Source organism: Labrenzia sp. 5N, from assembly GCF_012395805.1.
Classification (GTDB): Bacteria; Pseudomonadota; Alphaproteobacteria; order Rhizobiales; family Stappiaceae; genus Roseibium; species Roseibium algicola.
The window spans coordinates 1-56,733 of sequence record NZ_JAAZTM010000016.1 but is presented as its reverse complement, the minus strand read 5'-3'; the positions used below and the strand labels follow the sequence as shown (position 1 = coordinate 56,733).

Below are 56,733 nucleotides of genomic sequence, written 5' to 3'. Positions count from 1 at the left end.
AAACGTTGCCGAAGTCGGTATCATCCGCTGCGGACGGCGTCGTATCGCCACTGACGATACTTGTCCCGTTTCCCTGAACGTTGATCTCTGGTGCGATACCAGTCCCCTGTACCGTGAACGTGTAAGTCCCTTCATCGATGTCATCGGAAACGATGGTGATCGTCGCAGTCTGGTTGCCACCGGCGTTGGGATCAAAAGTGACGGTAAAGGTCGAAGACCCCAAAGATGCGATCGAACCGCTTGTCGTACCGGAAATGGCGAACTGCGTGTTGTCCGACGACGTTACACTTGTAAGCGTCAGCGTGTCGGTTCCTGTGTTCTCGATGGTGAACGTATTCGCCACAGATCCGCTCGAAACCGCAACACTCCCGAAGTCGGTATCATCCGCCGCACTCGGAGACGTATCCCCGTTGGCAATACTGACACCGTTTCCCTGGACGTCGATCTCGGGTGCAATGCCTGTTCCTTGAACCCTAAATGTATAGGGACTCTCGTCCGCGTCGCTCGAAACGATCGTAATCGTTGACGTTTGCAAGCCCGTCGCGGACGGATCGAAGGTGACCGTGAAGGTTACAGATCCCAAAGACGGTATCGAACCGGCCGTTGTCCCCGACACAGCGAATTGTGCATTATCAGAGGACGTCACACTGGTCAGTGAGAGCGTTCCATTACCCGTGTTCTGGATTGTGAAGGTATTCGGATTTGTACCGCTCGAAACAGAGACGCTGCCGAATTCGGTATCATCTGCCGCCGAAGGGGTCGTGTCCCCACTGGCAATGCTTACCCCGTTGCCCTGAACGTTGATCTCAGGAGAGGCAACCGTCAGCGTGGCAGATGACGTCCCGGAATTTCCCAGCGATGATGTCAGATCACCTGTGGTGTTGACGTAACTTCCGTCACTTGCAGACGTCACATCGGCACTGACGGTACAAGTCGCACCCGCCGCAGCGGTTCCGCCAGTGTAACTGATTACACCCGATCCGCTGGTCGCCGTAAGTGTGCCACCGGTACACGTCGTGGCAGCGTTCGACGGAGAGGCGACGGTCACTCCCGAAGGCAAGTTGTCGCTGAAATCGAGAGATGTCGCGTCCACACCGTTCGCAGAGTTGTTGATGGTGAATGTGACGGTTGAGGTGCCGTTTGCCACGATCGTACTGGGGGCGAATGACTGGGTGAATGTTGGAGGCGTCGTCGGTGGAGTAACTTCGCCGCTGGAACCGGCATCAAGATAGGTGAAATTAATGCCTGTAGCACCGTAGGATCCGGTGATTGTGCATGTCGTGGTACAATCGATCGTCTGAATACCAGGCGACGTTACGTTGATGATATCCGTTCCATTGGTAACGGAATACGAGAGTATATTCCCCGGGTCGTTTGGACCGTTGTTGATATCGAAATTGGTGAGACTGCTTCCAGAACCCTGATCCTGGATCAATATCCAGTCGTCATTCAGTGTTGTTGGACCGATACCACTCTCCAGCGTGCATTCATCCAGCGTTAGGTTCAGCACGAGAGGATCAAACGGGTCGGAATTGCTTGGACAGTCTGTGTAGGCCGCGTTCGCGTCGTCAGGCACGGCTCCCAGAAAAAGCATCAGAAACGCCAGCTGCACAAAGCGCAACAAGACGCCTGCGCGCGCGGCTTTGCTGAGCCTGGCTCCCCATACGTCACAAATCATCAAATCACCACAGAGCGAACCACGGTCGCTGCACCCCAAAAAGAAAGAGCCAAGGCTCGAAGGCCCGGTTTTTGTTAGCTGTCAAACACAACTATAACGTGATTTTTATCAAAACAATCTTTGGTTTAAATTCTACTACTCTCAAACTTAAATAGAATTCAAGCGCAAATCCGATCACATTTTTGACTGACCACATCTGCGTCAGGAAAAAGGATTCAATTCTGACAAATTCTAACTATGGTTGAAAGATTTGGTCAGAATTGGTTTTCATCCTCTTTAAGGCGAATAATTCCCTTAAAAATTGCAGAATTTGGCAATCTTCAACACTATTTCCAGTAACGAACACTCAACAAATCAGGAACTGATTTCGGAATTTTCTAATTGCATTTTGAAATATATGTATGTGAAGGTTGCAATGTAATTTGAGTCCAATTTCTCTTTCATACAACCTGTGATTCGCAAGAGCAGGAAATCCAGACAACATCTGCAAGACCGAAACTTCCTTCGGAAGCAACGGGAGGAAACATGTCAGAACCATTTCTCGCCGAAATACGGATTGTCGGCTTCAATTTCGCGCCACGCGGCTGGGCTTTTACCGACGGACAGATTTTGCCGATCAATCAGAACCAGTCGCTCTATTCGCTGCTGGGCACGACCTATGGCGGAGATGGGCGGACGACATTCGCCCTGCCCGACCTGCGCAGCCGGACGCCGATCCACGAGGGCGCCGGATATCAGCTCGGCCAGAAGGGGGGAGCGGAAACCGTCACACTTACGGCAGCTGAAATCCCGGAACATTCCCACCCGGTGAAAGCGGTCTCCACCGCAGGAAACAGCAGAACGCCCAACATGGCCCTGTTTGGATCCGAAATCGCACCGGACAAGGCCTATCGGCCTTACGAAGTCGGCACGATGACGCAGATGAGATCAGGGACCGTGACCAACGCAGGTGGCGGGCAGGCGCACAACAACATGCAGCCCTACCTGACGCTCAATTTCTGCATCGCCCTTCAAGGCCTGTTTCCGTCCCGCAACTAATCTCCGAAAGGACATAGAATGTCTGAACCTTTCGTCGGTGAAATCCGCATGTTTGCGGGTAATTTCGCACCGCGCGGCTGGGCCTACTGCGACGGTCAGCTGCTGGCAGTTTCCCAAAACGATGCCCTGTTTTCACTCCTTGGAACCATCTACGGCGGAGATGGCCGAACCACATTCGGTCTGCCGGACATGCGCGGACGAATTCCGCTGCACGCGGGCACCGGCCCCGGCCTCAGCCCGCGGCGGCTCGGCTCCAAAAGCGGGTCGGAAAACGAAACGCTCACGGTTAACCAACTTGCCAGTCACTCGCACGGCTTCAATGCCAACACCGGCCTGGCCGACCAGACGTCGCCGGCGATGCATGTTCCGGCAGCCGGTGCAGGCGTGAGCTTCTACGCCGATGCCAGTCAGGACATTTCCATGGCGCAAGACATGATTTCAAACTCTGGCGGCTCCCGGTCGCACACCAACCTGATGCCGACAATATGCGTGCATTTCATCATCGCGCTCTACGGCGTTTACCCCAGCAGGCATTAGGAGGCGAACCATGTCGGAACCCTTTATCGCTGAAATCCGAATTTTCGCAGGCAATTTCGCCCCTCGAAGCTGGGCTTTTTGTGACGGCCAGCTCCTTCCCATCTCCCAGAACACGGCGTTGTTCTCGCTTATTGGAACGACCTACGGCGGGGATGGACGCAACACCATGGGTCTGCCGGATCTGCAGGGCCGTGCCCCGATGCATCCAGGCAGAGGCCCTGGCCTCACATCCCGCAGACTGGGGGAAAAGGTTGGTGTTACGACCGTCACCCTGACGGAAGCGCAGATCCCCTCACATTCTCATACGGCACGAGCAACCAGTGGCAGCGGCGGCGTTCCCGGCCCCTCGTCATCGACGTCCTTTTCCAGCTCCGGCCTGGATTCGCTTTACCACACGGACACTCAGACGAACCAGGTCGACATGGCCATGGAAACGCTGTCCGCCACCGGCGGTAGCCAGTCACACGACAATGTTCAGCCGTATCTGACGCTGAACTTCATTATTGCGCTCCAGGGGCTTTACCCCTCCCGCGGCTAACCAATGCAGGACGTTGCCGGACAGGCCAGGCCGCCGGCTTCAGATCAGCAAGAGGAAACGCATCATGTCAGTCGAAGAAGCAGTTCCCGAGGAATTTGAAGGGAACGTGACGGCCGATCCGGTCTATTTCCGGATTTTCTTTGCCGCAGTCACACCGAACGGAGCACTTGGGTACAAGGATCAGACGTCCGAGAACGGCGCTTTCAGTGCCTCCTTTACCCAACTTACCAATGCAAGCTTTGCCACGGAACGGCTCAACGCATCCGTGACCCAGGAAGGCTACGTTGCCCTGCTTGCGCAAGACAGCGGGTCCGGAAACCTGGCCTATATCCGGGAAAACCGGGACGAAAACGCACCACAGCGTTTTGCTGACCCGCTTGATCTCGGCAAACCGGCCGGCGTTCCAGGTTTCAATGATACGTTGCTGATCAACGGCGTCACCGGTCGGCAGAACATTTTCGTCACAAGTTCGGCGCCGGACAACGCCATCTGGTGGCGCTTCCAGAACAACAACACCGTACAGATGGAAACCATCACGGTAGTGCCACCGGGCACGACGACACCAATTGAAGTTACGGTGCCGGTCGAAATTCCACCGAGCCAGCCCTGGGCGGACTGGCAACAAATGGCCGGGGCACTGCGGAGCCTCGCTGCAACCCAGAATGCCGATGGCCGCATCATTCTCACCGGCATCAATTCGGACAGCGTGCCTTATCTGAACTTCCAGTCCACCGACAGGCCGCTTCTGCCGGAGGGCTGGGAAGGTTGGCAAGATATCAGTGGCGGCCTGACCGGCTTCGAACAGCTTGTCCTTTGCATCGACGGCAATGCGCTCGTTCACATCTTTGCCCGCATCGGAAACAAGATTTACATGAAAGCTCAGGACGAAGTCAGTTCACTCGACTTCTCCGACTGGGCACTGTTTGCAACGTTTGATGCGCCTGTCGGCAGCATGGCCGCTTCCAACTCCTCCAACGGAGGAATTTATCTGGTTGCGCTGACTGTCTCAGGATCCGACAGTCCGGTCTACGCAAGCTACCAGACCAGTTCCGTGGAAACCTCCTGGACGGCTCCACGGGTCATTGCCCATGCGGATGGCGGCAGCACGCTCAAACTTCAGCCGAACGCCAATACGCTCCTGAGCCTTTTCGCCCTCGATCCGGCGTCAAACACGGCTTCCTACCTGCCTCAGATATCGCTTGATCACTGGTCGGCAACCTGGACTTCCCTGGGCGGACCGCTTTCCGTAAGCGCGCTGACCCGGGACGTCACGCCGAACACCGAATGACGACCGCGCTTGCGATCGATCTGCCGATGCCGCAGACAGACATGTCCCTGGCCCCGCGCGCACGCGCGGCGGCCCGGGGCATCACCTACCGGGCCTTGCATTCGGGCGATCTTCCGTTCCTGGCAAGCCTATACCGTTCGACGCGCGAGGCAGAGCTTGCGCGCACTCCATGGACGGAAGCCGATAAGCAGGCCTTTATCGCGATGCAATTCGAGGCCCAGCACAGACATTATCAGGAGCATTATCCTGATGCCCTCTGGCTGGTGATAGAACGAGACGCCAGACCTGTTGGCAGGCTTTATCTGGAACGCTGGACCCGCGAACACCGGATTATCGACATCGCCTTGATACCCGAAGTACAAGGACAAGGCCTTGGCAGCGCCGTTTTGCAGGACCTGATGGAAGAGGCGCGAGACGCTGGAAAAGCGCTTTCCATTCATGTCGAAAAGGAAAATCCTGCCATGCGACTCTATCACCGCCTCGGCTTCGAAAAGCGGGGAAACAAGGGCGTCTATGACCTCATGGAACACCCCTGCCGAACCTGAAGCAGCGAGCCCGGCCACCAGACTGCGGCGGCCACCAGCCTGTCAGACAGTATGCGATCAGGTGAACACGGCTTCATACTGAATGCCGGCTTCCTTCTGCGCAACCGGAACCAGAAACACGTCCTGCTCGCCGAAATCCGGCCGATAGAGCCTGTAGATGGATTGCTCCAGCAATGGCTCCTGCGGACCTTGCCACAACGTGGAAAAAGCCCCTCCCTGCCGCTCGCCGGAGCCCATCAATTTGACCTCCACGAGGGACAACTGGATATCAGCCGGAACCGACCTGACCTCGAACACCTGATCCAGCAGCTTTTCAAAGTCGTGAAGGGTCAGTGTTTTCAAGTCGGTCATCAATTTCTCCAAACCATCTATCCAAATGTCCCGGCGTCGACGCGGGGACGAGCAATTAAAAAGTTGTAGTTCAAACTTCCAACAACCGTAAAGGGGCGATTGCAAAACCTGTTGCATACCTTTTGAGAACAAGGGCGAAGCCCGTCATTCAAGCCGTGCATTCCTCCTGCATTGGCGCAACGCAGGAGGAATGACTTCTTCTTTCAAAAGCCAATTCCCGGATCAGCAAGGCACCAGCCCGCCTCCGGTCCGACGTCGTAGCGTTCAGTGATCGACGGGGCTTTCCTCACCAAGCCTTTTCGCCAGCCGGCGCAGAACAGCCTTGTTCCGACTGGTAACCGTTGAGCGTTTCCAGCCGTATTTTTCGCAGATCCGGGAAAACTTGCCGCCGCCCGCCTTGCACATCACTTCGAACTGCAGGGCGCGGCGCGCATCCGGGTCCTCGATCAGGGAGAACCAGGTGATCGCCTCTTCAGCCCGGCTGATCGCCCGGGGCGGGTAGGTGCGACGACGCCGGGCGATCTTGCCCTGGCATTCGGGCCAGCTTGCCAGAACCGCCCGCGGTCCGTCACCCTTTCCGGTTACCGCAATCACTTCGACAGCCTCCGTCAACCGGGCCAGGATCTGGTCAGGTACGCTTGTTTCCATATCGTCTCTCTTGAAACTGTAGTGGGCACAGAACCGCGCGGCCGCTCAAACGGCCCCGCGGCAGCAAAGATGCAGGCCTGAGGCGGTTATTTGCCCTGGCCCTCACGCTCTTTCTGGTAGCCCTCTTCCCACAAACCGAAATAATCGGCCTTCGGCGGATAAGGATTGTCCTCACGGGACTTGCCTTCCCGGCACGCGGTCGCTCCGCGTTCGAAGGCAAAAATCTGTGCCTTCGTCAGGTAACCGTTCATGTTCAAAACCCCCTCTCTCAAAATACCGGTGAAAGATCCGTCCGGCGCCGCCTCCCCCCGAGCGCGGCAAGCCAAGCGTGCAACCCCTGAGCGACTCAATACAGCCGAAGATTGACGGCCGCAGTGTAATCAACCGACACCAACTGACAATAGTGCTCATGCAGCGATCCCCTCCCGGCCCGTTTCCAGGAGTTTGTCAAGTTCGTAGGAGAGCAGCACGGCGAGCGTAAGGGTCGGAGCGGATGGGTTTATATGTCTTGCACTGCCAAGCAACGCCTCCAGATCGATCCTGTCGAACTGGTCCAGAAAACCTCGCCGTTCCACCCAGTCCGGCTTGTTCAAGACAAGCCAGGAAACGGCAGTAAAGCATGGCGCAGACCAGTTCCCCCGGTTCTCGGCGGTGTTGATCAGACCGAAGACGAGGCGCAGATGTTCCGCCCCGTGTTTCGTCAGCAGGGTCTGGCAAGTTCTGCGGGCCTTCGACTGGTGCCGCCCTTGCACCCGTCTGGTGTGGCTGATGAAATGAACGCCATACTCGGCAGCGATCCTGTCGACCAGTCCTCCCGAAGCCATCAGACCCGACCTTTCTTTTCCGCCGCGATACCTTGCACCGCTGCAAAAGCCGCTTCTGCCTTTTCCCTGGCCGTACGCGGCAAATGTTCACTATTTGTTCTTTTTGCGAAGGGCGCTTGCCTCATGTGCTGCCTGCTCCCGACAACACCCGGATTGCCCTTCGGGCTGGAACTGCCGCGCACGTCCCTGCCCTGCTTCAGGTTCCGCAACTCCAGAGTCAGCAACCTGTTGCGCGCTTTTTCCAACGCGAACTCGTCTTCCAGCCGGGCACTCGGTCGTTCCGCCCTGATCCTCAGATGCGCGACCTTTGCCTGCGCTTCCTCAATTTCGTCCTTCAGGTCCCTCATCGGCCGGTCTCCTCTGCCATTTGTCGAAGGATTGTCTGAGCTTCCATCGTCACTCCCACGCATTCACTTGATGACTCAAATTTCGTACGCTTATTGCGTACGTATGTCAACTGGACTCCGTACGTTTTTACTGCTAACACGTATGCATCTTACGTGACCTGGTGACCGAATTATGGATATGGACGAACAATCTGCAGTCTCCCGCCAGCTTGTGGACTTGAAGGACCGCAGCGGCCTGTCGATCCGCGCCATCGCACGGGCCATGGGCTATCAGAACGCCTCTTCCATCCAGCGCTACTTCAGCGCCGACTACCTGAAACCTGCACTGCCGTCGGATTTCGTGGCGAAGCTTCTTCCTGTCCTCCTGGGCAAGGGCGAGCAACCGATCACCCGGGAAGACATTCTTGCGCTCGCCCCCGATTCCATCACCGACCTGGATGCCTCCAGCGCACCCTCAAGAGCCGCCACACCTCTGGAGATCAAGGGCCAGGTGGCTGCCGGCCTCTGGATGGAGTCCGGACTGTTCGAGACAGACGCCACCAAGAAAACCAGTTTCGCGGGAGACCTTCGCTTTCCGAGCGAAAGCCAATATCTGTTGCAAATCAATGGCGAAAGCCTCAACCGGATCGCCTGGAGCGGCGATTTGATCCTGTGCGTCGACTATCTGGAAGCCGGCATCGAGATCAAGTCGGGAGACCTTGCCGTCGTGGAGCGGACCAGAGATGGTGGCCATACCATCGAACGCACCGCCAAGCGGATCATTCGCCGGAACGGCCAGATAGAACTGCAACCGGAATCCAATGATCCGCGCTTTCAGGAGCCGGTGATCTTCAACGAGCACGATGAAGAAGCAACGGAAGTCCGCATCATAGCCAAGGTATTGAGCGTCATCCGGCAGGTCGTCTAGCGCCGCCGACCCCGCCTCCACTTCTTCTCAGGCCGAAATTCGGCCCGCCCCCTCGCGCATTTCGCGCAACCGGTCTATCGCGACCGATCACGTCTTGACGCGACGCCAACACTTCGGGGCGGTCATACGCTTTTGTCATATAGCCGATTAACGAAGATTTGACATGTACGCAATTTGCGTATACGCTTTCAACGTATTTTAGATGGAGGCTTTTTTGGCTTTGAACCTCGACATGTCGTTCTATTCAGTGATTTGCGAACTCGGAAACTGCTTCTATACGCCGGAAACCGATCTGGCAGACATGAGCCTGCACAGGATCATCGAGGATCTTCAGGCCGGGCAACTCGAGAAGGTTCAGGCGGTTCTGGAATTCAATCCCGCGGAAGGCTGGTGCAACGACATCACCAGCGCGGTCCTGTCCGCCGCCTTCCCCGAGATCGGGGAAGACGAGGAGGAAACCGCGGAAAACTGGTCAGACTATCGAACCGAACGTCTGACCGCCCGGCTTGCCGGTGTCACGGCCAGGGTCGCGGCCTGACGCCGAAAGACAAGGCGAAGCGCCTGCCGGTGGTCAGACGGCAGCAAGCAGGTGCCGCGCCCTGGAAAGCCGGCTTTTCACCGTTCCGACGGCCACACCCGTCTGCTTGGCAATTTGCCCGGTGGACAGGCCCGAAAACACCCGCAATTCGAGAGCATCCCTGTCTTCCGGCCGAAGTCCGGCGATGCCCCTGGCAACGTCTTCCAGCTCCAGATGCTTTTCCTGAGCGGGCGCTGCCTGGGTTTCCTGAAGCCAGTCCTCGATGGGCAGGTGGTCACCCCGCCGGGCAAGCCATTTTCTTTCGTCGCGATAGGCATTGCGGGCAATCGTGAACAGCCAGCGGCGCAGCTGCGTACCGCAGTGGAAGCTGGCGTGATGCCGCAGCGCCTTTTCCAGCGAGGTCTGCATCAGATCATCACCGGCTTCAGGGTTTCGCGTAAGAGAGCGGGCGTATCTGCGCAGATGCGGGATTTCGCTCTGAAGGTCTCTGGTGAAGTCGTCCTTGGTGCAGGCCATCGTGACATTCCTGTTCTGCTGTTTCTGGACGAGATGTAAGAGGTGACGGTGTTGGCAGAAGCGCGCTCAAGAGCTTGTCATCGCGGTTTGAAAAACAGATGCAAAACGGCCTCTTCAGCTCCCACGCCTTTCACGGGTCGGTGAGCCGGGCACCGCTTGCCGAATGATCATGATGAACGCGTGCGTGGTGTCAAAACACGCGCCTCGCAAGGCTTGAACCCTCTCACAGGGCCTCATGTTTTTGTGTTGATGTTATTACCGCCACCGCCGCAACCGATCAGCATTCGTGTCGTTGTTCCCGGCATGAACAGCCTGCGGGGCAAACAGCGCTCTGCAGTCATTCATGAGTTTAAACAGACACATGGAGCAAGATCATGCGTACTTCTAAGAAAATTCTGTCGACCCTGCTGACCGCAGCCTTTGTATCCGGCGCGCTGGCCGGCAATGCCTTCGCCATCGACCCGGACGACACCCGCGGCGATCTCAATGGCGACAAGCCTGTCTCCGTCCGCATCCAGCAGACCGTCAATGCAAAGGCTCTGGCTGAAGCGCGCAGCGGCAATCTGCTGATCCTGCCGGTTGTCGGCAGTTACAATGGCGAAGAGCGGCTGACAGTTGCCCAGCAACAGGTCGCCGGTGCAAGGGCACAGGGTGCCAGGGCGAAGAAGCCGCTGCATATCCTGCCTTTCCAGGGCGACTGGAACGGTACAGCAAAAGCCGGTTTCCCGCACAAGTAAGGTCTTTTCAAACCTTCCAAGAAAGGGCCGCGCGTCTAGCGCGGCCTTTCTCGTTTTTCGGCCGGGACTATCTGCTTCGCCGGTGCTCGCGCGGCGACTGGCCGAATTCCTGCCGGTAGGCTCGGGTCATTGCACTCGCGTTGCGATAGCCGCAACGCTCTGCAATTTCGGCAATCCCCAGCATGGTCAATTCCACAAGCCGGCGCGCCTCGCGCAGGCGGATCGCCTTGTAGACCCCCAGTGGCGTCATCGACATTTCCCGCTGGAACCGGTGCTCCAGGGTACGCTGGTCCACCTTCAGCTGCCGGGCAAGATCTTCAATCGGCATCGGTGCCTCGATGGTCCGCCGCATCAGCGCAGTCGCGCTGCGCACCAGGGCATCCGCCGACAGGCGCTTGTGCGGATCGTGCATGTCCAGCTTGTCGCCATACATGAACAGGGCTGCCACCTCGAGCGCGAACATCGGGCTGTGATGCCGCTTGATCAGCTCTAGTGCCAGTTCGAACGTTGTCGACGCCCCGCCACAGGTACAGATGTTGCCATCAAGTACAAAACGGTCCTCCACCGCATCGACATCCGGAAATCTTTCGGCAAATCCCGTCAGTTCATCCCAGTGGATCGTTGCCTTGCGTCCCTCCAGCAAACCGGCGGCCGCCAACAGCCATGCGCCGGTATCCATGCCGACCAACGTGCCGAACCGTTGCCTTGCGGCCTTCAAGGCGCGCACGGTTGACTGACCTGCAAAGGCCTCGAAACCGTAGCTCGGCATGATGAAGAGATAATCGCCACCAGGCTTTGCCTCCGACCAGGCAGACGTCGCCACCGGCAGACCGCTGGACGACGTGACGGTCCCTCCGGCAAGGCTCACGTGCTGCCAGGAATAAAGCTGCTTTCGGGCAATCGTGTTTGCTGCCCGGAACGGCTCGATCGCATTCGCCAGGCAGTGGTTCGAAAAGCTTTCGAACAACAGCACGCAGATTTTTCGAACCGAATTCGATTTTTGTGAAATCGGCATGATTTCAAACCAAAATTGCACAATGGAGCCAGCCCGTTTGTCTCACTCTCGTCGGCCTGAGGCAAGAGGAGATTCCGATGCATTTTGGGCTGAGCGAAGAACAGGAGATGATCGTCTCCACGGTCCGGTCCTTCGTTGAAAACGAGATTTACCCGCATGAGGAACTAGTCGAGAAGACGGGCCAGGTGCCCGCCGAACTCGGCGAGGAGATCAAGCGCAAATGTATCGATCTCGGCTTCTACGCCTGTAACTTCCCGGAAGAAGTGGGCGGCGCCGGCCTGAGCCATCTTGATTTCACCCTGGTGGAACGGGAACTGGGACGCGGATCGATGGCGCTGAACCACTTTTTCGGCCGTCCCCAGAATATCCTGATGGCCTGCAAGGGCGAGCAGATCGAGCGCTACCTTCTGCCGGCCGTGCGCGGCGAGAAGATGGACGCGCTGGCCATGACCGAACCCGATGCCGGCTCGGATGTGCGCGGCATGAAATGCCAGGCGGTGCGCGACGGAGGAGACTGGGTGGTCTCCGGCTCCAAGCATTTCATCTCCGGCGCCGAACACGCGGATTTCTTCATCGTGTTTGTGGCGACCGGCGTTGACGAAACACCAAAAGGCCCCAAGAAGCGCATCACCTGTTTTCTGGTCGACCGGGGCACACCCGGCTTCGAGGTGCGCGACGGCTATCGCTCCGTCAGCCATCGGGGCTACAAGAACTGCATTCTTTATTTCGACAGTTGCCGCCTGCCGGACAGCCAGGTGCTCGGCGAAGTCGACGGTGGCTTCGAGGTGATGAACGAATGGCTTTATGCCACCCGTCTGACGGTTGCCACCATGAGCGTTGGCCGCGCCCGCCGCTGTTTCGACTATGCGGTGAACTATGCCGCCGAGCGCAAGCAGTTCGGCCAGGCGATCGCCAAGTTCCAGGGCGTCAGCTTCCAGGTCGCCGACATGATCACCGAGATCGATGCTGCCGACTGGTTGACGCTTGCCGGAGCCTGGCGTCTCGACCAGGGTTTGCCCGCCAACCGCGAGATTGCGAGTGCCAAGGTCTATGCGACCGAAATGCTGGCGCGCGTCACCGACACGACGCTGCAGATCTTCGGCGGCATGGGTCTGATGGACGACTTCCCCATCGAACGTTTCTGGCGCGACGCCCGCGTGGAACGGATCTGGGATGGCACCAGCGAGATCCAGCGACACATCATCAGCCGCGACATCTTCCGCCCGCTCGGAGCCTGATCCATGCGCTCACTCGAACGCCTGCTCCGGCCACGCACGGTCGCTGTTATCGGTGGTGGTTCCTGGTGCCGGAACGTGCTCCGGGAATGCCGCAAGGCCGGTTTTGAGGGTGATCTCTGGCCGATCCACCCAAGCCGTGAAGAGATCGACGGCTGCAGGGCCTATGCCACTGTGGAAGATCTTCCCGCCGCCCCCGACGCGGTCTTTATCGGCGTCAACCGGCACGTGACGGTCGAGATTGTCCACTCGCTTTCACGCCTCGGCGCCGGTGGTGCCATCTGCTTTGCCTCCGGTTTCAGCGAAGCAATCCGGGAGCTTGCCGACGGCGCGGATCTTCAGGCCGCCCTGATCGAGGCGGCAGGCGAGATGCCGATCCTCGGTCCCAACTGCTATGGCTTTCTCAATGCGCTCGACGGCGCGGCCCTGTGGCCGGATCAGCATGGCCTGACCCCGGTCGACCGCGGTGTTGCGATCATCGCGCAATCGTCCAACATCGCGCTGAACCTGACCATGCAGACACGCGGCCTGCCGATTGCCTATCTGATGACCGCCGGCAACCAGGCCCAGACGGGCCTGTCCGCCATTGGCAGCGCCCTCCTGGACGATGACCGGGTCACCGCCATCGGTCTGCACATCGAAGGGCTTGACGATCTTGCTGCCTTTGAGGCTTTCGCACGCAAGGCGCACGCACTCGGCAAACCGGTTGTGGCCGTCAAGGTCGGCAGATCCGAGGCCGCCCAGGCCGCAACAGTCTCCCATACGGCCGCCCTTGCCGGTAGCACGGCTGGTTCCGACGCGCTCTTCAACCGGCTTGGCATTGCCCGGGTCGGCAGCCTGACAGCCCTTCTGGAAACCCTGAAGCTGGTCCACGTCGCAGGTCCTTTGCCGAGCACCAACATCGTGTCCATGTCCTGCTCGGGCGGTGAAGCCAGCCTGATTGCCGACACCGCCGTCGGCCGTCAGATCACTTTCCCGCCGCTCGTTCCCGCGCAAAGAACCGCGCTGTCAGAGGCCCTCGGCCCCAAGGTCGCTCTCGCCAATCCACTCGACTACCACACCTACATCTGGGGTGATGGCGAGGCCATGACCCGGTGCTACACTGCCATGATGCAGGCGGACATCGCCCTTGGCATCGTCATTCTCGATATTCCGAGAATGGATCGCTGTGACCCGGAAGACTGGTTGAAGGTGATCGAGCCGGTGGAAGCGGCGATGAAAGCTTCCGGCAAACCGATGGCGATCCTGAGTTCGCTCCCCGAAACCATGCCGGAAGCCTTTGCAGCCGATCTGATGAAGCGTGGTCTCGTGCCTCTCTGCGGGCTGGACGATGCACTGACGGCCATTGAGGCGGCTGCCTTTCTGGCAGGACCACTTTCGCCGGAACGGATCCGGGTTCCTCAAGCTGTCGCTGATCCCCGTCTTCTTTCCGAGCACGAGGCAAAAGCCTTGCTGCAAAAGCATGGCCTCAAGGTTCCCGCGAGCACTTTTGCAGAAGGTCCGGAAGCGGCAGCGCGGGCTGCCGAAGATATTGGATACCCGGTGGTGCTGAAGGGCACCGGCATTGCCCACAAGACCGAAGCCGGAGCAGTCGCCCTCAATCTGCAATCGGCTTGCGAGGTCCACTCCGCCGCAAGCGGGATGCCGGCCTCGTCGTTTCTGGTGGAAGAGATGATCACCGCCAGCCTTGGCGAACTGCTGGTCGGCATTGTGCGGGATCCGGCTCACGGCTACGTCCTGACGCTCGCAGCAGGCGGCATCCTGACCGAACTTCTGGAAGACAGCACCTCGCTGATCGTTCCAGCAGGCGAGGACGAGATCAAGAAGGCCCTTGAAAATCTGAAGATCGGCCGTGTCCTGACCGGATATCGCGGCAAGCCGCCTTGCGATCTGGGAGCGATTGTTGAAGCTGTGCAAGCAGTGCAGAGCTTTGTTCTGTCGGCACCGGTCGAAGAAGTAGAAATCAACCCGTTGCTCTGCGGTGCGGACTATGCCGTTGCCGCCGATGCACTGGTAAGAATGGGAGCGAACTGATGGAAAACCCCATCAAGACCGAAAGACGCGGCCACATACTGGCTGTCACGCTCGACCGGCCGAAGGCCAACGCCATTGACTTGATGACCAGCCGGATCATGGGAGACGTCTTCACCGACTTCCGGGACGATCCGGACCTGCGCGTTGCCATCGTGACCGGTGCCGGAGAAAAATTCTTCTGCCCCGGCTGGGACCTGAAAGCGGCCGCAGGTGGCGATGCCGTCGACGGAGATTACGGCAAGGGTGGCTTCGGCGGCCTGCAGGAATTGCGCGGCCTGAACAAGCCGGTCATAGCAGCCGTCAACGGCATTTGCTGTGGTGGCGGGCTCGAGCTTGCCCTGTCTGCCGATATTATCCTGGCAGCGGAGCACGCCTCTTTCGCCCTGCCGGAAATCCGCTCAGGCACCGTGGCCGATGCCGCCAGCATCAAGCTGCCGAAGCGCATTCCCTATCACATCGCCATGGAAATGCTGCTGACAGGCCGCTGGATCGAAGCAGAGGAAGCCGCTCGCTGGGGCCTGATCAACCACATCTATCCTGGAAAGGGCCTGATGGCGGAAGCCTGGAAACTGGCCGAGCTGCTCGCTTCCGGTCCCCCGCTTGTCTATGCGGCGCTGAAGGAAATCGTGCGCGAGGCAGAAGACATGAAATTCCAGGACGCGCTCAACCGCATCACCGGAAGCCAGTTCGAAACGGTCGAAAAGCTCTATCGCTCTGAAGACCAGAAGGAAGGCGCCCGCGCCTTTGTCGAAAAACGAGACCCGGTCTGGAAGGGCCGCTAGGTCATCCTGCTTCGGCATGAACGCCATCAAGATGACCTGACACGCTAAAAACAATCAGTTTCCGGCAGTTCAATCGGTTTCGGTTGAACTGTCGCTGATCCAGGAGAACCAAATGCCATTGACCATGAACCGCGAAGTCTTCATCACCTGCGCCGTCACCGGGTCGGGCGGTACCCAGGACAAGTCTCCGCATGTGCCGCGCAGCCCGAAACAGATCGCCGACAGCGCCATCGACGCCGCCAAGGCGGGGGCCGCCGTCGTCCATTGCCATGTGCGCGATCCGGAAACCGGCACCCCCTCCCGCCGGCTTGACCTCTACCGGGAAGTCACGGATCTCATCCGCGCCGCCGATGTGGATGTGGTCCTGAACCTCACCGCTGGCATGGGCGGCGACATCGTGTTCGGGTCCACGGAAAGCCCGTTGCCGCTGGTTGAAAAGGGAACCGACATGGTCGGCGCAACCGAGCGCATGGCCCATATCCGCGAGTGCCTGCCTGAAATCTGCACACTGGACTGCGGCACCATGAATTTCGCCGAAGCCGACTATGTCATGACCAACACCCCCGGCATGCTGCGCGCCATGGGGGCCATGATGACCGAACTTGGCGTGAAGCCGGAAATCGAAGCCTTCGACACCGGCCACCTCTGGTTTGCCAAGCAGCTCGTCAAGGAAGGCACGTTTGCCTCTCCGGCATTGGTGCAGTTGTGCATGGGTGTGCCCTGGGGCGCGCCGAACGACCTCAACACCTTCATGGCCATGGTCAACGCCATTCCGGATGACTGGGCCTGGTCGGCCTTCAGTCTCGGCCGCGATCAGATGCCCTATGTGGCGGCCTCCATCCTGGCCGGTGGCAACGTCCGTGTTGGCCTCGAGGACAACATCTTCCTCGAAAAAGGCGTTCTTGCCACCAATGCACAGCTGGTCGAGAAGGCCGTCGGCGTTGTCGAAGGCATGGGCGCCAAGATCATCGGCCCGCAGGCCGTTCGTGAAAAGCTTGGCCTGACCAAACGTGCGCCGGTGAGCGCCTGACATGAGCCGCAGGATCCTCGTCACGGCCGGAGCGTCCGGGATCGGCCGCGCCATTGCGGAACGCTTCCTGGCAGACGGAGACGAAGTCGCGATCTGTGATGCGGATCCTGCAGCCGTTTCCGCATTCTCGGAAGCCAATGGCAACGCAATCGCTGCTGTTGCCGATGTCACCAGCGAAGCGGAAATGTCCGCGTTCCTGAACGACCTTGAACACCGCTGGAAAGGCATCGACGTGATCTGCGCCAATGCCGGCACCGGCGGTCCTGCAGGGGCGATCGAGACTCTGGACTATGCAGAATGGCAACGCTGCGTCGCGACCAATCTCCACGGACCCTTCCTGACCTGCCGCTGGGCGGCCAGAGTGCTGAAAGCTCAGGGGCACGGTCTGATCACGCTCACCTCGTCAACCGCCGGACTTTACGGTTACCCGTTCCGCTCGCCCTACGCCTCCGCCAAATGGGCGATTGTCGGCCTCACCAAGACGCTCGCAATGGAGCTCGGCCCCCACGGCATTCGCGTCAATGCGGTTTGCCCGGGCGCGGTGGAAGGGGAGCGGATGGATCGGGTCGTCGCGATGGAAGCCAGGGCGCGCGGCGAGACCGAAGAGGCCATTCGAGAGAGCTACGTCAAGGGTGTTTCACTCAAGACCTGGGTCACTGCCCAGGATGTAGCCAACACCATTCACTTTCTGGCGTCCGAAGCAGGCGCCCGCATTTCAGGACAGATCCTGGCCATCGACGGCCACACGGAGACACTTGCACCATGACCCAAAAAGCATGCATCGTCGGCGGCGGCGTGATCGGTGGCGGCTGGGCCGCCCGTTTCCTTTTGAACGGTTGGGACGTTGCCGTCTTCGACCCCGACCCGGAAGCCGAACGCAAGATCGGCGAAGTCATCGACAATGCGCGCCGCAGCCTGCCCGCGCTCTATGACAAGCGCCTGCCGGACGAAGGCAACCTGTCGTTCCATTCAGATCTTGCCGAGGCAGCCGCTGGTGCTGACTGGGTGCAGGAAAGCGTTCCCGAACGCCTCGACCTCAAACACAAGGTCCTGGGCAGCCTGACGGAGCTCGCGCCCAAGACCGCCGTCATCGGCTCGTCGACATCCGGCTTCAAGCCGTCCGAACTGACCAGCGAAGGTGCGCGCGCCGTTGTCGCCCACCCGTTCAACCCGGTCTATCTGCTTCCGCTGGTGGAACTTGTCGGTGATGCGGCCGAAACCGCTCGCGCGGCCGAGGTCCTGCGCAGCATCGGCATGTTCCCGCTTCATGTCCGCAAGGAGATCGACGCCCACATTGCCGACCGCTTCCTGGAAGCTGTCTGGCGCGAGGCGCTCTGGCTGGTGAAGGACGGCATTGCCACGACCGAAGAAATTGACGAGGCAATCCGCATGGGCTTCGGTCTGCGCTGGGCACAGATGGGCCTTTTTGAGACCTATCGTATCGCCGGCGGGGAAGCCGGCATGAAGCACTTCATGGCCCAGTTCGGTCCATGCCTCTCCTGGCCCTGGACCAAACTGATGGACGTGCCGGAGTTTACCGACGAGCTGGTTGACCTGATCGCCGGTCAGTCCGATGCCCAGTCCGGCCATCGCTCCATTCGCGAGCTGGAACGCCTGCGCGACGACAATCTCGTCGGCATGATGCGAGCGCTAAAGAAAAGCGGCAGCGGTGCAGGCGGCGTTCTCAACACCCATGAACGGGCTTTGGCGGCACCGGCGGAGGCTGAACTGCCGATCACGGGAGACCGCCAGATCCCGCAGAGCTGGACCGACTACAACGGCCACATGAACGAGGCGCACTACCTGGAAGCAGGTGCTGCCGCAACCGACCGGTTCATGGAGCTGATCGGCGCGGATGCCGACTATATCGCGTCCGGCAAGAGCTACTTCACCGTTGAAAATCACCTGCGCTACCTGGACGAGCTTCTGGCGGGTGAACGCCTGACGGTCACGACCCAGGTGCTCCAGGGGGAAGGCAAGAAGATGCAGCTGTTCCACTTCCTGAAAAACGCTGACGGCAAACTTGCCGCGACCATGGAGACCCTTCTGCTCCATGTCGATCTCAACACCCGCGCCAGTTCCCTGCCGGGAGCGGAAGTCGGCGAGAAGCTCAAGGCCTTCGCCGATGCCCACAAGGCCCTGCCTTTTCCGGAAGGTGCCGGCCGCTTCGTCGGACAGAAGGCGGTCTGATCAGACGCCGTCCGCGGTCAAAGGAACCGCGGACGGGCCTGTTTTGTTGGGCGGTCCTATTGGGCCGGCTGAACCATGAACCCGGCCACGATACCTTCGGCGTCGGAATAGACACCCGGCCGCGCGAACAGATCGCATCTTCCCGACCCGGCAGACCAGTTGAACCCGAGGCAGGTGCGTTCCGTGCAGAGCGTCTCGCACTGGCCGGCCGATCCCGCCTGCAGGCTTTCATCCGGCTGTCCGGGAAAGCCCTTGTTCTGTTTGGTGAACGTCTGGACAGGCACGCTCAGATTGGGTTTGAGAGACCCGGCGGCAGCCCGCTGCACATAGGTGTCGGCCTTGGAAAGAAGATAGAGCCTGCCATTGCTGTTACCGACGGACTTTTGAATGCAGATCCGGTTCCATCGGTCATGGGTCACGGCATCGCAACCGCTTCTGGCGCCACAGGACGAGATACAGTCCTCCGCGCTCATGTTGCGGAGCACACCATCCGGCAGATCACCACCGTAAAGATCATAACCGCTCAGGCGAACGAAACCGCCCTCGCCTGACGCAGCAGTTGCAGATGCGGGTGCACTTGCATTCTGTTCGGCTACGTTTCTTTCGGCCTGCTGGTCAAGCTTCAGGGAAGCCGACAGCAGATACCAGTAAGGCGCGGAAAATTCCTCGGCCTCCCCGTCACCGAAATCGTCACCAACGGAATACTGCTCGAAACGGACACTGAGCGGACTGTAATCGGTATCCCAAAACCGTTTCCAGTCGTCGGAAATCCGGACCGAACAGCCAAGCGCAGAGAATTTGCTCGGAGTATCATAATTGAAGACCTTGCCGACCAGGTCCTCTCCCTGCCTTGTCAGCACCACTTTCCGGTCTCCATCCGGATCGCCGATCAGGATTTCGTCGTAGTATTGTGAACTGGTCGTATATCCCGGCCGACCATCCATCAGATTGGCCGCATAGGCGTTGTCGCAGATATTTGCGATTTCACGTTCCGTAATCGAGGCTGGCGGTGTCAATCCGGTGACGGTGATATTGGCCAGCACCGCATCGCCGATGCTCTCTATGTGGAACATGTTTTCGGGGCGCGTGCCGAGGATCCGCTGATAGAGGAAATCCGTCATGGCCTCGACGTCGTGCTCTTCGCTCAGCTTGATATCGAAAAAGGATTCGGCAGCCTTCAGCGCAATCGCAAAGGCGGTCTGGACTTCGCTGGCAGGGTAACTGTTCTCGTTGGGCAGGTTGAGGCTAGGCGAATGGAAACCGAGCTTGCCCCCTGGACGCAGAGAGCGCATCTGAAAGCGGATCACGGCTGTCCCGATCCGCATGCTGCCACCAAGGAAAGCCAGCGAACAGGCGGATTCGCACCGTTCTCCCGAACGCACCATGGTTGCGATATCCTGGTCCCAGATCGTGTCGAACAGCCGCTTTCCTTCCGCAAAGCTGCCCCCGGGGCTATCGAGGCACAGCGTGATGCCTTGCGAGTTGATCGGCAGAACCCTGAGCTTTTCCGCATCCCCCGAGACGATCTGACCCCGCAAATGATAGTCGCAACCTTCCGCGTTCGACGGAAACACATCGGCCGCTTTTGCCACCGTTGCGGCAAGACAGAACAGGATAAACACCAGGCATCTCGAAATCATGGGCACTCCTTCTCCAGGCAGTCCGTTTAAATAGTTTTGGCAGGGCTGATCGGGCACCCGAAAAAACCGGAGCCTCAGGTCGACCGGTACGGCCGGTCCTGGAATGAAATCGTCATCTCGAAATCGTTTTTCAAAACAGGCGACGAAGCAGCAATAGACCAAATATCGAAGCGTGTCTTCAACCCGCCGGTTGCGGTGACCGGCCCGCTTTCAGGTACCTCGCCAGACGCGCGATTGGGGTATCGACCCCATACTGACACCCCGCTCGTTCTGGCACCTTTCTCTCATCGAAAGATCGATACCCCCTCCGAAAGGAGATTATTCAAGAGAAAGGAATTGACCAATGAAAGCCCTTGCCAAAACCGCAGCAGCCGCCAGCGTTCTCGCCATTGCAGGCGTTGCCTCCCTCGGAGCCGTGACCCCGGCCGCCGCCCTGTTCGACATCTGCAAGAAGGTCAACATCACGGTGAAGAACAACACCGGCCAGCCGATCCAGCTTTACGATCTCGATTACCGTGACCTCGGTTCCAACCGCTGGCGCTCGGAAAACATTTCCAACCGCGTCATCGCCCACGGTGGCACCTACAAGGTCACCCGGAACCTGGAAGGCGTGAACAACGCCAGCACCTATGTCCGGGTCCAGTTCCGCAAGCTGAAATCCAACGGCCGCTGGAACCTCCTCAAAACCTGGTACGCGGACTCCAGCACCTCGGTTTGCCGCAAGGGCGCAAGCTACCGCATCGTGTTCCGGTAACACCCGGCAAACACACCAAGGCCGCGCCGTGAGGGCGCGGCTCTTGCCCGGCACATTACCCAACCTTTCCCCATCACCCCGACACCCGGACCTTTCCTCCGGGCGACGAAAAGGATTTGTCTCATGTTTGGCAAACACATGCCCAGAACCTTGCTGATCAGCTCCGCTTCGCTGATGACAATCGCCTTCGCCGGCATCGCCTCGCAAACCATCGATTGGCAGGAGCTCGGGAAAAAGCTCACAAGCCCGGCGGAGGAAGCCGGCCGGATGACCATTGCAGGTGAGCGAGACGATGATGCCTCGGCTTCGACAACCCAGCGCAGGAAACAGGAAGAAAGCCACTCCGTCATCGCGGACATCTCCCGTCCGGCCGTAGCCCCGCAGCCTGCCCCGGCCCCGGCCCCGGCATTTCAGGACAAAATAATGATTGGCTCGGAGGCAGCCACCGGCGGCCTGATGTCACTTTCCTCCGGCAGTGGCGGCTCTGCCCCGAAAAAGGTGGCTCAGTCCGAACCACCGGCAATGCCAGCCGTTCAGCCTGCAGACCGGGAGCGATTTGCATCCGCAGAAGTAAACCCGCTGAAACGCACGAGCGCGGACCCGGTATCGACCTTCTCCGTCGATGTCGACACCGCCTCTTATTCCTATGTCCGCAGCACGCTGTCCGGCGGCCGATTGCCGAACCCGGATGCCGTGCGCGTGGAAGAAATGGTCAACTACTTCGATTACAGTTATCCCGTACCCGAAAAGGGCGGTCACCCCTTCTCCACCAATGTTTCCGTGATCGACACCCCGTGGAACGAACACACCAGGCTGATGCAGGTCGGCATCCAGGGCTACAAGGTGCCGCTCGATGACCTTCCCCCGCAGAACCTGGTGTTCCTGATCGACACCTCCGGCTCCATGGCCGATGCCAACAAGTTGCCGCTGCTGCAGCAATCCTTCCGCCTGCTGCTGTCCACGCTCCGCGACGAGGACGAAGTGGCGATCGTCACATACGCCGGCAGCTCCGGTGTTCTACTGGAACCGACCAAGGTTACCGACAAGAGCCGGATCCTGGAAAAGATCAACGCGTTGACCTCCGGAGGCTCAACGGCAGGTCATGAAGGTCTGAAAGGAGCCTACGCTCTGGCCGAAACAATGACCGGCGACGGCGAGCAGACCAGGATCATCCTGGCCACCGACGGCGACTTCAACGTCGGCCTCTCCGATCCGGACAGCCTGAAACGCTATGTCTCTGAACAGCGGGAAAACGGCACAGCGCTCTCCGTTCTCGGCTTCGGCCGCGGCAACTACAACGATGAACTGATGCAGACCCTTGCGCAGAACGGACAGGGCGTTGCCGCCTACATCGACACGCTGTCCGAAGCCCGCAAGGTGCTGGTGGACCAGGTGGTCAGCTCCATCTCCATGATCGCCCAGGACGTCAAGATCCAGGTCGAATTCAACCCGGAGACCGTCGCCGAATACCGCCTGATCGGCTACGAAACCCGGGCGCTCAGAACTGAGGATTTCAGGAACGACAAGGTCGATGCGGGAGATATCGGCGCGGGCCACAACGTCACGGCCCTTTATGAGATCACCCCTGTCGGCTCGCCGGCGGAAAAATTCTCGGACCTGCGCTACGGCCCCAAGGAGAAGATCGAACCCGTTCGCGCTTCCTATTCGGGTGAACTCGCCTTCGTGAAGCTGCGCTACAAGCTGCCCGGAGACAAGGAAAGTACCCTGATCGAGACACCGGTCATGGCAGACACAAGCGGTATACCGATGTCGGAAACCCTCTTTGCCGCGTCAGTTGCTGCCTTCGGGCAGAAGCTGAAAGGCACCGATCACCTGGGAGATTGGGATTTCAAGGCGATTGAAAAACTCGCCAGTGAGAACAAGGGCGCTGACCGCTTCGGCTACCGGTCTGAATTCCTGACCCTCGTCCGTCTCGCGGTCGTCGCCGAGCGCTAGGTTCCCCCACCGCCCGCATAGAAACCGGCAGGCCCGCCTGCCGGTTTCTGTTTGTATTTCTCACCAAGTTGTCCGTCGCTCCATTCGCCTCCCCACCAATGGTCATCCCGCCGTTGATCATCCCTCCTATGGTCATCCCTCCTTTGGTCATCCCGGACGCAGCGCAGCAAAGATCCGGGATCGGGGAGCCGAGGGTCGGCGAAATGGGCACCTAAAAAGGATCCCGTTCCTCCCCGATCCCGGCTCGCGCTGCGCTTGGCCGGGATGACGATGGAAAAGGTCCTCGAATGTCATCCCGGGTGAGCAACGCGAGACCCGGGATCCACTCATTCCCAGAGCCCTACGGACGACTGACAAATTCGAGAATAAATCTGGTGGCTGCGCGTTTGCGCTGTCGGGCCGGTTACCGGTCCCGCAACCAGTCCAGGGACACTTGCGTCCCATCTGCCTCGACCAGATCGAGACGGCTGGAGAGGATCAGCGACAGGGCACCCAGGTCGTTGGTCTTCCAGAGATAGATCGTATGGCGCGTTGGCTCGAAGCGGGCACAGGCCGTCGCGCCGACATCGGCAACATAGCGCGGCGGACCATCTCGCCGGATATCAAAGCCCTTGGCGCCGCTGGCATCGTCCGGATTGGTCAGGCAGACCGTCACCAGCCGCGCGGAAATCGCATCATCGGCATCTGCGGCTTCCTCCAGTGGAGCCGGTTCCTGCGCACGCCTTGCGGCGGACTTTTCTATGGCAGAGTTCAAGCCTTGAGAGTCCGCACCAGTGGCTTCCCGTTTTTGCGAATTTTGTTTCGGCGCTGCAGCCGGCGCAACCCGTTCCCTCTGGGGGGCAGTCCGGTCGATGGCCCGATCTAACTCCAGATCCATACGGTCCGTCCAGGATGGGGCGTCGGAGGGTGCAGGTGCAAGCGCCGGTGGCTGCGGCCGCGCTGGCGGTGGAGGGGCAATCTCGGCAGCGGCCCCCTCGCTGTCCATCAGCCGGTGCTCGGGCGCATGCATCTCGGCAGGTTCTACCGGTTCCGGAGCGGCTGACGGGGCGGCCTCCAGCGTAATCGGTGGTGCAGGCACCTCACCTTTCTGAAAGCGGATCAGGTCGTTGCTGCCGCTTTCCAGGAATGTCGGCTCGGGCAAGCCGCTGGCCAGAACCGCGACAGTTGCGCAAGACATCAGCAAGCCGCCGATGAGAAGGCTTTTGGCAGATCTGCGCTGATGCTGATTTCTGACCGGCATGGGGCTCGTCGATATGTCTTTCAATTGGCGGGCTCAAGGTAACGGGTATTCACCCATCCGGACACTGCCCCCGAACGGATTTCACACCAGCTTCCCTCACAGCTCTCGGAAAGTTCCACATTACAGGTTCCCGCCGCAAGAGCGCCGGTAACGGCATGCCGTGTTCCGGGGCCCTGCCGTACATTCAGAACATCGTCCTGCGCAATGCTGACGCACATCAACCGGCCATCAACGGCGCCGGAAGACCGGAACATGGCAGGTGGTGCTGCGGATGCGGTGCAGATCCCCCCGACATTCACACCACGTGCGCACAAGGGTTTGACCTTCATCTGCAGAAGCTCCCATTCGCCCGTCGCCGTGTGAACAACGGTGCCCCTGTAATGCTCACCTGAAAGGCTGTCATCAAGATATCCCGTCATGACGATATCGACACTGTAGCCGCTGTCGGCCTTGCGCACCTTCAGGTCGAGCGCAGCATTGCCTTCGTCACTCTCCGGATGGCCTTGCAGAAACGGCATCAGCACATCCATGAAATTGGCGGCGACCGCCGTGCCGGGAGCAACACGGATCTCGCGAAAACCGTCATCCTGCGCCTGGACCGAGCCCGTGATCAGCATGCTGGCAACGGGTATCGCGGCAAGCGAGGTGGCTGAAAGTCTGAAACAGGGGCGCATGGCACAATCCTTTTACGGGTCACTTGCAGCAGTAACGCATGGCGGCTGACTGCCGGCCATGGGGCCGATCCCCCATTCCGGCCAGAACAGGCATTCTCCGGTCAAAGTTCCCGCGATGGATCAATCATGCCTTCCTTCAGCGCCTTGGCCATCAGCTGCGGCACCGAATGCACGTTCAGCTTCTGCATCAGGCTGGTACGGTGCTTGTCGACGGTCTTGACGCTGATGCCAAGTCCTTCGGCAATTTCCTTGTTGGACCGCCCCGCGAGGATCAGGTTCAGCGTTTGCCGTTCCCGGTCCGTCAGAACCGGTGGCGCGGGCGTCTCTTCCAGGATCTTCAGGAACACATCCGAAATATGCCGCTGTCCGCGCAGGATACCTGGTAGTTTCTGGTAGAACTCGGCATTGTCCGACGCCTTCGAGAACAGGCCATCGACCCCGGCCTCGATGAGATCCGATATCAGCCCGACAGCGGAAATGCCTGTCAGCACGACCACCCTCGTTTCCTTCGACCAGCGCCTTGCCTCGATCAGCACTTCCACGCCGCCTGCCATCGGCATGGAGACATCCAGCAACAGGAGGTCTGGCCGCTGCTTGCGCACTTCGGCTATCGCGCTGAGACCGTCGCCGGCTTCCGCCAGCACGTTGATCCCCTCCGGTTCGATCAGGCCCGGCTTTTCCAGAGCGTCGCGCAAGCCCGAGCGAACGATTGCGTGATCATCTGCAATGATGGCACTATATCTTTGATCTTTCACGGCTCTCGATCCAGCAGCTGCAGTCCTTCTATCTGACATGCCTTTGGGGAAATGACCAGAATTCTGCACCTGTGGGCCCTTCTGTTTTTCAGCCTTCTCGTGACCGGCATCGCCCGGGCAGAAACTGTGCGCCTCGAGCCCGGCCAGGGGATTGGCGACCTGAAGCCGCATCTGGTCTATGAGAGCGATCCGACAGCATCTCTTGCCGACATCCTGAACCGGTTCCGCTCCGGCAAATTCTCTCCGACCCTCAAGGCCTCTCTGCTGGAAACGAACTATGCGCCGGAAGCCTGGGCCGCTGTCGAGATCGTCAACGCAACATTGAACGATGGCCGTGCGCCGGATCCTTTCGTGCTGACGATCGACCTGCCGCTGGTCAGCGAACTGGATGCCTATGTCATCCGCGAAAGCGGCTTTACCGAAAGCCTGATCAGTTATTCGATTTTCGAACCCTTCGCACCGGAAGACCACTCGGTCACAAGGTTGCGCACGCCTGTCTTCGACATCGCGCCGCAAGAGCGGGTCACCCTCCTGGTGAATTTCAAGTTCGGGCCTTTCCAGTCCTTCAAGATGGCGCTGGAAACACCGGTGGAGCTTGAAGCCTCAGCCTTTGCGTCCGGCATCACCCATACGGCGTTCTACGCCTTCACGATCTCCTGCCTGATTTTCTTCTTCGGCTTTCATCTGGCCATGAAAAACTGGATCGGCATGCTCTACGCCGTCCAGTTCGGGCTCGGACTTGCTTTCATCGCTTATATTGACGGCCTCTGGTTCCGGTTCTTCTTTCCCGACAGGCCTGAACTCCAGTCTCCGACAGGCTTCTTCCTGCTGTTCTCCCTATCCGGCCTCGGCTTCGTCATTTCCGGCCGCTCTGTCGCCACCACAGGCCGCGAGACAAGACTTTCCATCGGCCTGACAGCCTTTTCCGCTCTATCGATAGCCGGTTTCGGGTTGTCTTTCTTTTCGCCCGGCACCTATGTCGCGTTTTTCGGCTATGTGCTGCTGGCGCTGATGTTCATTTCCGTTTTCCTGGCAGGCCGCAGCTGGCGACGCTGCGAAGGCGCGGCACATGTCAGCTCGGAACTGGTTTCAGCCTTTGGCACCGTGCTGGTCGTTGGGCTGATTGCCTTGATGGTCGTTGGCCTCGAGACTGAAATCCTGCCAGTTGCGAGCACGGTCAAGGGTATTTTCTCCTGCCTGCTGATTGCCACCATGACCGGTTTGACCGCCCATATCGTTGCCTTGCGCCACAAACACGCAAATGCCGTTCAGGCCGAAATCGCTGCCCTTGAAGCGGAAGCAAAGCGCAGTCGAGAGCTGCTCGTGGCCGAGCGCAATTACACGCGTGCCCGCGATCTGGCCAGCCTGCGTCAGCGGCAACTGGCGACTGCTTCCCATGATCTGAAACAGCCGATCACTTCACTGAGGCTCAGCTTCGACTATCTTGCCGACCATATGGAACCGCCGGTTCGCCAACGTCTTGCAGAGGCATTCGACTACATGGAGGCCCTGTCGAATTCCTATCTGGCGGAAACGGCACCGCGGAACGATGGCATAGGGACAGCCGAAAGCTCCGATCCAACCGGCGAAGAAGACCACGCCCAGAAAGACATCGCCATCACCCGCGCAGAACCGGCGGAAATGGAGAGCTACGAACTTTCGCTTGTTCTCGACACGGTCCAGCAGATGTTTGGCGAGGAAGCGATCTCAAAAGGCCTGAAGCTGCGACGGGTTACATCAACCCGCAAGACAGCTGTCCCCCCCATGGTCCTGATGCGCATTGCCAGCAACCTGGTCTCCAACGCGGTCAAATACACCGAAAAAGGCAAGGTCCTGATTGGCGTCCGTAACCGTGGACAGGCCCTGGAGCTTTGTGTGCTCGATACGGGACCAGGCCTGACCGAGACAGAACAGCAAACCTTCCTGAAAGCCTACAAGAAAGGCAGCACGTCCAGCGGACATGGCCTTGGTCTTTCGGTCTGTCACGACCTTGCGCGTGAACACGGGCTTGCGTTCACCTGCCAGTCTGTAAAAGGCAGGGGAACGCAATTCAGGCTGTCCTTGCCGGCCTCAAGCTGAGCAAAGCCCGCAGGGTCTCACGTCAGGCGGTCGCCCCGCGCGTGCCTGTTTCGTGGATTTCGATCAGGCTTGGTCCGGACAGGTCTGAAAACCGCTTCAGAGCGGCCCCGAGCTCCGACACGTCATCAAGACGCACGGACGGCAAACCATAGGCGTCGGCGATCTTGCCAAAATCGGGTGCTGATGGCGTCACGCCTTCCGGTTCAATCCCGCAATCCAGCATGTAGGTGCGGATTTCGCCATAACCGTCGTTGTTCCAGACCAGGAAAATCACCCTGGCTCCGCAATCCCTGGCTGAGCCAATTTCGGCAAGCGAGAACTGAAGCCCGCCATCACCCACAAGGCAGATCACAGGCGTTTCAGGCTCGCCGATGCTGGCACCGATCGCGGCCGGAGGGCCATACCCAAGTGCACCGAACCCTGTTGCCGCGTTGAACCAGCCATGCGGCCGGCCTGCTTCAAAGGACAAGTTGCCGGAATAGATGGCCTGCGTGCTGTCGCCGACGATGATGCAGCCGGGCAGCGTTTCGCGGATCGTCTCCAGAACGCCGATTTCCGCCTGCATCTTGGGGCTCAACCAGGTTGAAACCGCCTCTCGGCAAGCCTTGGCCCGCGCGGCACCCTCCGCCGCCGCCGTACCGGGACCTTCAAGCAGCGGCAGAAGATCGTCCAGCAACTGGTCGACACTGGAGAGAACCGGCAGCGCAGCCTCAGGCCCCCGGGCAAGCTGGTCTGAATCGATGTCCACCCGCACCAGATCTGCAAGCTCCGGAAAGCCGCCATCGGCATACATGTCGTAATCCGTCTGTCCCATCTGCGTGCCGAGCGCAATCACCAGATCGGAGGCTGCAAGCAGGTCCCGGACGGCGGCAAGGCTCGGGCTGGCCGGAACGGAGAGCGGATGTCCCGCAAACATGCCCCGCGCGTTGACCGTGGTGATCAGCGGCGCATCAATTTGCTCCGCCAGCAAACGGATCTTGTCTGCGGCGGCAACAGAACCGCCACCGCACAGGATCGCCGGGCGCTGGGCCTTGCGGCATTTCTCGGCAAGCTCCAGCACCTGTGCCTGAGCCGCCCGCGGGCCGCAGGCCTTTGAGGGGCGCAAGTCGCCAACGGCAATCTTTTCCACCATCACATCGGTTGGAATTTCGATATGGACCGGCCCCGGACGCCGCGACTGCAGGATCGCGAAGGCCCGCTCCATGACAGCCGGCAGATCTGCAGGTTCCAGAAGCGTGTGTGTCATCAGCGCAAGCGGTGCCATCATGGCGCGCTGGTCCGGCAGCTCGTGCAGCTTGCCCCGGCCATGGCCAAGGCTTGCGCGTGCATTGACGCCCGAGATCACCAGCATCGGCACGGAATCCTGATAGGCCTGCGCCATCGCGGTGATCGTATTGGTCAGGCCAGGGCCGGTGATCACCAGTGCGACACCGGGTTTCCCGGTCACGCGGGCATATCCGTCCGCCATGAACCCGGCCCCCTGTTCGTGGCGCGGGGTGATGTGGCGGATTTCGGACGCAGCCAGCCCCCGATAAAGCTCGACCGTGTGCACGCCCGGAATGCCGAAGACGGCTTCCACGCCATTGGCTTCAAGAATATCGATCAGGGCCTCACCGACCGTCTTGGTCACTACGCCCATTTGCGGCTCTCCTCGTCGTCGAGACTGTCCGCAAAGGCCGCGATGCGGTCTGTTGCTTCGGAAAGCGTTTCATCGGCCACCGTCAACGACAACCGGATGAAATTCGTCGCCTGATCGCCGAAGGAGGCCCCTGGCATCACCGCGACCTGTTTTTCCTCCAGCAGCCTTTCGGCAAAGGTGGCGCCATCCAGTCCCGTTGCGCTGACATCCACCAGCAGGAACATGCCGGCTTCCGGCATCATGGGCTTAAGGGCGCCGTGTCCGGACAGATGCCCGATGATGAGCTTCGCCCGCCGCAGATAACTCTCCCGCATGCGCTCGGCAGTGTCGAAATCCCCGGCAATCGCCATAGCTGTCATGTCCGCGATGAACGGCTGTCCGCCGAAAAGCATGGTTTCGGACACCGCCAGCAACCGCGTGCAGAATTCTTCCGGACCGATTGCCCAGCCAGACCGGAAGCCGGGGGCGGCGTGAGACTTGGAGATAGAGGACACCACGATGGTCCGGTCCGCCAGCGCCAGCTGGTCGAAGGGGGAAGCGAAACTTCCCTTAAAGATCAGCTTTTCATACACCTCGTCGCAGACGATCCAGAGGTCGTGCTTGATGCAGACCTCACCGATGGCGGCAATTTCGTCAGCCGTCAGCGTCGCCCCGGTCGGATTGTGCGGCGTATTGAGCAGGAGCACCCGGCTGTCCGGAGTGACTGCCTTCTCTAGATCTTCCGCCTGAAGGTGAAAACCCTTTTCAGGGCGGAGCGGCACCGGCACCATGTGCGCACCGGTCGCGGCAATAACGCCTTCGTAGGTGGCATAGAGCGGATCACCTGCCAGAACGGCGTCGCCTGCCTCCACAAGGCCCAGCATCACCGCAAAAAGGGCAGTCTGCGTGCCTGGGAAACACAGGACGTTCTGCTCGTTCACGTCAGGCCGGCGCTTGCGATATTTTTCCGTCAATGCAGCAACGATACCCGGCTCGCCCCGACCGTTGGAATAACGGATACGGCCGGCCCTCATCGCCCGGTTGGCTTCCTCGAACAAGGCTTCGTCGGGCAGGATGTCCGGCTCGCCGATCGTCAGCTCGATGACGGGAACGCCCGCAGCCGCCATTTCGCGCGCCTTGATGTGGACAGTCCATTTTCCCGAGCCCAGGTGGGCAAGGCGGTCGGTGATCGACGCATAACGCATAGTCGGTCTCTCAGTTTGAGTGTGGTTTGGCGGCAAGGCTTATTCCGCCAAGCAATGCCTCGACGGACCGGATGGCAACGCCCGGAAGGGGCGTTTCGGAAAAGAGGTGACCCACCAGCGTGCCTTCGATCCACAGACCGTCGATCACGCCGTTGATCGCAATTGCCAGCTCCCGGCACCGCTTTGCATCGGGTGGCTCACCCGATTCGGCCAGCACCTCGGCGACGAGGGTTTCCAGCACAGACCGAAAAGCGAGATAGCTCTCGAGGTGAATTTCGGCAAATGCCGGATCGACGCGCACATGACTGATGAAAGCAGCCCAGAGCGACAACGTCCGAGCGTTGGCAACCGGCGGCGTCAGGTTGGCCACGATGAAATCGTGCAGTCGTGCCCTGGGGCTCTGCTGATCACCATCGGCAGCTGCCGCCACAGTGGATGTCATTCCGGTCATGACTTCCCGATAGGCATCCTGCAGCATCTGGTCCTTGCTGGAAAAATAATGGCGGATCAGGCCGGGGGTGACACCGGCGCGTGCCGCGATTTCACGAACGGTCGCGCCGCGCAGACCAAATTCGGAAATGCAATCCAGCGTCGCCCGGATGAGATCCTGACGTCGCTCGGCCTCACTTGCGCGATGGAACGGGCGACGGCTCATGACAGGCTCCGGACCGGCAGAATCCCGCGCACTGACGGGTTCGCAGGCGAAGTCAGGCACCATGCTGCAGCCATCGCTTTCGCCTCCCGCGCCATTCTTGTGTCCTCCGCCATGATCTCCGGTCGCCTGACGCACCGGCATCGATTTTTTCGTTATTATACGGTTGAATAATTACGAGACAAGTGCAAAGCTGACAACACTTACCGGGCGGAGAGCTGACGCCGCACCGGCAAAAAAGACGAGGTCAGCGGGGAACAGAAACAACAGTGCACCGGCTCAGGCCGGGCAATGGCGGTAGGATGGAACCAGCGGCGCCAGCCATCGAGGTATGCGACCTCTTTAAACGTTTCGGAGCTCTTGAGGTGCTCAAGGGTGTCTCGCTCACGGCCCGGCAGGGCGACGTGATTGCGATCATCGGCGGATCGGGCTCCGGCAAATCAACCTTTCTGCGCTGCATCAACATGCTTGAGATGCCCAGCGCAGGGTCGGTCACCATCCATGGTGAGACAATCGACCTGAAAAACGACGGCCACCATGGCCTGCGCCCTGCCAACCGCAGGCAGATCGAGCGCATTCGCAGCCAGCTTGCGATGGTTTTCCAGAGCTTCAATCTGTGGCAGCACATGACAGTGCTTCAAAATGTGATTGAAGTGCCTATCCACGTTCTGGGCATGAAACGCGACGAGGCCGTCGGCATCGCCGAAACCTTGCTGCGCCGTGTCGGACTGCACGAGAAGCAGGATGCCTATCCGGCCTTCCTGTCCGGTGGTCAGCAGCAGCGTGCAGCCATCGCCCGTGCTCTTGCCGTCCAGCCGCTCGCCATGTTGTTCGACGAGCCGACATCCGCTCTCGATCCGGAACTGGTCGGAGAGGTCCTCGGCGTCATCGGCGATCTGGCCCGTGAACAGCGGACAATGATCCTGGTTACCCACGAGATGAAATTCGCGCGGGAAGTCGCCAGTCACGTCATCTTTCTGCACAACGGCATCATTGAGGAACAGGGCCCGCCGGACCAGGTGTTCGGTGACCCGAAATCGGAGCGGCTGAAGAAATTCATCAGCTCGATCAACTAGCCCCTCCCGCAGACGTTTCGCGGGGAGGTCCTGCCGGAAGGTCCGGCACGAGAAGTCTAAAAAACAGGGGAACAGCATGAAACATATTCTGAAGACAGCATTCGCAGCAGCCGCACTGGCCACCACCGCGTTCACCGGCGCCATGGCTGAGGAAGTAAAGGTCGGCGTCGCAGCCGAGCCCTACCCGCCGTTCACCTCTCCCGATTCCAGCGGCAAGTGGATCGGTTGGGAAATCGAATTCATGGACGCGATCTGCGCGGAAGCCAAACTCGACTGCGTCGTCACGCCAGTTGCCTGGGACGGCATCATCCCGGCCCTGACATCCGGCAAGATCGACATGATCATCGGCTCCATGTCCATCACCGAAGAGCGCCTGAAGACCATCGATTTCTCCGACAAGTACTACAACACTCCGACCGGCATCATCGGTGCCAAGGGTGACGATTTCGACGCGACTCCGGAAGGCCTGTCCGGCAAGATCATCGGCGTTCAGGTTTCGACCATTCATGCCGACTATGCCGAAAAGTATTTCGGCGAAGGCGCTGCCGAGATCAAGCAGTACCAGACCCAGGATGAAGCCAACCAGGATCTCGCCGCTGGCCGCCTCGACGCCGTCCAGGCGGACGCCATCGCGCTCGACGCCTTCCTGAAGTCCGATGCAGGTGCCTGCTGCGAACTGAAGGGCAACGTCCAGGATGATCCGGCGATCCTCGGTGCCGGCGTTGGCGTCGGCCTGCGCAAGGGCGACACGGAACTGAAGGACAAGGTCAACGCCGCGATCAAGGCGATCCGCGAGAACGGGACCTATGAAACGTTCTCCAAGAACTGGTTCGACTTCGACATCTACGGCGGCTAAGCGGCCGGATCACCCTTAGGAAACCGTCCCGCGCCCTCGGGCGCGGGCGGACACTTTCAAAGCAAGGTTGACCGCTGCCGATGGCTGCCCCTTCCGGATTTCTCAATCTCGATCTGCTCGCCCTGTCGCCACCGGGCTGGGGCGGAGTTCTACTCGCCGGCTTCGCAGCCTCGCTGCAGCTCGCCGTCGGCGGTTTTGGCCTGGGTCTGCTGATCGGTATCGGCGGCGCCTTCGGAAAGCTTTACGGCGGCCCGATCCTGCGCGACCTGCTTGAGGTCTACACCACCGTCATCCGAGCCGTTCCCGAGCTTGTCCTCATCCTGTTGCTTTATTACGCCGGAACAGACGCGGTGAATACGCTGCTGATGCTGGTCGGTCTGCCAAGGGTCGACATCAGCGGCCTTGCCGCCGGCATCTTCGTCATCGGCGTTGTCCAGGGCGCTTACTCGACCGAAGTTTTGCGTGGTGCCATCAAGGCAGTACCGCCCGGACAGATAGAGGCAGCCCGTGCCTACGGCATGTCGCCCTTCAAGACACTGCGCCGCATCACCCTGCCGGCCATGTTGCCCTATGCCATTCCGGGTCTTTCAAATCTCTGGCTCATCGCCACTAAGGATACTGCCCTTCTGGCCGTGGTCGGCTTCTCGGAACTGACGCTGGTGACCCGCCAGGCAGCCGGCAGCACCAAGGCCTACATGCTGTTCTATTGCGCCGCAGGCGTGATGTATCTCACGCTGACCCTGGTCTCGAACCGCGTCATCGCCCATATCGAAAAACGCGCAAGGCGCGGCATTGCGGGGCCTGTGTGAGATGAGCGAAACCAAGATCACAATGCCCGCCTATGTGCCGCCGCCGCCACGCCGACTGCTGGAACCGCACAGGATCTTCCTGCTTGCCGTCTTCGCAGGCATCGTCTTCTGCGCGATCTGGTTCCTGCGGTGGGACTGGTTGCCCAAATACCAATGGAAGCTGCTCCACGGCATCTGGGAAACACTGTTTCTGCTGTTTTCGACGGCAGCCGTCGGCTTTCTCCTTGCCATAGGCCTGGGCCTTGTCCAGGTCACCGGACCAAGACCACTCGCCTGGCTGGCCCGTGGTTTCTGCACATTGATCCGCGGCACACCGCTGCTTCTGCAACTCTGGCTGCTCTACTACGGCCTCGGCTCGGTGTTCGCGCAGTATCCGGAAATCCGGCAGTCGATGTTCTGGCCCTATCTGCGCCAGGCCTGGCCGTATGGCTTCACGGCCTTGATGCTGTCATTTGCCGCCTATGAGGGGGAAGTGATGCGCGGAGCGTTTGCCGGTGTGCCAAGGGGCGAACTGGAAGCCGCGCGTGCCTTTGGCATGGGCCGCTTCACCATGTTCCGCCGCATCTGGCTACCGCGCGCCATCTACCGTGCCTTGCCAACTTTGAGCGGCGAAACCGTGCTGCAGCTGAAATCGACACCGCTTGTCGCGACCATTACGGTGGTCGATGTCTATGCGATCATTTCAAGAGTTCGGCAGGATACATATCTCACATATGAGCCTCTGCTGCTGCTTGCACTGATCTATATGTGTCTCACCGGGATTCTGGTATTGCTGTTCCGCTTCCTGGAAAACCGTATCCCCAGCCGTGGTGCGTAAATGACCGTTCAGTCGTCCAACTTCCTTCCCGAAATCGTCGCCACAAGGCGCCATCTGCATACGATCCCCGAGATCGGCCTGTCGGAATTCAAGACCTCGGACTACGTCGCCAGTGAACTGGCTGCTATGGGCTACGAGGTTACGCGTGGCCTGGCAAAAACCGGCATTGTCGCAACCCTGCGCAATGGCACGTCTTCGAAAAGCATCGGCATTCGTGCGGATTTCGACGCCCTGCCGATCCTGGAGGAAACCGGGGCGGACTATGCCAGCACCCATCCCGGTGTCATGCACGCCTGCGGCCATGACGGCCACACGGCCATGCTGCTCGGCGCCGCGAAAATCCTCTCGGAACGCAAGCAGTTCGACGGAACGGTGCACCTGATCTTCCAGCCAGCGGAAGAAAACTTCGGCGGCGCAAGGCTGATGATGGACGACGGGCTGTTCGAGCGCTTCCCGTGCGATGCCGTATTCGGCCTTCACAATGACCCGAGCCTGCCCTTCGGACAATTTGCCTTCCGGGACGGCCCGATGATGGTAGCTGCCGACGAGTGCAAGATTACCGTTGTCGGCCACGGAGGCCATGGCGCAGAACCGCAGGCGGCATCCGACCCGATCGTATGCGGCGCCAGCATCATCATGGCGCTACAGACTATCGCCGCGCGCAACATCCACCCGCTGCAGTCCGCCGTGATCACGGTCGGTGCCTTCAACAGCGGTATCGCCAGCAACGTGATCCCCGAGCGGGCGGAAATGAACCTGACCGTTCGAGCTTTGGAACCGGATGTGCGCGACGAGCTGGAACGGCGTATCCGCATGATTGCCGAAGGACAGGCTGCCAGCTACGGCATGCGGGCCGAGGTCGATTATGAGCGCGGTTATCCGCCGATGATCAACCACACGGCCGAGACCGGCTACCTGCGTGACCTTGCCAGGCGCTTTGCCGGCGAGGAAAAAGTCACAGACCTCACCCGTCCCTTCATGGGCAGCGAGGACTTTGCCTATTTCCTGGAAGAACGGCCTGGCTGTTACTTCATGCTCGGCACTGCCAGAACCGATCGCGACCCGCCCCTGCATCACCCCAAGTACGACTTCAATGACGACATCCTGCCTATCGGCACGAGTTTTTGGGTGGAGCTGGCGGAAGATTTCCTGTCGAGCAAGTAACGCAACGGAAATCACCACAATTTGAACCTGCCTGCAAACGGAGCGTCTGGTGAAATTTCACCGGCCAGACGCCTTCATATTGCAACTGGACGACGTTTCCCGAAATAGTGGGCAGGCCACCTGGCCTGCCCTATCCTGTTGTTTTGCGACAGGAAACCCCTTCTCGGCCGGAGCGTTACGCTTCACCTGCGAAATTCAATCGGACACACGTCGGGTCTCCACCGCTTCAAAGCTCTCACAGCCCACTCATGGGACGGCAAGCCCGATCGCCAGGCAGGCGATGGCGCGAATTTTTGCTTCACTAAACCTCTGCACTTGATAGGATGTAGTGAGCCGCCGACAATGCAAATTTTTCAATTATCTGATGAAAGTGTCATAGAACGCTAAGTCAGTTTTAAAAATTCGGTGAAGTATGGCAGAGATTACCAAGCGTAAGATGCTCGGTTTCCTATCATTTATTGCGTCTATTTTGGTGGCCTGGCTAACAGGCGCGACAAGTTCGGCCAAGGCCAGCACCCAGGCCTTGAACGATCCAGTCAGGAATACGTCCTGGCAGCTTTCGAACGCACAGCAGATTTTTACAAGGAGCACGATGCTGCCCTTTGATGAGTCCTTTGACCCGTCAGCCGCAGGCAGCAAGCTGGAAAATCCAAACGGCAAGCCGATCACCATCGCCGCTTACGAAAGCGAATCCCCAAGTGTCAAGGCAGGCTCCGGCAAGGAAGCGGTCAGACCGTTTTTCTTGATTCCGAAAGGCGATGGAGAACCGACAACCGTGGCCCGGGAACGAGCCATTCTCGAGCGGTTCCTGAACAACCGTGTTCGGGTCAATAACGCCTGTGAACGCTGCAAGCAGAAGGTATTGCGCGGCATCGAACCGGTCCGATGCATTACCGAAGTCCTGCAGGATCTGGAAAATCGGCTGGCGCGTGAAGCGGAAAATGGAAGCGCTGTTGCGCAGTCGGCCCTGCCGATTGTTCGCGAAATGGTCGTCAAAGTCGAGCAGGCCGAAAGTGGCGAAGCAGCTCTTGAAGCGGTCCGCGAAGGCATCAGCAAGGTTCAGCGCATTCAGATCGTCCGGTCCCAGGACACCGTCATCACGAACCTGCAGCAGCAACAGCGAGCTGTCCTGACCGAGACCATCGCGGCGGTCGAAGTCAATCTGGCGTCCATGATTTCAATTTGAGCGGAATGCGGTTCCAAACCATGAAATTGCATTTGGTCCGGCAACTTCTCGAGAAGGTCCTGCTTCTGTCAGGCCTGATACTCGTTGTCTCGGTTTCCTTACCTGAAACCTCACGAGCCCAGCAGCTTGTACCCGACACGCGTATGGCGCTGATCGTCGGCAATTCCAACTACAATGGCGAGAAACTCCCCAATGCACGCAATGATGCGGAGAGTATCGCTGCAACCCTGCAGACCCTTCGCTTCGACGTCACCTTGATCCTGGATGCAACGCAGGAGGCCTTCCTGAAGAAGGCCGAAGAGTTCTCCCAGGCAACCATTCGGCGCAACGCGAACGTCGTACTGGTCTATTACGCCGGGCATGGCGTTCAACTGGCGGGCAAGAACTATCTCATTCCGGTTGATTCACGGATCAGTGACATCGATACGCTTGTCAGCGACAGCATTCATTTCGATGAGCTGCTCAAGCTTGTCGGGCGCAGCAGCGCCTTCAAGATGGTCTTCCTGGACGCCTGCCAGAACAATCCGTTTCAGGATCGCATCAAGAGCCTGGAAGTGGGCCTGGCACCACCGCCGGATGTCAGCGGGTTTCTGATCGGCTACGCCACACAACCAGGCAAGGTTGCCTATGACGGCGCGGGTGACAACAGTCCCTACGCGACGGCGCTCCTGTCCTACATGCACTCCTCCGGCCGCGAGGTCCTGTCCGTGTTGGCGGACGTGAACCAGAACGTACGCAAGGAAACCGGTGGCGCCCAGGTGCCTTACGTCCAGTTCTCGGTCAAACCCGATTTCTATTTCAAGCCGGGCCCGGAGTCGGACGGCGACCTTGAAGCGGGCCTGTGGAAGCTGTCGGTGCAGCAGGAAGATCCAAGGCTGATCCAGCTGTACCTGCAGCGCTATCCGGAAGGCAGGTTTGTCGATGAAGCGCAAACGATCCTCGAAAGAGCCCTGAAGGACACGAACGGCGTCCTGCCGACGCCATCGGTCGGCCTCGCAAGTCTGGAAGAGGAAATCTGGTCCAACGCCCTGGCCTCCCGTAACCGGGCCCTGCTGCAGTATTACATCGAGCGATTTCCGGACGGGCAATATCTGGAGCAGGCCAAAACGCTTGTCACCCAGATGATGCCCAACAATCCGAACAATCTGACGCAATCCGAACTGTGCAGGCGGTTCGCCACACACCCGAACGATTCAACCGTCATCTACCGGGGCGTCTCTCTCAACCTTCTGGCAAAGAACTCCGGGGCGGCCATTCATTCCTGCGAGCAGGCCGTCAAGGACTATCCGGATGTGCCGCACTACAAGGCCCTGCTGGCGCGGGCACGGGCAGCCGCAGGCGATACCAAGATTGCCGTCGATCTCTATCAGCAGGCAGCAGCTGCAGGCGACACAAGGGCACTCGTCAGCCTTGGCCTCCTCTACGAACTCGGCCAGGGGCTGCCCAAGGACCTGCTGAAAGCCCGCGAATTGTTCGAACGCGCCTATGCCAACGGCAGCGCCGACGGCGCCATCAACCTTGCAGTTTCCCTCTATAACGGCACAGGTGGGGCTCGTGATGTTCCGCGTGCAATTACCCTTCTGGAATATGCCTCCTCGGAAGGCGCCGCCAGAGCGACCTACAATCTGGGCGTCTTTGCCAAGGAAGGCATTTACAAGACCCCCGAAGACGCAGCGGCCTATTTCGAACTGGCCGCACAGCAGGGATACGCGGAAGGCGCCCTTGCCGCCGCTGCGATTTACGACGAAGGTTTCCACACCGACAAATCACCACAAAAGGCATCGGAACTGTTGTTGTCCGCATTGACGGTGGACAGCGGCGAAACACTTGCGAAGATTTCTTCCGACGCCCGCAGCTGGTCGCGCGATACCATCCTTGAGATCCAGACCAGATTGCAGTCTGCCGGATACTATGAGGGCACGCTGGATGGTGTTCCGGGCCCTCTGTTCAACCGTGGACTGGAGTCCTGGCGGCTCTATGGTGGCTCCCCATCGTGATTTCCGGCAAGATCGTTTGATGGATTTCCTGGGGGGCCGACCGGCACATGGAATTTGACGTCCTATACCTGGCCGACCTGCGCTTTCCCGGCGGGACGTCCACATCGCTCAAATATGATCTTCGCGCCTGCAAGCAAGCCGGGTTGAAAGCCGGTATCATACCGCTGTGTTCCCCCTTTTTTTCCCGAAACCGGACCTTGAACGCATCCGTACTCGCCGAGATCAGGGCTACCGGCACCGTCATTGTTCCGCAGAACGAAAGACCGCGGTCCAGGGTCGCGCTTTTGTATCACCCGACCTTGCTGGACAAACGGGTGCAATGCCGAACCCGTTTCGATGCGGATGCCTGTTACCTTGTCGTGCACCAGACGATACGAAACCGCGACGGACAACGTGCCTTTCCGGCAGATCACTGGTCGGCGCTCATCTCCGACTGGTATGGCCACTCGCTCAAACTCCTGCCGGTGAGCGAGATCGTGCGCGAAGACCTTGTGGTGAACGGCCTGTCCCACGCCGTTCACCAGGGCAGCTGGGCCAATCTGATCGATCTGGCCGACTATCCGGAGAAACAATCCCGGGAACCGAAATCCCCTCTGGTCATCGGCCGCCACAGTCGCCCCAGCGCCGACAAATGGCCGTCTCTATCGGTCGCCACGACCTGCTATCCGCAATCCACTGACTTTGCCTTCCGCATGATGGGCGTGCCGCAGAGCTTCGTGGACCAGTTCGAAGACCTGCCGTCCAACTGGCAGGTTCTGCCCTTCTCGAAGGGACCGATTTCCGGATTTCTTCAAGGGCTCGACATCTACAGCTATTTCCATTCCAAAGCGCTGATCGAGGCGTTCGGATATTGTGTGCTCGAAGCCCTTGCCACCGGACTGCCCTGCGTCGTTCCGCGCTATATGGAAACCAGTTTTTCCGATGCCTGCCTTTATGCCGAGCCGGACGAAGCACCACTGGTCTATGAGCAGCTTCGTACGGATCCTCAGCTTTATGAAACGACCTCCCGAAAGGCACGCACGTTTGTGGAGGAGCGGTTTGGCCTGGACCAGTTCACCGCGAAATTCGAAAAAATCGCCGCCCCCTCTGTCGCCGCCCTGCCTGCCCCGAAAACACGCAGACCCGCCCCTGCCCCGGTCGTGCTTACGATCACTTCCAACGGCGTCGGCCTCGGGCATCTCTCCCGGCAGCTTGCCATCGCCAGGGCGATCGGCCCGAGTGCGAATGTCGTTTTCTTCTCGCTTTCCGAAGCAATCGAAATTGCAAGGTCCATGGGATATCTCGCCGAATTCCGGCCTTTCCGGCAGAGACTGGAATTGGATTTCAAAGCCTGGAACAGCTATTTCTTTCAGGAATTGCGCGAGGCGCTCAGCCACTACAAGCCTTGCCTCACACTGTTTGACGGCAACTTGCCGTACGCAGGTTTCGTGGACGCGGTTGAAAGCTACGGCCGCGCCACCAGCGTCTGGATCCGGCGCGGCCTCTGGCGCACGCCCCAGCCCAACAGCATCTCCCGGGAAGGCTTCTTCGACGCAATCATCGAACCCGGGGAACTCTGCGCGCCTCTGGACGAAGGCTATTCACGCCCCAACCCCAACAGCGTCACCCGGGTCGACCCGGTGTTGATGACGCCAAGAGATCAGCTCTTTGACAGAACCACCGCAAGACGGGCGCTGAACCTGCCGGACGACGCGATCCTTTGTCTCGTGCAACTTGGCTCGGAAGCAAATTTCGACATGTCCCTTCCCCGGGCACGTCTGCTGGAGTTTCTGGACAGGCATCCGCAGGTGATCGCGGTCGACGTCAGGTCCCCGCTTCATTTCGAGGAGTACGCGGATTTCCATGAGCGCCTGGTGATGCGGAAGGTCTATCCGCTCGGGCAGTATCTGAAAGCCTTCGACTTTGCCGTCTGCGCGGCCGGATACAATACCTTTCACGAAAACATTGCCGCCGCGCTGCCGTCGATCTTCATTCCGAACAGCAACCCGATCATGGATGTGCAAGAAGCCCGCGCGGAATATGGCGCGCGCGCAGGGTGGAACCTCACCTCACCTGCCGAGGATCCATACGCAATCGGAGACCATCTTGTGCAGATGCTCGATCCCGATTTCCGCCAATCGCTGGCTCGGTCGTGCCTCAGAAAGTCCGGCTGGTGGAACGGTGCGCAGCAGACTGCACATCTGTTGCAGGCGGTCGCTCAGCTTCCCGCAAATCCCCTGGAGGAGCGTTGAACCGTGTCTTTCAAACGCAGCCTTCGCAAGATCGGACTACGGGTTGCCCTCGGCAGCATCCGGAAACTTGAAACCAACACCAAGCACAGCGCAGCCCTTTTGTCGGAACACCGCAGACAAGGAACAGTCGCGCTTGTCTGGGCGCTCGATGAGGCAGGCGATCACCTGTCCAGCGCGCTGAAAGACCAGTTGGAGAAGCTCGCGGAGTTCGAAACGATCGTCGTCGTGTGCCCGCCCAGGTACTTCTCCGCACTCAGAAGCAGAGGCCTCTTTTTCGAAACCCTGCCGATGTCTTCGGATCTTCCCCGATGTGGTGCCTCGGCCAACTGGGACCTCTATCTCGAACGCCGGATAGCCCGCATCCGGGAGAGCTGGTCGCCGGATTTCGAGTTCACCATCGGTACGTCGCCGGAAGGCTATGTTCAATCGCTGCCGAGCGGGGATCAGACATAACCATCCGCTGAAAAGACGGCGGGCTCGGCAAAGGCATAATCGAGCAAGGAAGCTTGATGAAGAGCGTCCCGCATATGCTCGCCGTTGCCAATCGACCGGAAAGGATCGGCCTCCCGTTCCTGCTTGAAATCCGGGATCAGGCTGAAATCGAAGGCGGACAGCTCGCAGATGCCTTCATACTTCCGCTGCAGGCTGTAAAACGCGGTCCGGGCCGGTTGGTTGAGATCAGCGCCATAGGAAAGGTGTCGAACGTCCAGCCCCGCAGTCAGCGCCCTTTCCGACAGGAACTGAAACCAGTCGTCAGTGGCTCTGGCGTCTTCCAGGAACCCTTCCATCGTTATTTCCGGTTTCAGGGACGTGGTATCGACCCACTTCCAGGCCCCGAGCCGCCGTGCCTTTACGAGAGAGACATATCTGGCAAACCTCTGCCTTGTGAGAAAGGTGCAGGAGCAGTCAAACCGGAACAGAATGTCTTCGATCGACCTGCCGGCCAATTGCTTCGGCAGGATCGAATAGCACAGATAGTCATGCCCAAGGCGGTCGCAAACCCTGGTGAGGGCACTCAGCATGAAGACCGGATCGTCCCTGAAAAAGTTGGCCAGCGCTCTCGCCTTGCCCGGGTCGACTTCAATGCCGCTTTCTTCTTCCAGCATTGCGATGAAGTCCGGCGTCTGGGCTTCAAGACCAAACGGAGACGACGGGTTGAACAGCTCGCCAAGAACGACAGCCTTTTCAAGTCCGTTCCGCATCATGGTCTGGTGCAGATGCGTGCCGCTTCTTCCCGATGAAAGCAGGATGAGATGATGCACCATGGACTTCAGCCTTGCCGAACCTGATCAGGCGTTGCGTCTGAGAACGCTGCCCCGGAAACGTCCCTGTGCCGAGGGGCAAGTTTAAGATCAACCAATTCGACGTCCTGCGCGTTCAGAACCGGGTCTTCGAGGATCAACTGCAACGCTTCATGATCAGAATGGCGAGGGTCCGCAACGTCGACCGCAGGACCTCCACCTTCCTCCCGAACCTGCTGATCGCGAACCCGTTGGAACAGAACACCTGTTGCCCCGACCCGGCGCGCAAGACGGACAAAGTCCGGCATCTCTGTGTAGTTTTCCTGTCGGACGACAAACTCCATTTGGAAGATGTCTATCGCTTTCAGCCTGCGCAAATGACCGAGAAAAGACAGATTGGGCAGGAGCTGAACCAACTGCCTGCCTGGCCGCAGTTCATTATAGGTTTCCGGGGTCGCGGCATCGACAGACACATGAACGCTGCCGACATGCCCCCAAAGATCGAGCCGGTTCCAGACAGCTTCCGTCAGCAGCAGGCCATTGGTGTGGAGGTCCAGCGCCTTTCTCGGCTCTATCTCCGCGCAATAGGTCTTCAGAAAGTTCAGGAAATGCCGGCTGGCAAAAGGTTCGCCTTCACGGCCGATGGTTATTCTGTCGGCTTTGGACAGAAAGCGCGCGTACGGTTCGTTGAAGATCCAGTCGAGCCGGTCGGCATCGTATTTTTTCAGTTGAACCGGTTTTGTCCCTCGCGAAGGACAGGCGGTGTTGCTGCTCAAGTCGTGACCGAGGCTGGCGCACGCTGGAGGCTTGTCCAGTCGGATCCTGCCAGTCTTGATGATCTCCCGATAGTAGGCCACCGCAGGAGACGGGTCTATTTCCGAGAGGATCTCCTCGCGCGCCGGAAGATCACGCCCTGTGATACGCGAGCATTCCAGACGGCAGCAATGCGAGAAGTCACCCTCAAGAATCGATCGCCGTATTTCCTGGGCCTTGGGCGAGTTCCAGGCGGTTTCAGGATCGTCAGACAGACTGCCGATTGCAGCCGGTTGCCAGGCTGCGGGACAGAAGTGAATGTCCTGGTTCGGCTGGGTTTCGATCCGCTCGAACGGATTGGAACAGAAGCGCTGGCTCAGCCAGGTGTCGTCAGGCCTATCCATGCAGTTTGCCCTGAAAGGCCTTGATCGCGTTCCCGCGTGAGAACGGTGCATTCGTTGACGTGTCAGACAGCATCCGCCTTCTCAACCTCCTTGAAGGCGACGGCAACCCGGTCCTTGTCGATCCCCTTGAACGCAAGATACCTGTCCGAAAGCTGAAGCTTCTCCACCTTCTGCAACCGCTGCCGGTCGTCTCCGGCATAGTCGTGACGCATCACTGCGCCGGGCTGATACAGGAACTGCTCCGCATCCGTCTCACCCAGCATCCGGCAACAAAGATCCATGCCTTCGTGGCCTGCCAGAAGCGGATCAAATCCGCCGTATTTTTCGAAGGCTGACGCCTGCCAGGCGGAAAACCCCTCCGTTGTGGGCGGTGCCGGTTTCAGACTGTCACCGAGATTGTAGTGGTTACCCGTCAATCCGGCACCGGACTTCGGCGCAATGCGTCCGCGCACAGCCTTGGCCCCGCGCTCGATACAGGTGCCGGCAAGCAGATCAAGATCTGCAACGCCCGTCGATGCATCATCGTCCAGAAACAGAAGGCAGCTCCCCCGCGCGACGTAGGCACCGACGTTTCGCGCCGCCGAACAGCCGATATTCTCCGGCAAGCCGAACACCCGCGCCTTGTCCGCATACCGGCCGGATGCCTCTTCAGCGGCTCCGGGCCCATTGCCGGCGAAAATCAATTCAACGTCCGGACGGCGGATGAAATCTTCGATGCCCCGGCCAACCTCGCAGGCCTCAAGGCCGCTCCGATGGGAAACGACAATCACCGAAACCTTCGTGCCATATATGTTTTGAAGGTTTTCTGTCAGGACGAAGCGATGAATATTCGCGTAGATCTCCTGCAGGCAGGCGGAAACGGCATGCTGCGCCTTTGCAAATTCGCCGTTCTCGAAATGCCCTGTTGCCTGCGTGTAGGAAGCCAAACTCACGTTCCCGTTCATGCCCGATCATGAAGCCCGTCGAGTGTGTACACATCCGTTCATCGTTGCAGCACGTGGCTGACTCGATCGACGATGTGGCCCACGTGGGGCTCCCTCAGGCCGTCCGAATAAAGCTAAGCGCCTAACATGGCCTCGTCCAGCATCGCGGGGCATCTTTCGTTCCCGTCAGCCATTTCTAACGGGATCGACAAGACTGCATAAACCCATGCCTGCCTCCTTTGAACCTTGCCCTGAGTTTCGCAGCAAAAGTGTGGTCCTGCAGGCGCTCACCGAAGGAGCCGGTGTAGTCGGCAGTGATGTTGAGGTTGTCAGTCACACCGAAATTCAGCCCCGCATCGACAAGCGCCACATCCTGGTCCAGCGCGGCTCCGGTCATCGTGAATGGCGAGCTGCCGGTCCACCCCAATGCCGCAACAGCGCCAGGCAGACGCCGGCGATTGAGCAATTCCGGGACTGCACATCAGCAGAAGAGGACCAGCTTTCTTCGGCCGGCAAATGCGAGTGGGAGAAAAAAAATGGTGGGCCCGGAGGGCCTAGCCAAACTGAAGAAAGTCAATAGCTTAGCAGAAGGTGGGACAAAACACCTACCTGAAGGATTTCAATGGCTTACAATGGCCGTTGTCCCACCTTTTTGCTGCTTTGCCTCACTCGAAATTGCTTTCCAGGCAGGTCTCTGGAGGCACGCATGAGCGAGCGCCGTCCATTCCGGGAAGTGAAGCTTCAGTGGCTGAGACTGCTGAGCTGTGATGCCAATATCAACGACAATGCGAAGTGCGTCGCGCTCTATATCGTGACCGCACATGTGAACGGCCACACCGAGAAGGCGTGGCCGTCCTACAAGACCATTGCCGAAGCAACCGGCAAGAGTATCAAGTCCATCCAACGCGCCATCCGAGATCTGGAAATCGGTGAATGGCTTTGCGTTCAACGCGGGAATGGCGTCGGGCACAATACGGAGTATTGCCCTACCGACGCCTCGATCTTAAAGGCCTGCGAGCTTCGAGAAAAGACGGACAAATCTGTCCCCCTTACATCTTCCGAAGGCAGACAAATCTGTCCCGGAAGGCGGTCAGATGTGTCTGGCAAAGGTGGTCAAATCTGTCCACCAAACTTAGAGAAAGAAAAAAATAAAAAACCTAACGCGCGCGAGCCGCACGCGAAGGCCGTCATACGCCGCTCCATTCCCGTCGTCGTCCTGCCAACGGCTCAGACCCGGCAGGTCGATGAGTGGAACGCCTGGCTCGCCGAAAAGACCCTGCCGGACCTGGCGCGGTTCAAACTCGCAACCAGCGTCAACGGATCATCCGGATATCAGCTTCCAGGCAGATGGCCACCGGAAGATGGCTCAGACAAGGAGCAGGATTGCCTTTCCTATTTTCTGAACAGACTGCCGGCAATCGCGCACCAATCGGTTTCACACTCAGCGTACCTCGACGCGGCATGACTTTGGCAGATCCAACAAGCGCAAGGCGCCATTTCGTTGGGGCACAAAACCTCGCAAGGGTCGCAAGTTTCTGCAACTTGGCGCAGGCAGGCGGGAACTCGAATTGCTCAGCCTTCTTCTTTTTGGTGAATTGTTGAAAAATGCACTTAAAAGTAGCAGTTCGTTTTCATAAGTCCGGAATACTCATGTTAAAAATCATCACAAGGATTGCAGCTATTGAACTAGTCCGTTCCGTCGCTCTGATCGCCGCAGCAGCCTCGGCATTCTGCCTGGTTATGCTCTCTTTCAACATACTGTCGTTGCCGTACTCGATCTTAGTTGGCGACATCCCTCTTCAGGACTGGCAGGTTTTTGTCCTGGCGCTTGGACTAGCGCTTCTGCCGGCAGTCTTTGTTGCCAAAGTACCGTCAGTCGGTGCAGGCGCTTTCGATATCACCTTCGCTACAAGGCGCCCTTCTCAAAGGGAAATGGACCTGATCAGCAAAGTTGAGGCAGTCCTGCAGGAAAGATCGTCTGTCTCCGAGATCAAATTTCCCAGGATCGTTTGGCGAGTACAGGATTGCGGTGAACTCAATGCCTTTGCCTACGCCCATAATCGGATCTGCTTTACGAAGGGGCTGCTGCTGAAATACGGAGACACACCATCTGGCATCGAGCGCCTTGCCGGAATAGCCGCTCACGAAATTGGACACCTGTGTAATTGGGATACCCGGATCCTGATGTTCCTCCATTATCTCAATCTGCCGGTCAACCTTGGTATTGGTTTGGCAAACGGCACGCTCAACCGAATTCCTTTCATCGGGTTCCTCTTCACCGCCATCACGGCGATTTTGCGCATTCCGGCCAACGCTGCCCAAATGCTCAACAGCTCGGTATCCAGGCTAACCGAATACGAAGCCGACCGCTTTGCGGCCCGGCTTATGGATGGCGTTGGGATTTCTGAGATCCTGGATGACTTCTCGGAATTGGGCGAAAGAAAGAACGACACATTCAGTACGTGGCTAATGCGTTCCCACCCTCCGGCGGAACTTCGCCATGAAGAGGTCTCAAAACGGGTGTCCTGAAGATGCGCAACCAGTCAGCTCTCACGTGACGCGGCTACAGCCCGAAGGACCAAAGCCCCATCAGGCTCATGTCTGGATGAGCATGGTGGAGAGCGATGGAAAGCGGCTGAGTAGGATCAAAACCACCGCGACCGCCAGCAGGAATGGCCAGAGTGCGCGCAGGATACGACCCGGTGAGGTGCCACTCATCGTCGATGCAATATATAGGCCCACACCAACAGGAGGCGTCAGCAGCCCGAGGACGAGGTTCAGGCAGATCACGACACCGAACTGGTAAGGGCTGATCTCATAGTTGTTCATCGCAATGGGCAGCAGGATCGGGGTAATCAGAATAACCGCGGCGATGCCGTCGATCACCATGCCAACGCCTAGCAGGACCACGTTGACGATCAATAGGAACACAAACGGATCGGCAGTGAGCGAAGTAATAAGGCTGGCAAGTTTCTGCGGCAGTGCTTCGTAGATAATCACCCAACCGAACACGTTGGCGGCGGCGATCATGAAAATGATCATCGAGGCACTGACCGCGGTACGCCTGAACATTGCAAAGAGAGTGGACGGCTTCAATTCGCGGTAGACGAGCCAGCCGACCAAAAACGCAATGAGTGAGGCAATGGCCGCGGATTCCGTAGGTGTCGCAATGCCGAAAAGAATGCCGCCAATAATCGCAAGCGGAATGAGGGCTGCCGGCAGACAAAAGAGCAGAGCGGATACGGCCTCGCGGCCCGTGTACCAGGCTCCTCTTGGAAAGCCACGCAGGAAACCGACTGCCGCGATAACCAACGCGAAGGAAACCGCCAGCATCAGTCCCGGCACGACACCTGCCAGAAACATGTCGCCGATGGGGATCTGTGCCAGAACGCCGAAGATTACGAACATCATCGACGGCGGAATGACGGGGGCAAGCAGACCGCCTGCCGCCGTGGTGGCTGCGGCAAAACCCTTGTCGTAGCCCTCTTTTTCCATTTCCGGCGTCATGGCGCGCGCCATCACCGCGATCTGTGCAGTGGCCGAACCGATGATCGCTGCCATGAACATGTTGGCCAGCAGGTTGATATAGGCAAGCCCACCGCGAAAACCGCCGACAAAGATCCGGGCTGCATTGATCAGGCGCCGCGTCATACCGCCTTCGTTCATCATTTCGCCGGTCAGCATGAAAAGCGGGATGGCGAGAAGCCCGTAGTTCTCAATTCCTGAGAACATCTTCTGAGCGAAGCTGTCGTAAAGAATGGTGTTACCGGATTCCCAGATGTACCAGATCGCCGTCAGCGCAAGGACCAGGGCGACCGGAACCGCGAGTAGCAGATTGACGATGAAGATGAGCGGCGTCATTGCGCAGGTTCCGTTACAGCTCCAGGGCGGGAGAACAAATTGGCCAGGCCGTGGAGTGTCGCGCCGAAGGCAAACAGCCACATCACGCTCCAGACCCACACCTTGCCAATACCAAGGGTGGTCGTCGGTTCTGCATAGATGAAATTGAAGGTTTTTGCCTGAAAGGCCAGCACATCAAACCCTTGCTGCCCCAGCATATAAAGGCCGAACCAGCGCCAGCAGAACCAGAGCATGAAAAGCGCGAACACCAGAACGATGACATCGACAAGGATTGCCACGACCCGCCTGGCTCCGGCCGGTAAAGCGTCGGTCAGAACGGTGATGGCAACGGAATGGCCGAAATGGATCGCAGCCGAAGCGCCCAGGAAGGTCATCCATGCCATCGCGTAGATCGCCAGCTCATCGACCCAGTACAGGGCCGAGCCGAGGCTGCGGGTAACAACATTGAGAAGGATGAGCAGCGTCACGGAAACGGCCAGACATGCGGCAAGGGCAATTTCAATCCGCGCCCAGACCGACGAGATACGCATCAACATGAAGCCCTCCAATAAGAAACCGCGGCACGGGATCTCGCGCGCCACGGTTTCCTGTTCGAACAGGTCAGTTCGCCGTTTCCGCAGAAACGGTACGCAGGTCATTCAGTGCAGAGGATTTTTCGACCCAGATTGCATTCCACTGGTCCACCGCATCGCCGAAAAACTCCGGACCAACCTTGGTGTAGGTCTTGCCGGTACCAGCGATCTGGTCCAGCCACCCTTGTTCCTTGCCGATGTAACTGTCGATGGTGCTGTCCACGTGCTGCGACATGAGCTGCCCGATCAGCGCCCGGTCATCTTCCGGCAGACCTGCCCAGACCTTGGCCGAAACAAGACCGACCATCGGGAACATCATGTGATCCGATTGCACGATTGTGTCGGCATTCTCGTAGTATTTCAGGACCCAGATCAGTTCCGCGTCCATATCGATCGCGTCCACCTGACCATTGGCGAGCGCATCATAGACCGAAGGCAGCGGCATGGGCGTCGGCGCCGCGCCCAAGGCATTGTAGAAATCGAGTATCGGTTCGAACGGTGTGATCCGGAGTTTTAGCCCAGCAAGATCGGCCGCGGAGGTCACTTTGCCCCGACTGACAATCTGGCGCAGACCGGCCATGCCGTAACCGGTCCCGACCACGCCAACGGTGGCGGGAAGCTGGTCAAGCAGACTCCTTGCCGTATCCGATCGCAGGATGCGCCCGGCATGAGCCACGTCGTTTGCCAGATAAGGCGCATAGAATGCCCCTAGGTCCGGCGCGCGATTGGAGACTTCGGCCACGGTCATAAAGGCCATGTCGAGAGCACCGGTCTGCAACTGCTGCAGCATCTCCGCCTCGTTTCCAAGCTGACGGGCTGGAAAGACCGTCAGACTGTGGGTTCCGCCGCTTTTCTCCGCCAGTTCCGCGCCGAAGGCTTCAGCGGCCTTGGTCCAGATATGCGGCGGCGGTGTTATCAGGCCGATGCGGAAGTCTTTTGCAGTGGCGGGCATAACAAAGGCCGACGCGATCGCGGCACCTGCAAGCATCTTGGCGATAAGTTTCATGTTTTCCTCCCTTTACACTGAGAACGCTCAGAGCTGCACCCAGCCCTCGGGCGGTTCCTTACCCGGATGCACCGTTCCGCAGTTCGGGCACGTGCGTGCTTCCTCGGACGCATAAAAACTCTCGTAAACCGGAGGCAGGTCTCTCACGATCGATTCCAGCTGCATCTCTGCGCGATGCACGCGCGTTCCGCAGTCGAAGCAATACCATTCGATGGCGTCGAGCTCTCCGGTTTGGCGTTTGGGCTCGACCACGAGGCCAATCGAACCTTCCTGTGGCCTTTGCGGTGAATGGCGAACGTGCGGTGGCAACAGGAAGATCTCGCCTTCGCGGATCGGCACATCGTAGAATTCCTTGCCATCGTAGATCTTCAGCACCATGTCGCCTTCGAGCTGATAGAAGAACTCTTCCACTGGATCGTCGTGATAGTCAGTGCGCTTGTTGGGTCCGCCGACGACGGTCACCATCAGGTCTGCATTTTCCCAGATCTGCTGGTTTCCAACTGGCGGTTTCAGCAGATGGCGATGCTCGTCGATCCATTGCTTGAAGTTGAATGCACTCAATCTGGACATAGCCACCTCTCGAATAAACCTCACCTCGGCATGGCTCAGCCTAGGTGACATTGAAGCAAAGAAACATTTGTTTCCGGGAAATTGGATATCCGGATTCGTGATACCCGGACGCCCTGAACCTGACCGACTTTCCGGCCGCTGGCCGCATCACAGATGCAGGCCACAATCCTCGAACGCGGCGCAGACCGAGGCCTTTTCTGTCTCCGTCAGTTCCAGCATGGGATGGCGGACCCGGCCGCCGACCTGGCCGAGAAGCTCTTGCCAGTATTTGCCGTGCGCAGTTGGTTTGCCACCTGGCTTCGTCTTGCGGATTGCCTCGCGCACCGGCGCCAGGCTGTCGCGGACCCGCCGGGCCGCGTCGAATTTTCCGGCAAAGGCTAGTTCGGTGTATTCGTGCATCCGGCGGTCGTTCCGGGTCTGGATCTGGTAGGGGGGAGACGAGCAGAGGTAAAGCTGCCATCCCAGCTCCTCGATATTGTCGAGCCAGTCTTCTTCAGCGGATGTCGAAACCAGTATCCTGTCGCCGACCATCCGGGTCAGTCGTGCATACATCTCACGCGGGACGGAATATTTAATTGCCATGATATTGGGCAGTTCGGCGATCCGCGCGCAGGTTTCAGGCTCCATCAGGTAGCCGCTGTCAGGGTGGCTCCACATGGCGATGCCGATATCGAGCCTGTCGCACAGATACTTGTAGTAATTGTACAGAACCTCGCCCCGGTCGTGGCAGAAGCTGAGCATCGGCGCGTGAACCACAACGTAATCGGCACCGCAAGCTTCGGCATGACGCCCAAGCTCCAGCACAGTGCCGACGTTCTGGTCGGAGATCGACATGATTGTTCCGGCCTTGCCGGCGCATTCGTCCACCGCAACGCTCATATTGTGCTTGCGCTCTTCCAGCGACATCGACCAGAACTCGCCTTGCTTGCCGGCGATGAAAAGGCCTCTGATGCCCAGGTCGTCGATCCAGTGGCGGATGTTGCGGCGCAGCCCGGCCTCATCGAATGCCAGGTCTTTGTCGAAAGGATTCAAAGCAGCCGCCCAGATGCCGCGCATCGTCTCGCGGGCATGTGCCTTTGCTTCGTGTTTTGCATAGTCCACTGGGTGTGCTCCCGTTAATCTTCGGCCGTATAAAGGCCCGGGACAAAACGGAAGCGCCAACAGATTGCACGGATATGGCTATCAAAAAATTGTATATCAAACCTCCCTGAAATTCGGATAACTAAGCCCGCATGAAGGGAACCATGAAAATCGGGATCATTGGCGAAGGCGCTATCGCGCGCTATGTCTGCACCAGTCTGAATGCGACGCATGCGGTACTTGTCAGGTCCGAACCGCCTGTCGGCAAGGACAACGACGGCCTCTTGCGTGTCCTGCACGTGAACGAATTGCCCGGTGATGTCGATGTGATGATCGATTGCGCGGGTCACGCGGCCCTGGCAGAACACGGACCGGCCATCCTCGAGCGGGGCATCGACCTCGTCACGGTTTCCCTTGGAGCGCTGGCCGACACCGATCTTTACAGCCGATTGAATTCGGCAGCCGAGCGGGGCGGTGCCCGGCTTCGTCTGGCAAGCGGATCGATAGGAGCTCTCGACTGCCTGCGGGCTGCGCAGGTTGGCGGGCTGTCAGAGGTTACCTATACAGGCCGAAAACCTCCACAGAGTTGGAAGGGTTCGCCGGCAGAAGACCGGCTGGACCTGGACACGCTCGACCAGGCAGCTACACATTTCGAGGGCAGCGCACGGCAGGCAGCGACCCTTTACCCGAAGAACGCCAATGTCGCCGCCGCCGTGGCGCTGGCCGGGGCAGGTTTTGAAGCGACGAAAGTTCGGTTGATCGCCGATCCCGGCGTAGCGGCAAACATCCACGAGGTTAAGGCCTCCGGAGCATTCGGCAGTTTCACGTTCCACATTGAGGGACGTGCGCTCCCGGACAATCCGCGCAGCTCCGCCCTTGCGGCGATGAGCGTCGTTGCCGCCATCGAGCGCCAACAATCCGCTATCGTGATATGAGGTATCGCATTTGGTTACCCGGCATACCCGCATCGTCGACCGTGCGCTGACCCGCCTGAAACTGCGTCAGCTCAGGCTTCTGATTGCTGTTGGCCAGCAGGGTAGCATCCAGAATGCCGCGCAGGATCTCGGCATTTCGCAACCTGCCGCCACCAAGATGATCCAGGATCTGGAACTCGACTTCGAGGTCAAGCTGTTCGAACGCACCAATCGCGGTGTGGTGCCTACGGTCTTCGGCGCGACTCTGATCCGCCACGGCAAGCTGATCTTTGCGCAGGTGTCGAACGCCGCGCAGGAACTGGACGACCTGAACGAAGGCAACAGCGGCCGGGTTGTTGTGGGCACGTTGCTTGCCGCGTCCCCGGCCCTGCTGCCTGCGGCGATCGAGACACTTCTGAAAGACCGTCCGAAGGTTGCGATCAAGATCGTGGAAGGCACCAACGAGGTCCTGATGCCGGCTCTTTTGTCCGGCGAGATCGACATGGTTGTCGGGCGTCTTCCCAGCCGGCGGCACCGTGCAAAAATCGTCCAGGAGAAGTTTTTCGATGAACGCGTTCTGGCAATTGTTGGCCCCCAACACCCGCTGACGACGGCACGGTCGGTGACATTCGAACAGCTCACGCCTTTCGGCTGGATCCTGCCGCCGGTCGAAACAACGCTTCGCCGCCAGACCGACCAGTATTTCGTCAAGCAGGACCAATTTGTGCCGTCGGTCGCCATCGAGTCCGTTTCCTATCTGGCCAATCGCTCGCTACTGCGCAGCCATGACTTCGTCGGGCTGATGCCTGCGCATGTCGCCTCGCTCGATATTGATCGAGGGCTCCTCGCGCAGGTCGACTGGACCGTACCCTTCGGGGCGGGACCCGTGGGTGTGTCGCACCGCGGCGAGCAGAGCCTGTCACCCGCTGGGGCCGCATTCCTGACCGCGCTGCGGCAAGCCGCAGCGCAGATGAGATATGGTCAGACCCTAATCTGATATCAGGCAAACGGATACCAGTATCAGTTCAATTCACTTGAGAGCCGGAGCTGGCGCGTGACACGTTGACCGCAACACACTGATTGCGAGGACAACATGAGCATCTACCCGGACCTGCGCCTTTATATCGGCGGAGAGTGGCGGAAAACGCGTGACGATCTGGCGGTTGTAAACCCGGCGACCGAAGAGGAAATCGGTCGTCTTCCGCATGCGCGCATTTCCGATCTCGACGATGCGCTTGAAGCGGCGGAAACCGGGTTCCGAGTTTGGTGCCGCACGGCCCCGCGCGAGCGTGCCGACATCATTTTGAAGGCTTCGGCCCTGTTGCGCGAACGACAGGAAGAGATCGCCCGGGCCATCACCGCCGAACACGGCAAACCGCTGGCTCAGGCGCGTCTGGAGGTCATTCGGGGCTGTGAGTTCTTCGAATGGGACGCCGGAGAAGCCGTCCGTAGCTACGGCCGTGTCATCCCTTCGGCGCCCGGCGTGCGTTACCTGGTGCATCACCAGCCGATCGGCGTGACGCTCGGACTGGCTCCCTGGAACTTTCCCATGAGCCAGCCAGCGCGCAAGGTGGCCGGCGCACTTGCTGCCGGCTGTTCGATCATCCTAAAGGCAGCCGAGGAAACGCCTGCCGGCGCCCTTCATATCGCCCGCGCATTTCACGACGCAGGACTGCCCAAGGGCGTGCTGAACCTGGTCTTCGGGACACCTGCCGAGATTTCCGGTCACCTCATCCGGCAGGAAGCGGTGCGGCTTGTTGCTTTTACCGGTTCCACTACCGTTGGGCGGCATCTGTCGGGGCTGGCCGCGCAAAACGACACGCGCGCGTTAATGGAATTGGGTGGTCATGCACCGGTCATCGTCTGCGAGGATACGGATGTTGAAAGAGCCGCAATCAGTGGCGCGATCCGCAAGTACCGCAACGCCGGGCAGGTCTGCACCTCCCCAACGCGGTTCTTTGTGCATGAAAGCATTTTCGCGCCCTTCCTGGAAACCTTCAGTGGGCGCGCTGCGGCGACCAAGGTCGGCAACGGCATGGCTCCGGACAATGAAATGGGACCCCTGGCCAACGAACGCCGGGTACCCGCGCTCATGGACCTGATCGAAGACGCCTGCGCCAAGGGCGCCGAACTTTGCGTGGGCGGCTCGCCTATTAAAGGTGCCGGCTACTTCCTGAAGCCGACGGTGCTTGCCAATGTGCCCGACGATGCCCGGGTCATGCAGGAAGAGCCCTTTGGTCCCCTGGCGGTGATCAACCCTGTCGGCTCTCTCGACGAAGCGATCGCCCGGGCAAACTCGGTACCTTACGGTCTTGCCGCTTACGGCTTCACCAACCGGGCCGACTATATCGATCGGATGACGGATGAGGTGGAAGCTGGCAACCTGTCGATCAACACACTGGAGGCCTCCCTTCCGGAAACCCCTTTCGGCGGCGTGAAGTCCAGCGGAAGCGGCCGCGAAGGCGGCACCGAGGGACTGGAGAACTACATGATCGTCAAAACCGTGTCTCACAGCATGTCGATCGTTTGACGGTAAGTTCTACCGGCACCGAATGTTGCCTCTTTTTGGCTTCGAATATTGATGCCATGTCTTTGAAGAACTGGCCCGATTCTGCGTAGACTCGATCTAACGCAGCATCGGGCCAGCAGTGATTTAGCTTTCAGGTCCTTTGAATCGCCAGTTCTCGTCTCCGGTCTCGACGACTTCACAGTGATGGGTGAGCCAGTCGGGAAGAGCAGTCGTCATCTTTGCAGCCCCTTTTTTAGACATTCGCAGGATTTCGGACTGGTTTGCAAAGTGCCGTTAGATAGGGGACGAGCGTAGGTCTATTGAGGGCGGGGAGCGGTAGTTCTCTGCGGGGTGAACGAAGCCGTGATGTAGATTACAAAAGCTGACATCCGATAGATGTGGCAATACTCGACATTTTGAGGGGTATGAAGTTCCAGAATGTCCACTATTCCAGCACAACTCCATCGCGCTGGTTTTTGCGACGGCCCAACGAAATCAGTTGCTGAATTGCAGCGGATACCTCAGCGACCCTGCAGCCGAGCTTCTCTGCAACCTCGTAATGAACACCTGTCTGCCAAGGTTGATGCGGCAAGAGCATATCCACTTGATCCAAAAACTCGCTCGACAACGAGACCGCGAGCTTTTGCTTTCCTTGCGTGTTAGATGGACTGCGACGTCCGATAACTTCGGGGTTTGAGATGGCTTGAAGCGTCGCAAACTCGTCACAGATGTCACGCATATGCGTGCTACTGGGTTTGCTAGGCCCGCTAGACTTACTTTCACAGAAGTTCCAACAATACAGGAGTTCTTCCCGAAACCTTTCATCGAGCGTGATATTCGCGAGCTGTGCTGCAGAGAACGCGAACGTTCCAAATCGTTTCGCAACTGCTAAAAGCGATATCAGGCCGCGCCACGTTCGTAAGAAACGCTCACCCCTAGGAGACGAGGATTTTCTTGCCTCATTCAGTACCGCCTCGGCCTCCTTGTGTATCGAAACTAGAACTGGCCAGACCTCTATCGGAAAAGCGCTGGAGAACACGGCACTGTAATTGTTGTCGGAACGCATGAACCTTGAACGGAGGCGTGAAGCTGAAAATGGGTTCTTCATGATGAGCGCAGTGACCGCTCCTGCCACGTACATTGGATTGACGATCCGTTCCGCAGCCCTTCCAACGTTCAGGTAGTAGTTCTTGCGTCTTTCGTAGTACCAGCCCGCACGCTCTAGAACGTCTTCGATGTCTCGCTGAATTTTGTCAGTAGCTCGAAGCGCACTTTGTTCAACAATGGGTAATCATCCCCGCAAACCATTGGGTTGAAAATTGGACTTCTCCGGCCTTTTATACGCTTGGAGAACGACATGAAGAAATCGAGATTTACGGAAAGCCAGATCCTGTCAATTTTGAAGCAGGGTGA

The 56,733-nt window shown here is 59.0% G+C and carries 56 protein-coding genes (1 of these 56 only partly in view); 31 read left to right on the top strand and 25 right to left on the bottom strand.

The annotated features are described in order from the left end of the window. Positions 1-1,594 carry the 5' end (the start) of a choice-of-anchor D domain-containing protein gene (locus HEP89_RS16085; protein WP_168692494.1) on the bottom strand. 3,290 nt of this gene lie to the left of the window's left edge, so the window shows 1,594 of its 4,884 coding nt (coding positions 1-1,594); the start codon lies at positions 1,592-1,594; its stop codon lies off the left edge, out of view. A 609-nt stretch (positions 1,595-2,203) separates the two neighbouring features. On the opposite strand from HEP89_RS16085, the gene HEP89_RS16080 reads away from it, so the two are divergent. From HEP89_RS16080 to HEP89_RS16060, 5 genes are all read left to right on the top strand, one after another. After that, positions 2,204-2,716, top strand: a complete 513-nt coding sequence (locus HEP89_RS16080) for a tail fiber protein (RefSeq protein ID WP_023000407.1) — start codon at positions 2,204-2,206, stop codon at positions 2,714-2,716. Positions 2,717-2,734: 18 nt separating this feature from the next. Then, positions 2,735-3,253, top strand: coding sequence for a tail fiber protein (locus tag HEP89_RS16075; protein ID WP_023000406.1), 519 nt, complete (start codon positions 2,735-2,737; stop codon positions 3,251-3,253). Positions 3,254-3,263: 10 nt separating this feature from the next. Continuing rightward, a complete protein-coding gene (locus tag HEP89_RS16070) occupies positions 3,264-3,791 on the top strand; it encodes a tail fiber protein (protein WP_062488018.1) in 528 nt (175 codons plus the stop codon). 64 nt (positions 3,792-3,855) lie between these two features. Next, positions 3,856-5,079, top strand: a complete 1,224-nt coding sequence (locus HEP89_RS16065; RefSeq protein ID WP_168692493.1) for a hypothetical protein — start codon at positions 3,856-3,858, stop codon at positions 5,077-5,079. Then, the gene (locus tag HEP89_RS16060; protein ID WP_077292313.1) at positions 5,076-5,624 is read left to right on the top strand and encodes a GNAT family N-acetyltransferase; all 549 of its coding nucleotides are present in this window, start codon (positions 5,076-5,078) and stop codon (positions 5,622-5,624) included. The genes HEP89_RS16065 and HEP89_RS16060 overlap by 4 nt, the downstream gene beginning before the upstream one ends. Positions 5,625-5,681: 57 nt before the next feature. Here HEP89_RS16060 and HEP89_RS16055 read toward each other — a convergent pair whose 3' ends face one another. From HEP89_RS16055 to HEP89_RS16035, 5 genes are all read right to left on the bottom strand, one after another. Further along, positions 5,682-5,975, bottom strand: coding sequence for a hypothetical protein (locus tag HEP89_RS16055; protein ID WP_031269092.1), 294 nt, complete (start codon positions 5,973-5,975; stop codon positions 5,682-5,684). Between the two features lie 264 nt (positions 5,976-6,239). Then, entirely contained in the window at positions 6,240-6,623 is a 384-nt protein-coding gene (locus HEP89_RS16050) for a DUF6362 family protein (protein ID WP_023000401.1), read from the bottom strand. Positions 6,624-6,709: 86 nt separating this feature from the next. Next, positions 6,710-6,874, bottom strand: coding sequence for a hypothetical protein (locus HEP89_RS16045; protein WP_023000400.1), 165 nt, complete (start codon positions 6,872-6,874; stop codon positions 6,710-6,712). A gap of 156 nt (positions 6,875-7,030) precedes the next feature. Then, positions 7,031-7,447: a hypothetical protein gene (locus HEP89_RS16040; protein WP_023000399.1), complete on the bottom strand. Its 417-nt coding sequence runs from the start codon at positions 7,445-7,447 to the stop codon at positions 7,031-7,033. Further along, positions 7,447-7,794 (bottom strand): hypothetical protein, encoded by a 348-nt coding sequence (locus HEP89_RS16035; protein ID WP_023000398.1) that lies wholly within the window; start codon positions 7,792-7,794, stop codon positions 7,447-7,449. The genes HEP89_RS16040 and HEP89_RS16035 overlap by 1 nt, the downstream gene beginning before the upstream one ends. 178 nt (positions 7,795-7,972) lie before the next feature. On the opposite strand from HEP89_RS16035, the gene HEP89_RS16030 reads away from it, so the two are divergent. After that, positions 7,973-8,701: a S24 family peptidase gene (locus HEP89_RS16030; protein ID WP_167579577.1), complete on the top strand. Its 729-nt coding sequence runs from the start codon at positions 7,973-7,975 to the stop codon at positions 8,699-8,701. Between the two features lie 214 nt (positions 8,702-8,915). Continuing rightward, positions 8,916-9,239: a hypothetical protein gene (locus HEP89_RS16025; protein WP_152505949.1), complete on the top strand. Its 324-nt coding sequence runs from the start codon at positions 8,916-8,918 to the stop codon at positions 9,237-9,239. A 33-nt stretch (positions 9,240-9,272) separates the two neighbouring features. Here the strand turns inward: HEP89_RS16025 and HEP89_RS16020 are convergent, their stop codons facing one another. Then, entirely contained in the window at positions 9,273-9,755 is a 483-nt protein-coding gene (locus tag HEP89_RS16020) for a sigma-70 family RNA polymerase sigma factor (protein WP_023000395.1), read from the bottom strand. Positions 9,756-10,129: 374 nt separating this feature from the next. Here HEP89_RS16020 and HEP89_RS16015 point away from each other — a divergent pair, with 374 nt between their 5' ends. Next, positions 10,130-10,492, top strand: a complete 363-nt coding sequence (locus tag HEP89_RS16015) for a hypothetical protein (RefSeq protein ID WP_023000394.1) — start codon at positions 10,130-10,132, stop codon at positions 10,490-10,492. Positions 10,493-10,559: 67 nt separating this feature from the next. On the opposite strand, the gene HEP89_RS16010 is transcribed toward HEP89_RS16015, so the two are convergent. After that, positions 10,560-11,507 (bottom strand): helix-turn-helix domain-containing protein, encoded by a 948-nt coding sequence (locus tag HEP89_RS16010; RefSeq protein WP_077293501.1) that lies wholly within the window; start codon positions 11,505-11,507, stop codon positions 10,560-10,562. Positions 11,508-11,584: 77 nt separating this feature from the next. On the opposite strand from HEP89_RS16010, the gene HEP89_RS16005 reads away from it, so the two are divergent. The 6 genes from HEP89_RS16005 (at position 11,585) to HEP89_RS15980 (ending at position 18,778) form a co-directional block, all read left to right on the top strand. After that, positions 11,585-12,745 (top strand): acyl-CoA dehydrogenase family protein, encoded by a 1,161-nt coding sequence (locus tag HEP89_RS16005; RefSeq protein ID WP_168692492.1) that lies wholly within the window; start codon positions 11,585-11,587, stop codon positions 12,743-12,745. A gap of 3 nt (positions 12,746-12,748) precedes the next feature. Continuing rightward, on the top strand, positions 12,749-14,776 hold the full coding sequence (locus tag HEP89_RS16000; protein WP_168692491.1) for an acetate--CoA ligase family protein: 2,028 nt from the start codon (positions 12,749-12,751) through the stop codon (positions 14,774-14,776). Beyond that, entirely contained in the window at positions 14,776-15,558 is a 783-nt protein-coding gene (locus tag HEP89_RS15995; RefSeq protein ID WP_168692490.1) for a carnitinyl-CoA dehydratase, read from the top strand. The genes HEP89_RS16000 and HEP89_RS15995 overlap by 1 nt, the downstream gene beginning before the upstream one ends. 112 nt (positions 15,559-15,670) lie before the next feature. Further along, a complete protein-coding gene (locus tag HEP89_RS15990; RefSeq protein ID WP_168692489.1) occupies positions 15,671-16,588 on the top strand; it encodes a 3-keto-5-aminohexanoate cleavage protein in 918 nt (305 codons plus the stop codon). A gap of 1 nt (position 16,589) precedes the next feature. After that, the gene (locus HEP89_RS15985; protein ID WP_168692488.1) at positions 16,590-17,354 is read left to right on the top strand and encodes an SDR family oxidoreductase; all 765 of its coding nucleotides are present in this window, start codon (positions 16,590-16,592) and stop codon (positions 17,352-17,354) included. Then, positions 17,351-18,778: a carnitine 3-dehydrogenase gene (locus HEP89_RS15980; RefSeq protein WP_168692487.1), complete on the top strand. Its 1,428-nt coding sequence runs from the start codon at positions 17,351-17,353 to the stop codon at positions 18,776-18,778. Before HEP89_RS15985 ends, HEP89_RS15980 begins: the two co-directional genes overlap by 4 nt. Positions 18,779-18,834: 56 nt before the next feature. Here the strand turns inward: HEP89_RS15980 and HEP89_RS15975 are convergent, their stop codons facing one another. Next, positions 18,835-20,418, bottom strand: a complete 1,584-nt coding sequence (locus HEP89_RS15975) for a PAN domain-containing protein (RefSeq protein ID WP_077292304.1) — start codon at positions 20,416-20,418, stop codon at positions 18,835-18,837. 343 nt (positions 20,419-20,761) lie between these two features. Here HEP89_RS15975 and HEP89_RS15970 point away from each other — a divergent pair, with 343 nt between their 5' ends. Then, the gene (locus HEP89_RS15970; protein ID WP_168692486.1) at positions 20,762-21,172 is read left to right on the top strand and encodes a hypothetical protein; all 411 of its coding nucleotides are present in this window, start codon (positions 20,762-20,764) and stop codon (positions 21,170-21,172) included. A gap of 123 nt (positions 21,173-21,295) precedes the next feature. Further along, positions 21,296-23,128, top strand: coding sequence for a VWA domain-containing protein (locus HEP89_RS15965; RefSeq protein WP_168692485.1), 1,833 nt, complete (start codon positions 21,296-21,298; stop codon positions 23,126-23,128). A 403-nt stretch (positions 23,129-23,531) separates the two neighbouring features. Here the strand turns inward: HEP89_RS15965 and HEP89_RS15960 are convergent, their stop codons facing one another. The 3 genes from HEP89_RS15960 to HEP89_RS15950 form a co-directional block, all read right to left on the bottom strand. Beyond that, on the bottom strand, positions 23,532-24,305 hold the full coding sequence (locus HEP89_RS15960) for a hypothetical protein (RefSeq protein ID WP_156912456.1): 774 nt from the start codon (positions 24,303-24,305) through the stop codon (positions 23,532-23,534). 83 nt (positions 24,306-24,388) lie between these two features. Next, complete coding sequence (locus tag HEP89_RS15955) at positions 24,389-25,042, bottom strand: SH3 domain-containing protein (protein ID WP_077292300.1); 654 nt, start codon at positions 25,040-25,042, stop codon at positions 24,389-24,391. A 101-nt stretch (positions 25,043-25,143) separates the two neighbouring features. Next, positions 25,144-25,797 carry a response regulator transcription factor gene (locus HEP89_RS15950; RefSeq protein ID WP_077292299.1) on the bottom strand — a complete coding sequence of 218 codons (654 nt, stop codon included), beginning with the start codon at positions 25,795-25,797 and terminating at the stop codon, positions 25,144-25,146. 51 nt (positions 25,798-25,848) lie between these two features. Here HEP89_RS15950 and HEP89_RS15945 point away from each other — a divergent pair, with 51 nt between their 5' ends. Continuing rightward, on the top strand, positions 25,849-27,876 hold the full coding sequence (locus tag HEP89_RS15945; protein WP_168692484.1) for a sensor histidine kinase: 2,028 nt from the start codon (positions 25,849-25,851) through the stop codon (positions 27,874-27,876). Between the two features lie 22 nt (positions 27,877-27,898). Here the strand turns inward: HEP89_RS15945 and HEP89_RS15940 are convergent, their stop codons facing one another. From HEP89_RS15940 to HEP89_RS15930, 3 genes are read right to left on the bottom strand one after another with little or no spacing between them, the layout of a single operon-like run. Further along, on the bottom strand, positions 27,899-29,515 hold the full coding sequence (locus HEP89_RS15940; RefSeq protein ID WP_168692483.1) for a 5-guanidino-2-oxopentanoate decarboxylase: 1,617 nt from the start codon (positions 29,513-29,515) through the stop codon (positions 27,899-27,901). Next, entirely contained in the window at positions 29,506-30,699 is a 1,194-nt protein-coding gene (locus HEP89_RS15935; RefSeq protein WP_077292296.1) for a pyridoxal phosphate-dependent aminotransferase, read from the bottom strand. The genes HEP89_RS15940 and HEP89_RS15935 overlap by 10 nt, the downstream gene beginning before the upstream one ends. Positions 30,700-30,709: 10 nt before the next feature. After that, entirely contained in the window at positions 30,710-31,354 is a 645-nt protein-coding gene (locus HEP89_RS15930; RefSeq protein WP_031269085.1) for a TetR family transcriptional regulator C-terminal domain-containing protein, read from the bottom strand. A 299-nt stretch (positions 31,355-31,653) separates the two neighbouring features. Between HEP89_RS15930 and HEP89_RS15925 the strand changes: the two genes are divergently transcribed. From HEP89_RS15925 to HEP89_RS15885, 9 genes are all read left to right on the top strand, one after another. Continuing rightward, entirely contained in the window at positions 31,654-32,427 is a 774-nt protein-coding gene (locus HEP89_RS15925; protein WP_031269084.1) for an ABC transporter ATP-binding protein, read from the top strand. Between the two features lie 76 nt (positions 32,428-32,503). Then, complete coding sequence (locus HEP89_RS15920; protein WP_023000375.1) at positions 32,504-33,283, top strand: transporter substrate-binding domain-containing protein; 780 nt, start codon at positions 32,504-32,506, stop codon at positions 33,281-33,283. 80 nt (positions 33,284-33,363) lie between these two features. Further along, a complete protein-coding gene (locus HEP89_RS15915) occupies positions 33,364-34,092 on the top strand; it encodes an ABC transporter permease (RefSeq protein WP_077292295.1) in 729 nt (242 codons plus the stop codon). A gap of 1 nt (position 34,093) precedes the next feature. Continuing rightward, on the top strand, positions 34,094-34,909 hold the full coding sequence (locus HEP89_RS15910) for an ABC transporter permease (protein WP_062487980.1): 816 nt from the start codon (positions 34,094-34,096) through the stop codon (positions 34,907-34,909). Further along, the gene (locus HEP89_RS15905) at positions 34,910-36,073 is read left to right on the top strand and encodes a M20 aminoacylase family protein (RefSeq protein ID WP_168692482.1); all 1,164 of its coding nucleotides are present in this window, start codon (positions 34,910-34,912) and stop codon (positions 36,071-36,073) included. Between the two features lie 592 nt (positions 36,074-36,665). Then, complete coding sequence (locus tag HEP89_RS15900) at positions 36,666-37,259, top strand: hypothetical protein (RefSeq protein ID WP_077292291.1); 594 nt, start codon at positions 36,666-36,668, stop codon at positions 37,257-37,259. A 20-nt stretch (positions 37,260-37,279) separates the two neighbouring features. Next, the gene (locus HEP89_RS15895; RefSeq protein WP_167579576.1) at positions 37,280-39,256 is read left to right on the top strand and encodes a caspase family protein; all 1,977 of its coding nucleotides are present in this window, start codon (positions 37,280-37,282) and stop codon (positions 39,254-39,256) included. Positions 39,257-39,303: 47 nt separating this feature from the next. After that, positions 39,304-41,487, top strand: coding sequence for a glycosyltransferase (locus HEP89_RS15890; protein ID WP_077292289.1), 2,184 nt, complete (start codon positions 39,304-39,306; stop codon positions 41,485-41,487). A gap of 3 nt (positions 41,488-41,490) precedes the next feature. Further along, positions 41,491-41,940, top strand: coding sequence for a hypothetical protein (locus HEP89_RS15885; RefSeq protein WP_077292288.1), 450 nt, complete (start codon positions 41,491-41,493; stop codon positions 41,938-41,940). On the opposite strand, the gene HEP89_RS15880 is transcribed toward HEP89_RS15885, so the two are convergent. The 4 genes from HEP89_RS15880 to HEP89_RS15865 form a co-directional block, all read right to left on the bottom strand. Next, the gene (locus HEP89_RS15880) at positions 41,931-42,752 is read right to left on the bottom strand and encodes a hypothetical protein (RefSeq protein WP_168692481.1); all 822 of its coding nucleotides are present in this window, start codon (positions 42,750-42,752) and stop codon (positions 41,931-41,933) included. The genes HEP89_RS15885 and HEP89_RS15880 overlap by 10 nt on opposite strands. Positions 42,753-42,757: 5 nt before the next feature. Further along, on the bottom strand, positions 42,758-43,885 hold the full coding sequence (locus HEP89_RS15875) for a hypothetical protein (protein WP_168692480.1): 1,128 nt from the start codon (positions 43,883-43,885) through the stop codon (positions 42,758-42,760). A gap of 62 nt (positions 43,886-43,947) precedes the next feature. After that, entirely contained in the window at positions 43,948-44,811 is an 864-nt protein-coding gene (locus tag HEP89_RS15870; protein ID WP_168692479.1) for a glycosyltransferase, read from the bottom strand. 193 nt (positions 44,812-45,004) lie between these two features. Further along, the gene (locus tag HEP89_RS15865; RefSeq protein ID WP_168692478.1) at positions 45,005-45,274 is read right to left on the bottom strand and encodes an autotransporter outer membrane beta-barrel domain-containing protein; all 270 of its coding nucleotides are present in this window, start codon (positions 45,272-45,274) and stop codon (positions 45,005-45,007) included. A 240-nt stretch (positions 45,275-45,514) separates the two neighbouring features. On the opposite strand from HEP89_RS15865, the gene HEP89_RS15860 reads away from it, so the two are divergent. Continuing rightward, positions 45,515-46,273 (top strand): helix-turn-helix domain-containing protein, encoded by a 759-nt coding sequence (locus tag HEP89_RS15860; RefSeq protein ID WP_168692477.1) that lies wholly within the window; start codon positions 45,515-45,517, stop codon positions 46,271-46,273. A 185-nt stretch (positions 46,274-46,458) separates the two neighbouring features. Then, the gene (locus HEP89_RS15855; RefSeq protein WP_062487959.1) at positions 46,459-47,337 is read left to right on the top strand and encodes a M48 family metalloprotease; all 879 of its coding nucleotides are present in this window, start codon (positions 46,459-46,461) and stop codon (positions 47,335-47,337) included. A 66-nt stretch (positions 47,338-47,403) separates the two neighbouring features. Here the strand turns inward: HEP89_RS15855 and HEP89_RS15850 are convergent, their stop codons facing one another. The 5 genes from HEP89_RS15850 to HEP89_RS15830 form a co-directional block, all read right to left on the bottom strand. After that, entirely contained in the window at positions 47,404-48,669 is a 1,266-nt protein-coding gene (locus HEP89_RS15850) for a TRAP transporter large permease (RefSeq protein WP_077292282.1), read from the bottom strand. Continuing rightward, a complete protein-coding gene (locus HEP89_RS15845) occupies positions 48,666-49,250 on the bottom strand; it encodes a TRAP transporter small permease (RefSeq protein ID WP_209014735.1) in 585 nt (194 codons plus the stop codon). Before HEP89_RS15845 ends, HEP89_RS15850 begins: the two co-directional genes overlap by 4 nt. A 19-nt stretch (positions 49,251-49,269) precedes the next feature. Next, positions 49,270-50,247 (bottom strand): TRAP transporter substrate-binding protein, encoded by a 978-nt coding sequence (locus tag HEP89_RS15840; RefSeq protein ID WP_077292281.1) that lies wholly within the window; start codon positions 50,245-50,247, stop codon positions 49,270-49,272. A 27-nt stretch (positions 50,248-50,274) separates the two neighbouring features. Next, entirely contained in the window at positions 50,275-50,817 is a 543-nt protein-coding gene (locus HEP89_RS15835) for a 3-hydroxyanthranilate 3,4-dioxygenase (RefSeq protein WP_062487951.1), read from the bottom strand. Between the two features lie 147 nt (positions 50,818-50,964). After that, on the bottom strand, positions 50,965-51,918 hold the full coding sequence (locus HEP89_RS15830; RefSeq protein ID WP_077292280.1) for a dihydrodipicolinate synthase family protein: 954 nt from the start codon (positions 51,916-51,918) through the stop codon (positions 50,965-50,967). A gap of 143 nt (positions 51,919-52,061) precedes the next feature. Between HEP89_RS15830 and HEP89_RS15825 the strand changes: the two genes are divergently transcribed. The 3 genes from HEP89_RS15825 to HEP89_RS15815 all read left to right on the top strand — a co-directional run bounded on the left by HEP89_RS15825 (position 52,062) and on the right by HEP89_RS15815 (position 55,341). Next, positions 52,062-52,832 (top strand): aspartate dehydrogenase, encoded by a 771-nt coding sequence (locus HEP89_RS15825; protein WP_168692476.1) that lies wholly within the window; start codon positions 52,062-52,064, stop codon positions 52,830-52,832. 10 nt (positions 52,833-52,842) lie between these two features. After that, a complete protein-coding gene (locus HEP89_RS15820) occupies positions 52,843-53,808 on the top strand; it encodes a LysR substrate-binding domain-containing protein (RefSeq protein WP_168692475.1) in 966 nt (321 codons plus the stop codon). A gap of 96 nt (positions 53,809-53,904) precedes the next feature. Further along, positions 53,905-55,341, top strand: a complete 1,437-nt coding sequence (locus tag HEP89_RS15815; RefSeq protein WP_168692474.1) for an NAD-dependent succinate-semialdehyde dehydrogenase — start codon at positions 53,905-53,907, stop codon at positions 55,339-55,341. Between the two features lie 424 nt (positions 55,342-55,765). Here the strand turns inward: HEP89_RS15815 and HEP89_RS15805 are convergent, their stop codons facing one another. Then, positions 55,766-56,461, bottom strand: coding sequence for a hypothetical protein (locus HEP89_RS15805; RefSeq protein ID WP_353622311.1), 696 nt, complete (start codon positions 56,459-56,461; stop codon positions 55,766-55,768). Positions 56,462-56,733: the final 272 nt, after the last annotated feature.

What these genes read in the sequence shown, in the direction of transcription:
- HEP89_RS16060 (WP_077292313.1), top strand. Translation starts at nt 5,076, where the DNA reads ATGACGACCGCGCTTGCGATCGATCTGCCGATGCCGCAGACAGACATG.
- HEP89_RS15840 (WP_077292281.1), bottom strand. Translation starts at nt 50,247, where the DNA reads ATGAAACTTATCGCCAAGATGCTTGCAGGTGCCGCGATCGCGTCGGCC.
- HEP89_RS15875 (WP_168692480.1), bottom strand. Translation starts at nt 43,885, where the DNA reads ATGGATAGGCCTGACGACACCTGGCTGAGCCAGCGCTTCTGTTCCAAT.
- HEP89_RS16000 (WP_168692491.1), top strand. Translation starts at nt 12,749, where the DNA reads ATGCGCTCACTCGAACGCCTGCTCCGGCCACGCACGGTCGCTGTTATC.
- HEP89_RS15985 (WP_168692488.1), top strand. Translation starts at nt 16,590, where the DNA reads ATGAGCCGCAGGATCCTCGTCACGGCCGGAGCGTCCGGGATCGGCCGC.
- HEP89_RS16005 (WP_168692492.1), top strand. Translation starts at nt 11,585, where the DNA reads ATGCATTTTGGGCTGAGCGAAGAACAGGAGATGATCGTCTCCACGGTC.
- HEP89_RS15900 (WP_077292291.1), top strand. Translation starts at nt 36,666, where the DNA reads ATGCTGCCCTTTGATGAGTCCTTTGACCCGTCAGCCGCAGGCAGCAAG.
- HEP89_RS15890 (WP_077292289.1), top strand. Translation starts at nt 39,304, where the DNA reads ATGGAATTTGACGTCCTATACCTGGCCGACCTGCGCTTTCCCGGCGGG.
- HEP89_RS15965 (WP_168692485.1), top strand. Translation starts at nt 21,296, where the DNA reads ATGTTTGGCAAACACATGCCCAGAACCTTGCTGATCAGCTCCGCTTCG.
- HEP89_RS16045 (WP_023000400.1), bottom strand. Translation starts at nt 6,874, where the DNA reads ATGAACGGTTACCTGACGAAGGCACAGATTTTTGCCTTCGAACGCGGA.
- HEP89_RS16075 (WP_023000406.1), top strand. Translation starts at nt 2,735, where the DNA reads ATGTCTGAACCTTTCGTCGGTGAAATCCGCATGTTTGCGGGTAATTTC.
- HEP89_RS15915 (WP_077292295.1), top strand. Translation starts at nt 33,364, where the DNA reads ATGGCTGCCCCTTCCGGATTTCTCAATCTCGATCTGCTCGCCCTGTCG.
- HEP89_RS16010 (WP_077293501.1), bottom strand. Translation starts at nt 11,507, where the DNA reads ATGCCGATTTCACAAAAATCGAATTCGGTTCGAAAAATCTGCGTGCTG.
- HEP89_RS15910 (WP_062487980.1), top strand. Translation starts at nt 34,094, where the DNA reads ATGAGCGAAACCAAGATCACAATGCCCGCCTATGTGCCGCCGCCGCCA.
- HEP89_RS15935 (WP_077292296.1), bottom strand. Translation starts at nt 30,699, where the DNA reads ATGCGTTATGCGTCGATCACCGACCGCCTTGCCCACCTGGGCTCGGGA.
- HEP89_RS16080 (WP_023000407.1), top strand. Translation starts at nt 2,204, where the DNA reads ATGTCAGAACCATTTCTCGCCGAAATACGGATTGTCGGCTTCAATTTC.
- HEP89_RS15825 (WP_168692476.1), top strand. Translation starts at nt 52,062, where the DNA reads ATGAAAATCGGGATCATTGGCGAAGGCGCTATCGCGCGCTATGTCTGC.
- HEP89_RS15850 (WP_077292282.1), bottom strand. Translation starts at nt 48,669, where the DNA reads ATGACGCCGCTCATCTTCATCGTCAATCTGCTACTCGCGGTTCCGGTC.
- HEP89_RS16035 (WP_023000398.1), bottom strand. Translation starts at nt 7,794, where the DNA reads ATGAGGGACCTGAAGGACGAAATTGAGGAAGCGCAGGCAAAGGTCGCG.
- HEP89_RS16030 (WP_167579577.1), top strand. Translation starts at nt 7,973, where the DNA reads ATGGACGAACAATCTGCAGTCTCCCGCCAGCTTGTGGACTTGAAGGAC.
- HEP89_RS15895 (WP_167579576.1), top strand. Translation starts at nt 37,280, where the DNA reads ATGAAATTGCATTTGGTCCGGCAACTTCTCGAGAAGGTCCTGCTTCTG.
- HEP89_RS15855 (WP_062487959.1), top strand. Translation starts at nt 46,459, where the DNA reads ATGTTAAAAATCATCACAAGGATTGCAGCTATTGAACTAGTCCGTTCC.
- HEP89_RS15980 (WP_168692487.1), top strand. Translation starts at nt 17,351, where the DNA reads ATGACCCAAAAAGCATGCATCGTCGGCGGCGGCGTGATCGGTGGCGGC.
- HEP89_RS15940 (WP_168692483.1), bottom strand. Translation starts at nt 29,515, where the DNA reads ATGGGCGTAGTGACCAAGACGGTCGGTGAGGCCCTGATCGATATTCTT.
- HEP89_RS15960 (WP_156912456.1), bottom strand. Translation starts at nt 24,305, where the DNA reads ATGTCTTGCGCAACTGTCGCGGTTCTGGCCAGCGGCTTGCCCGAGCCG.
- HEP89_RS15920 (WP_023000375.1), top strand. Translation starts at nt 32,504, where the DNA reads ATGAAACATATTCTGAAGACAGCATTCGCAGCAGCCGCACTGGCCACC.
- HEP89_RS15805 (WP_353622311.1), bottom strand. Translation starts at nt 56,461, where the DNA reads ATGTACGTGGCAGGAGCGGTCACTGCGCTCATCATGAAGAACCCATTT.
- HEP89_RS15860 (WP_168692477.1), top strand. Translation starts at nt 45,515, where the DNA reads ATGAGCGAGCGCCGTCCATTCCGGGAAGTGAAGCTTCAGTGGCTGAGA.
- HEP89_RS15905 (WP_168692482.1), top strand. Translation starts at nt 34,910, where the DNA reads ATGACCGTTCAGTCGTCCAACTTCCTTCCCGAAATCGTCGCCACAAGG.
- HEP89_RS15955 (WP_077292300.1), bottom strand. Translation starts at nt 25,042, where the DNA reads ATGCGCCCCTGTTTCAGACTTTCAGCCACCTCGCTTGCCGCGATACCC.
- HEP89_RS15930 (WP_031269085.1), bottom strand. Translation starts at nt 31,354, where the DNA reads ATGAGCCGTCGCCCGTTCCATCGCGCAAGTGAGGCCGAGCGACGTCAG.
- HEP89_RS15990 (WP_168692489.1), top strand. Translation starts at nt 15,671, where the DNA reads ATGCCATTGACCATGAACCGCGAAGTCTTCATCACCTGCGCCGTCACC.
- HEP89_RS15880 (WP_168692481.1), bottom strand. Translation starts at nt 42,752, where the DNA reads ATGGTGCATCATCTCATCCTGCTTTCATCGGGAAGAAGCGGCACGCAT.
- HEP89_RS15945 (WP_168692484.1), top strand. Translation starts at nt 25,849, where the DNA reads ATGACCAGAATTCTGCACCTGTGGGCCCTTCTGTTTTTCAGCCTTCTC.
- HEP89_RS15970 (WP_168692486.1), top strand. Translation starts at nt 20,762, where the DNA reads ATGAAAGCCCTTGCCAAAACCGCAGCAGCCGCCAGCGTTCTCGCCATT.
- HEP89_RS15975 (WP_077292304.1), bottom strand. Translation starts at nt 20,418, where the DNA reads ATGATTTCGAGATGCCTGGTGTTTATCCTGTTCTGTCTTGCCGCAACG.
- HEP89_RS15815 (WP_168692474.1), top strand. Translation starts at nt 53,905, where the DNA reads ATGAGCATCTACCCGGACCTGCGCCTTTATATCGGCGGAGAGTGGCGG.
- HEP89_RS15995 (WP_168692490.1), top strand. Translation starts at nt 14,776, where the DNA reads ATGGAAAACCCCATCAAGACCGAAAGACGCGGCCACATACTGGCTGTC.
- HEP89_RS16020 (WP_023000395.1), bottom strand. Translation starts at nt 9,755, where the DNA reads ATGGCCTGCACCAAGGACGACTTCACCAGAGACCTTCAGAGCGAAATC.
- HEP89_RS15835 (WP_062487951.1), bottom strand. Translation starts at nt 50,817, where the DNA reads ATGTCCAGATTGAGTGCATTCAACTTCAAGCAATGGATCGACGAGCAT.
- HEP89_RS16050 (WP_023000401.1), bottom strand. Translation starts at nt 6,623, where the DNA reads ATGGAAACAAGCGTACCTGACCAGATCCTGGCCCGGTTGACGGAGGCT.
- HEP89_RS16015 (WP_023000394.1), top strand. Translation starts at nt 10,130, where the DNA reads ATGCGTACTTCTAAGAAAATTCTGTCGACCCTGCTGACCGCAGCCTTT.
- HEP89_RS16040 (WP_023000399.1), bottom strand. Translation starts at nt 7,447, where the DNA reads ATGGCTTCGGGAGGACTGGTCGACAGGATCGCTGCCGAGTATGGCGTT.
- HEP89_RS16070 (WP_062488018.1), top strand. Translation starts at nt 3,264, where the DNA reads ATGTCGGAACCCTTTATCGCTGAAATCCGAATTTTCGCAGGCAATTTC.
- HEP89_RS15925 (WP_031269084.1), top strand. Translation starts at nt 31,654, where the DNA reads ATGGAACCAGCGGCGCCAGCCATCGAGGTATGCGACCTCTTTAAACGT.
- HEP89_RS16065 (WP_168692493.1), top strand. Translation starts at nt 3,856, where the DNA reads ATGTCAGTCGAAGAAGCAGTTCCCGAGGAATTTGAAGGGAACGTGACG.
- HEP89_RS16055 (WP_031269092.1), bottom strand. Translation starts at nt 5,975, where the DNA reads ATGACCGACTTGAAAACACTGACCCTTCACGACTTTGAAAAGCTGCTG.